The sequence below is a fragment of the Pseudomonas migulae NBRC 103157 genome (assembly GCF_002091715.1).
GTDB lineage: Bacteria > Pseudomonadota > Gammaproteobacteria > Pseudomonadales > Pseudomonadaceae > Aquipseudomonas > Aquipseudomonas migulae_A.
In genome coordinates this window covers 113,505-169,644 of record NZ_BDAG01000010.1, presented here as the reverse complement: position 1 = coordinate 169,644, position 56,140 = coordinate 113,505, and the positions used below count along the sequence as shown (strand labels likewise).

Below are 56,140 nucleotides of genomic sequence, written 5' to 3'. Positions count from 1 at the left end.
CCTACAAGGTCAGAGCCGGCCGTATTCCTGAGCCGTACGATCCATCGCTTTCAAGGTCTTGCCGACCAGTTCATCCACTTCCTCCCGACTGGCAATCAACGCCGGCGCCATGATCATCCGCCCCAGCGTCGAGCGAATGATCACCCCTTCCTCAAACCCGATCGTGCGGCAGCGCCAGGCAATGTCGTTCTCATTGGCAAAGCGCTTGCGGCTGGCTTTGTCCTCGGCCAATTGCAACGCTGCGACCATCCCGACACCCTGGATATCCCCCACCAACGGGTGATGACCAAACACCTCGCGCAAGCACTTTTGCAGGTACGGCCCGATGTCATCCTTGACCCGAGTCACCACGCCTTCATCGCGCAATGCCTTGAGGTTGGCGATGGCCACTGCGGCCGCCACCGGGTGCCCCGAATAGGTCAGGCCATGGGCAAACACCCCGCCCTGCTCCACCAGCACCCGGGCCATTTTCTTCGACAGAATCAGCCCGCCCATGGGGATGTAACCCGAGGTCAGACCCTTGGCGATCGACAGCGTGTCCGGCTCGAAACCGAAGTGCTCGTGGGCGAACCATTCGCCAGTGCGACCGAAGCCGCCGATCACTTCATCAGCACACAACAGCACGTCGTACTTGCGACAGATCCGCTGAATTTCCGGCCAGTAACTTTCTGGCGGGAAGATCATCCCGCCCGCGCCCTGGAACGGTTCGGCGATAAACCCGGCGACCTTGTCCGCGCCGAGTTCGAGAATTTTCGCTTCCAGTTGCTGCGCCGCCCGCAAGCCAAATTCGTCCGGGGTCAGGTTGCCTTCGTGGGCGAAGAAGTACGGCTCGTCGATGTGCTCGATGTCCGGCAGCATGCCGCCCATTTCATGCATGAACTTCATGCCACCGAGCGCCGTCGCCGCCAGCGTCGAGCCGTGATAACCGTTCCAGCGACCGATCATGACTTTCTTCTCGGGCTTGCCGAGGATCGTCCAGTAACGACGCACGGTGCGGATCAGCACCTCGTTGGCTTCGGAGCCGGAGTTGGTGTAGATCGCGTGGCTGTAGTGCCCCGGCAACAGACTGAACAACAGCTCCGACAGCTCGATCACTTGTGGGTGGGTGGTGTGGAAAAACATGTTGTAGTACGGCAATTGCTCAAGCTGTCGAGTGGCTGCCGCCGCCAGGTCCTTGCGCCCGTAACCGAGGTTGGTGCACCACAGCCCGGACATGCCGTCGAGGTAACGCCGACCATCGTTGTCCCACAGGTGCAGGCGCTCGCCACGGACCATCACCCGCGGCCCTTCGTCGTTGAGCGCCTTCTGATCGACGAATGCGTGGATGTGGTGCGCAGCGTCGGCGGCCTGGTAGTCGCGGGTTTCACGTGGTGTGGTCATCGCCAGTTCTCCGTTTTGTTTTTAGCGCAGCTGAAACCAGGTGGTCTTCAACTGGGTGTATTTATCGAATGAGTGCAGCGACAGGTCACGGCCGAAACCGGACTGCTTGCCACCGCCGAACGGCACCGTCACGTCGAGCGCATCGACGCTGTTCACCGACACCGTGCCCGCGCGCAATTGCCGCGCCACGCGGTGGGCGCGATTGAGGTCGTCGGTCCACAGCGACGCAGCCAGACCGTAGACGCTGTCGTTGGCCAGCTGCAAGGCGTGTGCCTCGTCATCAAACGTGGTGACCGCCAGCACCGGGCCGAACACTTCGTCGCGGAACAGCGGCATGTTCGGGGTCACGCCGGTAAAAATCGTCGGCCGGATGAAATTGTCGGAGCCGTTGAAAATCGACTGCCGACCGCCACACACCTTGGTCGCGCCCTGGCGCTCGGCTTGCTCGATGAACTTCATGATGCGCGCGGTCTGGCGGCTGTCGACAATCGCCCCGGCGCTGCTAGACGGGTCCAGCGGATCGCCCGGCAACCAGCGTTCGGCCTGCACCTTGAGACGCTCGACGAACTCGTCATGGATCGAACGCTGCACCAGCAATCGTGAGTTGGCCGAACAGACTTCGCCCTGATTGAAGAAGATCCCGAACGCGGCTTTCTCGGCCGCCAGATCCAGGTCCTGACAATCGGCGAACACCAGGTTGGCGCTCTTGCCGCCGCACTCCAGCCACACCTGTTTCAGGTTCGATTGCGCGGAATACTGCATGAAATATTTGCCGACTTCAGTGGAGCCGGTGAACACCAGGCAATCGACGTCCGGGTGCAAACCGAGGGCTTTGCCGGTTTGTTCGCCAAGGCCCGGCAGCACGTTCAGCACGCCCGCCGGCAACCCGGCTTCCAGCGCCAGCTCGGCCAGACGCAGGGCGGAGAAAGGCGATTGCTCGGCGGGTTTGAGGATCACCGAATTGCCTGCCGCCAGCGCTGGCGCGAGTTTCCACGCGGCCATGTCCAGCGGGAAGTTCCACGGCACCACGGCGGCGACCACGCCCAATGCTTCGCGAGTAATCGTCGCCAACACGTTTTGTGCGCTCGGTGCGATCTGGTCGTAGAGTTTGTCGAGGCTTTCGGCGTACCAGCGAAACACCCCGGCGGCGCCCGGCACGTCGATGTTGTAGGCGTCCATCACCGGTTTGCCCATGTTCAGCGAATCCAGCAGTGCCAGTTCTTCGCGGTGGCTCATGATCAGATCGGCCAGACGCAGCAGCACTTGCTTGCGCTCAGCCGGCGAACGCGCCGCCCAGGTGCCGGCCTCGAACACTTGCCGCGCATTGCTGACCGCGGCGTCGACATCTTCAGCACCGCAAGCGGTCACATGGGCCAGGCACTGGCCGGTGGCCGGGTTGATCGCGGCGAAGGTCTGGCCCGATTGCGCCGAACGCGCTTTACCGTCGATCACGGCCAGGTCGGGAAACTGCAGCGCAGCGGCTTTTTTTTGCCAATATGCAAGCTCGAACACGTTCAGATGCTCCATGGGCTTTTCTTGTGTCTGGATGGTGGCCCAGGCCCGTGTCGAGGAAAAATAGTAAAAATGTCTTCGCAGACCATGAAAAAACTGGGCAGCCCATCTCCACGGTTGCGCGGTATGTGGTTATTGTTCAGGCACAACAACACCGTCGTCAGAACGGATGCAGTCGGCGCAAAAATTGCCTGGATGTCGAGTCCATCCACCCCGAGGTTTGCCGTGGCTGCCTACAACCTGCGTCAATTGAAGTACTTCATCACCACCGTCGAATGCGGCAGCGTCGCCGAGGCCTCGCGCAAGCTGTACATCGCCCAACCGGCCATTTCCACGGCGATCAAAGGCCTGGAAGACAGCTTCGGCGTGCAACTGCTGATCCGTCATCACGCCCAGGGCGTATCCCTGACCCCCAGCGGTGCACGCTTCTACCGCAAGGCCCAGGAACTGTTGCGCATGGCCAAGGAGTTCGAACAGAACGCCCTCGCCGACAACGACGTGGTGGCCGGGCAAATCGACATCGGCTGCTTCGAAACGGTTGCGCCGCTGTACCTGCCGCAATTGATTGCCGGGTTTTCGGCGCTGTACCCGGGGGTGAAAATCCGCATCCGCGACGGCGAGCAGCAAGAGCTGGTGCAAGGCCTGACCTCAGGCACCTTCGACCTGGCGATCCTCTATGAACACGACCTCGACGCCACCATCGAAACCGAACCCTTGATGCCCGCACAGCGGCCTTACGCATTGCTGCCGGCGGATCATCGCTTCGCCCAGCTCAAGCAAGTCTCGCTGCGAGATCTTTGCCTGGAGCCAATGATTCTGCTGGACGTGCAACCGAGCCGGACCTACTTCGTCAGCCTGTTCGAAGAGCTGGGTCTTACGCCACACATTGCCTTCAGCTCACCGTCGATCGAGATGGTCCGGGGCATGGTTGGCCAAGGGTTCGGCTTCTCGATCCTGGTTACCCGTCCGCACTCGGAATGCACCTACGATGGCCAGAAAGTGGTGTGCGTGGACATCGTCGAAGACGTCACCGGCTCGGGGTTGGTAGCGGCGTGGCTGAAGCGTGGGCAACTGACCAAACCGGCGCAGTTGTTTGCGGATTACTGCCGAGAACAGCTGACGGCCAAGGCCGAAAGATCACACCCGGCGCCTACAAGGTGCGTGGATGTTTGAGGCGTTGAGGTGAACCCAATCCTGTAGGAGCCGGCTTGCTGGCGATGGCGGTGGGTCAGTCAGCCGATTTGTTGACTGGACCACCGCCATCGCCAGCAAGCCGGCTCCTACAGGGTCGGGTTTACCTATTTGCGGGGTTTGATCCGCGCGGTCGCTTCGGCCACCAGCGGATCATCCGGCCAATAATGCTTCGGATACCGCCCTTTCAGGTCCTTCTTCACCTCGGCGTACGTGCTGCGCCAGAAGTTCGCCAGGTCCTGCGTCACCTGCACCGGCCGCCGCGCCGGTGACAGCAGATGCAACTTCACCACCTGCCGCCCACCGGCGATGCGCGGCGTTTCAGCCAACCCGAACAGCTCCTGCAACCGTACCGCCAGAATTGGCGGCTGCTCGCTGTAATCCAGGCGAATCGACGAGCCCGACGGCACACTCAAATGATGCGGCGCCAGCTCATCCAGCCGCTGCGGCAACGGCCACGGCAGCAAGTTATGAACGATGTTCGACAAGTCCAGATTGGCAAAATGACTGAGCCGCGAGACCTTCCCCAGATACGGCATCAACCAGTGTTCGAGGCCTTTGAGCAGCGCAGCATCACTGACATCCGGCCACTCACTCTGATCCTTGCTATCAAGGTCCAACTGCCGCAACAGCGCCACTCGCGCCTGCCACTGACGCAACTCCGGCGTCCACGGCAACAGCTCCAGCCCCTTGCGCCGCACCAGATTCACCAGCGCCTGACTGCGTGCGGTTTCATCGAGCCCGGTCAACGGTTCACGACTGAGGATCAGCTCCCCGACCTTGCGCTGACGCTCGGCGCGCAACACGCCTTCGCGCTCGTCCCAATCCAGCTGATCAACCACCCGCACTTGCTCGGCCAACACTGAATCGAACAACGCCGGATCGAAATCCGCCGCCAGATAAATCCGTTCCTCACGCTGGCCCTGACGACTGCCGAGATCGGCGATCACCAGCCACGACTGCTTCATCAAACTGTCGGCTTCAGCGAACAGCGCCGCGCGACCGTTGGCCAGGCGATATTCCGCACCACCCGCTCGACGCTGCTGCGCAACACGGTCGGGATAAGCCAGCGCCAACAGTGCGCCGAGCCAACGCGGATGATCCGGATCACCGACCGGCTCCGACGGTTTGCCGCGCAGGTAACCGCGATACTGGCGCGCCAGTTGCCGAGCCCGTTGCACACCGCCCTGAGCACCGCGCGCGGCACGTTCTTCGCCAGACAGCAGCACCAGTCGACTGTGCAAATCGGCGCCCGCTCCGCGCAGGATATCCCGCTCACCGAGCAGTGCCGCGACGTCACACGCCATGTCCGCCAAGCCAAGGGCCTGACCGCGCAGCAGCAAATGGGCGATGCGCGGATGCGCCGGCAGTTCGGCCATGGCCTGACCGTGACGGGTCAGCGCTTCACCGTCCAGTGCGCCCAAGCGATCAAGCAAGTCCTGAGCCTGGGCATAGGCGGCGGCGGGTGGCACATCGAGCCACACCAACTGCCCCGGCGACACACCCCAGCGACCCAATTGCAGCGCGAGGCCTGCGAGGTCCGCGGATAAAATCTCCGCACTGGCGTAGGCCGCCAGTTGCTCGTGTTGATCCTGCGACCACAAGCGATAACACACGCCCGGCTCCAGCCGCCCCGCCCGACCGGCACGCTGAGTGGCGCTGGCGCGGGAGATCCGTTGCGTGTCGAGGCGGGTCATGCCGCTGCCCGGATCGAAACGCGGCACCCGTGCCAACCCGGCGTCGATCACCACGCGCACGCCGTCGATGGTCAGGCTGGTCTCGGCGATGTTGGTCGCCAGCACCACTTTGCGGCAGCCTGCCGGCGCCGGATCAATCGCGGCGCGTTGTGCGGCCAAGTCCAGTTCACCGTGCAACGGGCAGAGCAACACCTGCGTGCTCTCGCCCAGCGCATCGGCCAGTTGTTGATGCACCCGGCGGATTTCCGCTTGCCCCGGAAGGAATACCAGGAGGCTGCCAGTTTCGTCATTCAAGGCCTCAAGGATGGTCTGCACCAGACGCGGCTCGATGAATTCACCGGGCTGGAACGGTCGGCCCCAGCGCATCTCCACCGGGTACATGCGGCCTTCGCTGCGCAGGATTGGCGCGTCGTCGAGCAGCCCGGCCAAGCGTTCGCCTTCCAGCGTTGCCGACATCAACAGGATTTTCAGCGGCTGATCGTCGCGAAACAGCTCCCGTCCATTCAGGCTCAGGGCCAGCGCCAGATCGGCGTCGAGACTGCGTTCGTGGAATTCGTCGAAGATCAGCAAACCCACGCCTTCCAGCGCCGGGTCGTCCTGCAGGCGTCGGGTGAGAATGCCTTCGGTGACCACTTCAATGCGGGTCTTGGGGCCGACTTTGCTGTCCAGCCGAATGCGATAACCGACGGTTTCACCGACCTTTTCGCCCAGCTCACTGGCCAACCGCTCCGCCGCCGCACGCGCAGCCAACCGGCGCGGTTCGAGCATCAGAATGGTCTGCCCGGCCAGCCACGGCTCGTTGAGCAGGGCCAAGGGCACACGGGTGGTTTTACCGGCGCCGGGCGGTGCTTCGAGCACCGCTTCGTGGCGTGTAGCCAAGGCTTCACGCAGGGCGGGTAAAACTTCATCAATCGGCAAAAAAATCATGCTGGCTCCAAAACAGAGCCGCGAGTATAACGGCGAACTGCTCGGCGTTCGTCGCGGTCCTAATTCATAACGGCGACACTTCGTTTTCCAGATGACTCAGGAGATTTCCTATGCGTGTTCCCTTTCGCCTGATTGGCGGTGTACTGGTTGCAACCCTGCTGACCCAGGTAACGGCTTGCGGATCGATTTTCTACCCTGATCGTCGCGGGCAGATCGACGGCAAGATCGACCCGGCCATCGCTGCACTGGATGCCGTGGGCCTGCTGTTCTACATCATCCCCGGCCTGATCGCTTTTGCGGTCGACTTCGCCACCGGCGCGATTTACTACGCACCGGGCGAGACCGCGCAGGTGGCGCCGGAAAAACTCAAGGAAGCCATCGGCGCCGACGGCAAGGTCGATACCCACAAGTTGCAGACTATTCTGGAAACCGAGCTGGGCCGCAGCTTCCCGCTGGATGACCCACGCCTGATCCAGCACAAGGGCAGCACCCAGCAACTGGCCTTGCTCGGCCTGCAACCAGCCGCGTAATTCGTGCACCTATAAGGAATAGCCGCACCTATGATTTCCAGCTCCGAACACGCCCGCCTGCTGCGGCTGGCGACCCGTGCCTCGGTGGCAGTGGCGTGCACCTTGATCGTTGCCAAAGCCATCGCCTGGTGGCTGAGCGGTTCGGTGAGCATGCTCGCCGGGTTGACCGACTCCACCCTCGACGGCGTCACCTCGCTGCTCAACCTGCTGGCGGTGCATTACGCCTTGCGCCCTGCTGACGACGATCACCGTTACGGGCACGGCAAGGCCGAGTCACTGGCGGGCATGGCACAGGCGTTGTTCATTGGCGGCAGTGCGGTGCTGATTGCCTTGCAGGCGTTTGAACGGCTCAAGCATCCGGAACCGGTGGGTGCGCCGTGGATCAGCATCGGAGTGATTGTGTTCTCTCTGGCGCTGACGCTGGCGTTGCTGATGTTGCAGCATCGGGTGGTCAAGGCCACCGGCTCCAACGCCGTGCGTGCCGACTCCCTGCATTACCGTTCGGATTTGCTGCTCAACGGCAGCATTCTGGTGGCGCTGGTGCTGGCCGGCTTCGGTTGGCATCAGGTGGACGCGTGGTTCGGATTGGGTATTGCCGCATACATTCTCTGGAGCGCCATTCAGATCGCCCGGGAAAGTTTTACCGTGTTAATGGATGAAGAGCTGCCGGCGGATGTCAGCCGGCACATGCTCGAACTGGCTTGCAGCGTTCCGGGGGTTTTGGGGGCGCACGACCTGCGCACGCGGGTTTCCGGCAATCAGTGGTTTGTGCAATTGCACCTGGAATTACCGGGAGAGTTGACGCTGTCAGTGGCTCACGGCATCAGCGATCAGGCGGCGGATGCGATTCACGCCGCTTACCCGCGAGCCGAAGTGCTGGTGCACGCCGACCCGCAGGAGATGGTGAAGGTCGCCAAGGCCAATCAGAAACTCACCTGATACCCGCGGCTGCTCAGGCAGTTACCCTGAGCCTGACGGTAGGCTTGCACCACCGAGGGGGCCGGTTGATAGGTGGCCGTGCGCGGATCGAAACCGCTCTGCTGCACCGCGTATTGATAGCACTCGTACCCGTCCTGATTGACCTGCTCCGGCGACTGGCCGTTGGCGGGATACGCCACCACGTCATAACCATTGCTGACCGGTTGCGGCTGCGGTTGCACGGGCGGCTCGACCACCACGTAATCCTGAGTCGTTTCCTGGTAGGCGTAATACGACCCGGCCGCGAGGAACAGCAGCGCACCACCAATCCACACTTCACGGGCGTAATCGGGCAGGTAGCTGACGCGAATCCCGCGCGGCGGCTGCACCACCACATAGCGCGGCCCTAGCGGCCGGTACCAGTAGCCGCCGGAGTAGAAATAATCCTGGCCCCGATAGGGCACGCGGTAGTCGCGGTCCGGGAAGCGGTCGATCACATGACCGGGACGATACTGCGGCCCTGGCCCCCAACCATTACCGTGCCCGTCCGGGCGACCGGCCCAGCGATGATCATCGGGACGCGGCCCGTTGTTCTGCCAGTGCTGGTTGTTGTCGTTACGCCGCGGCACGTCATTGTGGTAACCACGCTGTGGCTGCTGGGTCTGGCGCACAGTATCGGGCCGCCCCTGGATCGGCAGATCGTTGGCCGGCAATTGGGGGGGCGGCGGCGGTGGCCGAACGGGGTTGTTGAAATCGCGAGGCTGATTGTCTCGTGGCTGATTGTTTTGCCATTGACCGCCATTGCGCGGCTGCCCGTTGTGCTCGAACTGGCGACTGTTATCACCGCGAATGATGTCGGTGTTCTGCGGGCGCGGTTGATTGTTGCCCCCATGGCCCTGGTTGTTGCCCTGATGGCCGTCGCCTCGTTGCCCGTTGTCGGGACCACGGTTCTGCGGCTCGTCGGCCATTGATTGCGCAGTGACACTGATACACAGCAAACCAACACCGGCCAAACGCCAGATGCGCGACTTCATGCTTTTCCTCACTGCGGGTTAGGGCCTGTACGTAAGACTGGGAAAGCACAGGCCGGTTCTGCAACAGGTTATCAGTCGCGCAACTTATTTATTGAGGGGGAGGCAAAAGAAAGATTGGCTGTTCGGGTGTACACAAATCCCCCGTAGGAGCCGGCTTGCTGGCGATGGTGTGTCAGTCGACATCGATGTGTCTGACACACCATCGCCAGCAAGCCGGCTCCTACAGGTATTGCGTCCCTGGGGTTGCGTGAAAAACAAAAAGAAAAGGGAGACCCGTCGGCCTCCCTTTGAGAACTTCGTCCGTGCTCGACGCTTATGACGTCGGCTCACCTCACGCCGTCTTCTGGACAGTGTGCAGCTCGGGGGCCGGCACATCCCCGGTGGGGGTGGCGGCCGCGACTGGCCTGATTGGGCGAGTCGCTGTGGACTGTTTGTCCGAGCAGTGATTCTGGTGATAAGGATAGGCCTGCAGCGCCGACAGATGATTGCGAAGATTGCTCAAATAAACATGACTTGCGCAATTTTTAACCCTGGATAGATAATCTGCCGCAATTGATATGACAAAGGCCTGATTGATGAGCAAACTCGACCGATACGACCTGAGCATTTTGGCGGAATTGCAGCGCGACGCGCGCATCTCCAACCAGGAGCTGGCCGAACGCATCGGCCTGTCGCCTTCACCGTGCTCGCGCCGGGTCAAACAACTGGAGGACGACGGCTACATCACCCGCCAGGTGGCGCTGCTGGACCGCAAGATGCTCGGCTTGAGCCTGACCGCCTATGTGCTGATCGGCATGGACCGGCACACACCGGAGCGGTTCGAGAACTTCGAAGCGGCGATTCGTACGTTGCCGCAGGTGCTGGAATGCAGCCTGGTGACGGGCATGGATGCGGACTATCAGCTCAAGGTGGTGGTGCCCGACATGGATCACTATCAGAAATTGCTGCTGGGGCATCTGACGCGGATTGAAGGGGTGACGAGTGTGCGCTCGAGTTTTGTACTGAATCAGGTGCTGAACAGCACCGAACTGCCGCTGACTCATCTGCGTAGCTGACACCTTCGCGAGCAAGCCCGCTCCCACATTCGACCGCATTCTCATGGTAGAACTCGGTTACATGTGGGAGCGGGCTTGCTCGCGAAGGGGCCAGCACAGGCGACGAATAGCTGCGACACGCTGCCGCAGGCCAATACTGCACCAATCCCCCATACCGTATACTCCAGCGCCTTTTAACCCCGCCCGCGCTGGAGTTGTCCAATGGATCCTGCAGTATTCGAAGAGTGGATGATGACCGGACTGGTCAGCATTCTGATCATTTTCATGGGTTTCATCGTCTGGGATCTGGCGAAAAAATCCAAGGCCGGACGCTTTGGCTCGTTCATCCTGTTCTTCGTGCTCGGTCTGGGCGTGGCCGCGTTCGTGATCAAAAGCGTGGTGATCGGCCTGATCGAATCCGGCACGTTATAAGCGCGCCGGCACTTCTTTCCACTGGCCCTGTTCGAGCCCTTCGATCGACCAGTCACCGATCCTCACCCGCACCAGGCGCAACGTCGGCAAACCGACTGCCGCGGTCATGCGCCGGACCTGACGGTTACGCCCCTCGCGAATCACCAGCTCCAGCCAACTGGTCGGCACACTTTTGCGAAAACGCACCGGCGGGTTGCGAGGCCACAATTCTGGCTCATCCAGTTGCCGCGCTTCGGCGGGCAAGGTCATGCCGTCATTCAGTTCGACACCCTCGCGCAAACGCTGCAACTGCTCGGCGCTCGGCTCGCCCTCCACTTGCACCCAATAGGTCTTGGCCAGTTTGTGCCTGGGATCGGCTATCCGCGCCTGAAGCTGGCCGTCGTTGGTCAGCAGCAGCAAGCCTTCACTGTCACGGTCCAGGCGTCCTGCCGGGTAGATCCCGGGAATCTCGATGTAATCCTTGAGCGTCGCCCGCCCTTCGCCGTCGCTGAATTGCGTCAGCACATCGAAGGGTTTGTTGAACAGGATCAGCTTCGGCTCGGCCGGCGGCGCTTTGGCGACACGGCGCGGGGCTGAAGAGGATGGCGCAGGTTTCACGCCAGGGCGGCGGGAAACGGGACGTTGGGGACGGGACATGGCGAAGTGAACATCTAACGGTCAGGGCTGCTAATGCTAGTGCCCCGACCGCCAAATGACCATGACAACCGTTAGCGGAACGGCGGCTCGTCGAAGCTGCGCAGTTTGCGCGAGTGCAACGAGTTGAGTTCGGTGCGCAACAGGTCCACCGCCTCGATACCGATCTTCAAGTGCTGGCTGACCGCACGCTCATAGAAGGCGTTGGCCGAACCCGGCAGCTTGATTTCGCTGTGCAGCGGTTTGTCCGAGACGCAGAGCAACGTGCCGTACGGCACTCGCAAGCGATAACCTTGCGCGGCGATGGTGCCGCTTTCCATGTCCACCGCCACGGCGCGGGACAGGTTGATCAGCGGACGCTCCTGAGCCCAACGCAATTCCCAGTTACGGTCGTCGTAGGTCAGCACGGTGCCGGTGCGCAGGCGTTTTTTCAGCTCGTCGCCCTTCTCGCCGGTGATGTTGGCCGCCGCTTGCTGCAACGCCATCTGCACCTCGGCCAGGGCCGGAATCGGAATGTTCGGCGGCACGACCCGGTCGAGAATCCCGTCGCGGCGCATGTAGGCGTGGGCCAGCACGTAATCGCCGATGGTCTGCGACTGACGCAGGCCGCCGCAGTGACCAATCATCAGCCAGCAATGCGGACGCAGCACCGCCAAATGGTCGGTGATGTTCTTGGCGTTGGACGGGCCCACGCCGATGTTCACCAGGGTCACGCCATGACCGTCGCTGGCAATCAGGTGATAGGCCGGCATTTGATAACGATGCCAAACCACCCCGGCCGCAATCGCCGAGGCTTCGCCGTGGTCCATGCTCTTTTCGATGATCACGTTGCCTGGCAGAACCATGCGCACGAAACGCGGATCGCTGCGCAACTGCTCCAGGCCATGGACGATGAACTGGTCGACGTAGCGGTGGTAGTTGGTCAGCAGAATCCAAGGCTGCACATGGCGCCAGTCGCTGCCGGTGTAATGCACCAGCCGGCGCAGGGAGAAATCCACCCGCGCAGCATCGAACAAGGCCAGCGGCAGCGGATCGGTGTTTTCCCAATCGTACAGACCGTCAGCGATGCCATCGGTGGCGGCGGACAGGTCGGTACTCGGGAACACCCGCGCCAGCACGGCAGCGGTCACGCCGGAGCCGGCCAGTTCATCGCCCTGCTCGACCACGTAGGGATAAGGAATGTTCTGCTGGCTGACACCGACCTCTACGGTCACGGTGAAGTCGTGCATCAACGGCACGAGCTGTTCCAGCAAGTATTTACGGAAAGCCGCCGGATGGGTGACGGTGACGCTGTAGGTCCCTGGCAACTGCACTTTGGCGTAGGCGCGGGTGGTTTGTGGGACTTCGCCCTGGCAATGGTAGGTCAGACGCAATTCAGGATAACGAAACATCGCACGCTGTTCGGCGTCCGGTTCAACTCGATCCTTGAGGTAACGCTTGAGCGCCTGGCTCAGCGCGGTGGTGGCACGATTGTGCAAGAGCGCAAGCCGGTCCACGGCTTGCTCGGCGGTTTGAACGATAATAAAAGCTTCGGTCACGATCAGCATCCTGTGTTCTGACTTGCAGGCCTTCATCTTGCCTGCATCGTCGCTTCACGGGAACAGTGGCGTGTTGATACACAGACACCAGGTTCACCACGGCCCCAATGTGGGAGCGGGCTTGCTCGCGAACGCGGTGTGTCAGTCGACATCTCTATCGACTGACAGGGCCTCTTCGCGAGCAAGCCCGCTCCCACATTGGATCGGTGGCGGTTACAAAAGCGGGGTCGATCGGGCGACGATCGCTTCCACCTCCACCCCCCTTGGCAACGCGCCATACACGCGGCCGGCCGAACCGAGGCGGCTGGCGAGGAAGGCATCGCTGACCGCCGAATTGCCAGCCTCCAGCAACAGCTTGGCCTGCAGCCCCAAGGCGATGTCTTCGGTGAGCTGACGGGCACGATACTGAATGTCGCTGGTGTCCTTGAACGCCGCCTGCAATTGACTGATGTGCGCAGCCAGGCGTTTGTCGCCATGACCATCGCCCAACTCGCTGAACAGCACATCGAGCACGCCAGACTCTTTCGACAGCGCCCGCAGCACGTCCAGGCATTGCACGTTGCCAGAACCTTCCCACGTCGAATTGACCGGTGCCTCGCGGTACAAGCGCGGCAAGATGCTGTCTTCGACATATCCCGCGCCGCCCATGCATTCGGCGGCCTCGTTGATCATGGCGGGGGCGCGCTTGCAGATCCAGTATTTGCCCACCGCCGTCACCAGACGGGCGAATTTCGCTTCGTGCTCATCATCCAGATGATCCAGTGCCTTGCCCATGCGCAGGCTCAACGCCAGGGCCGCTTCGCTTTCCAGCGCAAGATCGGCAAGCACGTTCTGCATCAACGGTTGTTCGCTGAGCAACTTGCCGCCGACCATTCGGTGAGCGCAGTGATGGCTGGCCTGGGTCAAGGCCTGGCGCATCAGCGAGCTGGAACCGACCATGCAATCGAAGCGGGTCATGGCCACCATTTCGATGATGGTCGGAACGCCGCGCCCTTCTTCACCGACCATCCACGCCAGTGCACCGCGGAATTCGACTTCGCTGGACGCGTTGGAGCAATTGCCGAGTTTGTTCTTCAGGCGCTGGATGTAGAACTGATTGCGTGTGTCGTCGGGGCGGTGGCGCGGCAGCAGGAAACAGGTCAACCCCTTGTCGGTCTGCGCCAGTGTGAGGAAGGCATCGCACATCGGCGCGGAACAGAACCACTTGTGGCCCACCAGTTCGTAGGCCTGACCGGGACCGCTGGCACCGACCGGATACGCCTTGGTGGTATTGGCCCGCACATCCGTGCCGCCCTGTTTCTCGGTCATGGCCATGCCGATGGTGACGCCGGCCTTGTGCGCCATGCCGACGTTACGCGGGTCGTATTCGGTGGCGAGGATTTTCGGCAGCCACTGCTCGGCCAGGTCCGGTTGCAGGCGCATCGCCGGGACGCTGGCGAACGTCATGGTCAGTGGGCAACCGCTGCCGGCTTCGGCCTGGCTGTGCAGGTAGGTCATGGAGGCGCGGGCGACGTGGGCGCCGGATTGCGGATGGGCCCAGGGCAGCGAGGTCAGCCCGTGTTCGATCGCCGTGCGCATCAGCTCGTGATACGCCGGGTGAAACTCCACCAGATCGATGCGATGACCATAACGGTCGTGACTGCTGAACACCGGCTTGTTCTGATTGGCCAGAAACCCCGCTTCCATCAGCGGCCCGCCAGCCAGAGCGCCATAAGCATCGATCCGCGATTCGGCCCAACCGGCCCCGAAACGTCGCGACCACTCCTGCAACGGCAAATCGATGCGATACAGGTTGGCGCCGTCCAGCGAGGGGGGCTGGTTGGTGACTTCGTGGGTTTCGGCGAACTGATGCAGGTTCATGACGGGGCTCCTTTGGTCAGCCAAGGAATTCAGTTAATCACTGCCCCGAGGCCGAACAAAGTGGCATATCCGCCTAACTATCGGCGCTTTCGCCTTGTTTTGGGCAAAGCACTCGACGGTACAACGCAGCCTGCAAGTCTTCGAATTTCACCGGTTTGCTCAGGTGATCGATCAAGGCACCGGTCGGGCAGCGTTCCCGATCAGCACTCAAGGCAATCATGAACACCGGTAATTGCTCGCAGCCCGGCAAGGCGCGGATCTGGCAGCACAGTGACACGCCATCCAGCGACGGCAACTGACCATCGAGCAGCACGGCGTCGAAGGTTTCACGCTGCAAGAGATCCAGCGCGGCCATGCCATTGTCGGCCGTTCGTACCCGAAACCCGAGCTTGAGCAACATGCCGCGCATCACCAATTGATTGATGCTGTTTTCATCCACCAGCAGCACGGTGCAGTCCTGCGGCAGACGCAGACGCGGGAATTCTCTAGTCATCATCGGCGTTGAGGCTCGCTCTACTACGGGCAACTCAAGCTCGACGTCGAGCTGGAAGCGACTGCCGCGACCGGGCTCGGAGCGGTGAGTCAAATGCCCGCCCAGCAAATCGACCAGTTGCCGACAGATCGCCAGGCCTACGCCCAGGCCGCCATATTCCCGGGTCATCGAGCCGTCGAGCTGGAAGAAGCGCTGGTACAGCGTCGCCTCGCCCAGATCGGTGAAGCCGATGCCGGTGTCGATTACTGCAAAGGACAGTGCCAGCCGGTCGGGGCCGACGGGTTTCCCCGTGACCCGCAGCGCCACGCCGCCCACCCGGGTGAACTTGATCGCGTTGTCCAGCAGGCATTCCAGGCATTGCGCCAACTTGATGTTGTCGCCGTGCAAACGGTCCGGCAGGCCCGGTGTGACGTCGACCTTGAAGTCCAGCGACTTGCCTGACGCATTGCCTTCGAACTGCACGCGCAGGGCATCGATCAGGCTGCGCAAACTGAAGGTCGTCGCATTGGCCTTGAGCTTGCCGGCCTGCAATTCGGTGAGGGTGAGGATGCCGTTGACCATGCGCATCATGTCGCGTGCCGAACCGGCGGCCGTTTGCTGATATTGCTCCAGCTCCGGGTCCATCTCGACGGTTTGCATCAACTCCAGCGAACCGATCACACCGTTCATGGGCGTACGCAATTCGTGAGTCAGCGTGGCGAGGAACTCATCCTTGAGCTTGTTACTGTGCGCCAGTTGCTGGTTGAGCACTTCGAGCTTTTGACCGGCATCGAACAAGGTCTGGGCCTGTTGCTCGCGCATGGCGTTGATCCGGTCGGCCAGGGCCAGGGACAACAGCGCCACTTCGATGGCCGAGCCGATCTGGCTGGAATACATGGTCAGGAACACGTTCGGCAGGTAACCCAACACCATCATTGTGTTGATGATGCCGCCGAGCAAAAACGCCGACCAGGCGATGATGAAATAACGCGCCACCCGCAGGCCGCGCCACCAGGCGAAAAAACCCGCCGCGAAAATAACCACGGTGAACGTCAGGGCCAGTGTCGTCGCCAGACGCAAGGCCAGGGCGTAACTGGTCATCAACGACAACCCGACCACCACCGCCCCGAACGCAATCAACGCCAGCAGCAAGCGATCGAGCCAGCGGTTGAGGGTCGACGTCTGCAGGAAGCTGCGGGCGAACTGGCTGCCGAACAGCCCCGCGCAACCAATGAAGAATGGCGTCGCGGCGTTAGCCCACCAGGGATTGTTCGGCCAGAAATACTGCACGGCCGCGCCGTTCACCGACAGTTGATACAGCCCGAACGAGGCGATATAGAAGATGTAATAGAGGTAACTGGTGTCGCGCACGCTGAGGTAGATGAACAGGTTGTAGACCAGCATCCCCAACAACACGCCGTAAATCAGGCCCAGCACATAGAGCCGCACCGGTTGTTCTTCAAGGAATGCCGTGCTCGACCACAACGTGACCGGCGCCTGGATCGACCCTTCGCTCTGCAGGCGCAGGTACAGGGTTTGCGTTTGATCCGGGGTGAAGTTCAGATCGAACAAATAGTTGTTCTGGCGAATTTCGCGACTGTCGAACGGCAAGGCATCGCCGGTCTGACGGGCCAATCGATAGGCACCCGCAGCATCGGGCAAGTACAGATCGAGGTGATCGAGGGGTGGATAGGCCAGTTCCAACAACCACGTCCGTTGCGTTGCGGGGTCGGTCGGGCGGTAATGCAGGTCGATTTTCAGCCAGAACACCGAACGCGAGTAGCCGGCGTTGAGGGTGGCTTTATCGTGGGGCTTGAAATGTCCGGCCACAGCTTGCGCACGGACATCATCGATGGTCGCCTGACCATCGGCATCTTCGAACACTTGCAGGGTTCGGCCCAGGGGCAGGCTTTGAGTGAATTCATCGAATTCGACTGCGCTCGCCATGAGGGGCAAGCAAAACAGCAACATCAGCAAATAGCGCATTTAAGCCCCAGCGTGGCCTGTCCGGTTATCTCAGGAAGCCCCTCATTCCCTTTGAGTAGACGTAAAACCGGTATTACCTGTTATTGGTTTGGATCCACTCTAGCATAGCCGTTGATGGCCATTGAACACCATTGAAATATTTCCTGCAAAGGCTCTAGTACGGGCGTTCCAGCGGAGCGTGTTGAGTTAGAGCTGTTTACTCGGTCAGATTATGACAATCCCGGCAGATTGCATTGCCAGCCCATGACTCTCTATCGGCAGGACTGGCGGGCACTGCACCCGAAAATCGATGTTTGGTGGTAAGCTCGCGCACCATGAATATCTACAGCTCTCGCCCCGTTGTCCTCTGTCTCTCCGGCCACGACCCAAGTGGTGGCGCCGGCTTGCAGGCAGATATCGAAGCCCTGCTTGCCCAGGGTTGTCATGCGGCCCCGGCCGTCACCGCCCTGACCGTGCAAGACACGGTCAATGTCACTGACTTCCGCGTCCTCGACCGCGAGTGGGTGCTGGCTCAGGCCAACGCCGTGCTCAACGATTCCGAAGTCGCTGCCGTCAAACTGGGCATGCTCGGCTCCCTGGAAATGGTCGACACCGTCGTCGAACTGCTTCAGGCGCACCCGCATTTGCCGATGGTCTGCGACCCGGTGCTGCGCGCCGGCGGCGGCGGACGACTGGGCAAGGATGAAGTCGGCTACGCCATGCGCGAACGCCTGCTGCCCTTGGCCATCATCGCCACCCCTAACCTTCCCGAAGCCCGCATCCTCGCCGAATTGCCCGAAGGCACCGCGGACGAGTGCGCTGAAAAACTCCTGCCCTTCGTCAAACACCTGCTGATCACCGGCGGCCATGGCGATGAAGACGAAATCCACAATCGCCTGTACAGCCGCGACGGTCGCCGCGAAACCTTTACCTGCCAGCGCTTGCCCGGCAGTTACCACGGTTCCGGTTGCACGCTGGCCAGTGCCCTCGCCGGTCGTCTGGCCCAGGGTGAAAACCTCGTCAGCGCCGTGCAGACCGCGCTTAACTACACGTGGCGCACCCTGCGCGATGCAGAGCAGCTGGGCAAAGGTCAATTCGTGCCGCGCCGCCTGCCACTGGATTTCTGTTCGTAACGCCATGAGGCATGCCCGATGAAACTACGTGGCCTTTACGCCATTACCGATAGCCAGCTGCTGGCCGGTAAATTCCTGTCGTACGTGGAGGCGGCGCTGGAAGGCGGCGTCACCCTGCTGCAATACCGCGACAAGAGCAGCGACGAGGCCCGCCGTTTGCGCGAGGCCCAAGCCCTGCGTGATTTGTGCGAACGCTACAAGACCCATCTGATCATCAATGACGATGCCGAACTGGCCGCGCGCCTGAACGTCGGCGTGCACCTGGGCCAGACCGACGGCCCGCTGACCCCGGCCCGTGCGCTGCTCGGTCGCCAGGCGATCATCGGCTCGACGTGCCACGCGCAACTCGAACTCGCCGAACAAGCAGCCAAAGAAGGCGCCAGTTACGTCGCCTTCGGCCGTTTCTTCAACTCCAACACCAAACCCGGCGCACCGACCTGCAACCTTGAGTTGCTCGACCAGGCCCGCAGCAAACTGCACCTGCCGATCTGCGCAATCGGCGGCATCACCCTGGACAACGCTGCGCCACTGGTAGCCCACGGGGTCGATCTGCTGGCGGTGGTCCACGGCCTGTTTGGCGCCGAGAGCACGGCTGAAGTGACACGCCGCGCCCGCGCATTTAACGAATTACTGAAAATCTGATTTGAGAGCCCGATCATGTCTCGTTCCGAAACCCTGTTTGCCAATGCCCAGAAACACATTCCCGGTGGCGTGAACTCGCCTGTTCGCGCATTCAAGAGCGTGGGCGGCACGCCGTTGTTCTTCAAACACGCGGAAGGCGCCTACGTCACCGACGAAGACAACAAGCGCTATGTGGATTACGTCGGTTCCTGGGGTCCGATGATCCTCGGCCACAGCCATCCGGACGTGCTGGACGCGGTGCGCAAACAACTGGAACACGGCTTGTCGTACGGCGCCCCGACCGAGATGGAAACCGAGATGGCCGACCTGGTCTGCTCGATCGTGCCGTCGATGGAAATGGTGCGCATGGTCAGCTCCGGCACCGAAGCGACCATGAGTGCGATTCGCCTGGCCCGTGGTTTCACCGGCCGCGACAGCATCATCAAGTTCGAAGGCTGCTACCACGGTCACTCCGACAGCCTGCTGGTCAAGGCCGGTTCCGGCGCGTTGACCCAAGGCGTGCCGAGCTCTGCCGGCGTACCGGCTTCCTTCGCCAAACATACCCTGACCCTGCCGTTCAACGACATCGACGCCGTGGCAACCATGCTCGCCGAGGTTGGCCAGGACGTGGCCTGCATCATCGTCGAGCCAGTGGCCGGCAACATGAACTGCGTACCGCCAGCGCCGGGCTTCCTCGAAGGCCTGCGGACCCTGTGCGACAAGCACGGCGTGGTGCTGATTTTCGACGAAGTGATGACCGGTTTCCGCGTCGCCCTCGGTGGTGCTCAAGCGCATTACGGCGTCACGCCAGACCTGACCACGTTCGGCAAGATCATCGGTGGCGGCATGCCGGTTGGCTGTTTCGGCGGCAAACGCGAAATCATGTCGCACATCGCGCCACTGGGCCCGGTTTATCAGGCCGGCACCTTGTCGGGTAACCCGCTGGCGATGGCGGCTGGTCTCACGACTTTGCGCCTGATCAGCCGCCCTGGCTTCCACGCCGAATTGAGCGACTACACCAGCCGCCTGCTCGATGGCCTGCAGCAGCGCGCCGATGCCGCCGGCATTCCGTTCGTGACCACGCAGGCCGGCGGCATGTTCGGCCTGTACTTCAGCGGCGCCGACGACATCGTCACGTTTGATGATGTGATGGCCAGCGACGCGAAGCTGTTTGGCCGCTTCTTCCACCTGATGCTCGAAGGCGGCGTGTACCTGGCGCCGAGTGCATTCGAAGCCGGCTTCACCTCGATTGCCCACGGCGAAACCGAGCTGAAACTGACGCTGGATGCCGCCGAACGCGCATTTGCCGCTCTGAAATAACGCTGTGCCGCTGACGTTGGCGATTGCCAGCGTCAGCTTTTACCTACATTTCAGCGTCTTTTCTTACTCATCTGCCGATAATCCCCCGTAAACCGGGCGATATATTCCCCGCGCAGCAGAAAAACGAGTAAAGACTTTGTAAGGTTGGCCCTGCTTATTTCATAATGCGCGCTTATTGGATCCCTCGATGGGTCCGCGCGCCCCTCAGAGGTAAGTCGATTCCCATGAACCGCACCGGCCGCGCCCTTGCATTGGGCTGCCTGTTGCTCCTTCAGCCCCTGCTCGCGCTCGCACAAGCAGGCGGCAACTCGTTGTTAATCCCAGCGATGGGTCGCTGCACCCTCAATACCCAGCCGCAAGATCTGGCACAGGCGCTCGCCGCCTGCCAGAAAGCGTCGGATGACGGGGATGCGCAAGCGCAATACGAGTTGGGTGAGTTCTATTACGACGGCAAAAATACCCCGCGCGACCTCAAGAAAGCCCTGGATTACTTCGAAAAGGCCTCGCTGCAAGGTCACGCCCAGGCGCAATTCAAACTCGGCACCATGTTCTTCCACGGTGAAGGCGTACCGGCCAATAACGTTCAGGCGTATATCGTGCTGAAAATGGCGGCGGTCAACGGTGCGGAAGAAGCGCTGGATACTGCGGACGAAGTCGCCGAGAAAATGCCGCGTGAAGAGCTTGAAGTGGCTACTCAGGTGCTTGGGCAAATCTTCCGCAAATACCTGATGGAATTGCAGAGCGCCGATGGGCGTACGCCGTTCTCGCCTCTTCCCTGATTTCTGTTTTGGCCTTTGCGGCCCTATCGCCAGCAAGCCGGCTCCTACAAGGATTGCGTCAGCTTTGTAGGAGCCGGCTTGCTGGCGATCTGAGGCGACTCCGTCTTGAGCCCTACTTCTCAGGCATCGGCATCGGAAACGGCATGACATTGCCGACCGCGCCGCGGGCTTCGCTGATTTTCGGCGTGCCGAGACGCTCGACTTCGTCGATGCGCACGATCGAATGCATCGGCACAAAGCTGCGCACGACACCTTCGAACTGAGCCTTGAGCTTCTCTTCGCTCGGATCGACGACCACTTGCGTACGCTCGCCAAAGACGAACTCTTCCACCTCCAGGAAGCCCCACAGATCACTTTGATAGATCTGCTTGGCGTACATTTCGTACACCTGGCCCTGGTTGAGGAAAATCACCTTGTAGATTGGAGCTTCACGTTTGGTCATGGTGGGCGAGCAACACATCGGGGGATAAAAATGAGGGCGCGAACTATAGCATAGCCACCGGACGCACAACGGTAGGAACCTCGGGACATGTTCCCTATAATGCGCGGTTCTTTGAATCACGTGATGACTGTATCCATGGCCAAGAAGCTTTACATCGAAACCCACGGTTGCCAGATGAACGAGTACGACAGCTCGCGCATGGTCGATCTGCTGGGCGAACATCAGGCCCTGGAAGTCACCGCTCGCGCAGAAGACGCCGACGTGATCCTGCTCAACACCTGTTCGATCCGCGAACGCGCCCAGGACCGGGTGTATTCCCAGCTCGGCCGCTGGCGCGAACTGAAACTGGCGAACCCCGAGATGGTGATTGCCGTCGGCGGTTGCGTCGCCAGTCAGGAAGGCGCCGCCATCCGCGATCGCGCTCCGTATGTCGACGTGGTCTTCGGCCCGCAGACCCTGCACCGCCTGCCGGAAATGATCGACGCCGCCCGCGCCACCAAATTGCCGCAAGTCGACGTCTCGTTCCCGGAAATCGAAAAATTCGACCATTTGCCGGAGCCGCGCATCGATGGCCCGAGCGCTTACGTCTCGGTCATGGAAGGCTGCAGCAAGTACTGCACGTTCTGTGTGGTGCCCTACACCCGTGGCGAAGAAGTCAGCCGACCGTTCGATGACGTGATTGCCGAAATCATCCACCTCGCTGAAAACGGCGTGCGTGAAGTGACGCTGCTGGGCCAGAACGTCAACGGCTATCGCGGCACCACCCACGACGGTCGCCTGGCGGATCTGGCCGAGCTGATTCGTGTCGTCGCGGCTGTCGATGGCATCGACCGGATTCGCTATACCACCTCGCACCCGCTCGAATTCTCCGACAGCCTGATCCAGGCTCACGCCGAAGTGCCGGAGCTGGTGAAACACCTGCACTTGCCGGTGCAATCGGGTTCGGACCGCATTCTTGCGGCGATGAAGCGCAACCACACCGCGCTGGAATACAAATCCAAACTGCGCAAGCTGCGCGCCGCCGTGCCAGGGATCTGCATCAGCTCGGACTTTATCGTCGGTTTCCCCGGCGAGACCGAAAAAGACTTCGAACAGACCATGAAGCTGATCGAAGACGTCGGTTTCGACTTTTCCTATTCGTTTGTCTACAGCCAGCGCCCAGGCACACCGGCGGCCGATCTGGCCGATGAAACGCCGGAAGAGCTGAAAAAAGAACGCCTGAACGCCCTGCAACATCGCCTGAACCAGCAAGGTTTCGAGATCAGCCGACAAATGGTCGGTTCGATCCAGCGGATTCTGGTCACCGATTACTCGAAAAAAGACCCCGGCGAGCTGCAAGGCCGGACCGAGAACAACCGGATCGTCAACTTCCGCTGCGACAATCCAACCCTGATCGGCCAGTTCGCTGACGTGCACATCGATGCGGCGCAGCCGCACTCGCTGCGGGGTTCGTTGATCACTGCATAACTTGCAGGAGCCGGCTTGCTGGCGATGAACGATAACCCGGTCATCCTGATGCACCGCGGTGCGCCCATCGCCAGCAAGCCGGCTCCTACAGAATCGGGGTGTGTCAGGTCGAGATATTTAAGAGCTTTCGCACCCGCCTCACTGGCGTTATCCTTGATTTCATCTTAATTGCCCCAGGGCGGCTAAATACGACCTTGAACGCACCCATAGAACCACATCGTTTTATCCTCGAGCCCTTTGAGGCTCGCCGCTTCGCCAATCTGTGCGGGATGTTCGACGAGCACCTGCGCTTGATCGAGCAACGCCTGACCATCGAGATCCGCAATCGCGGAAACCAGTTCGAGCTGATCGGCGACCCCAAACACACCACCTCCGCGGAAAACCTCCTGCGCCGCCTGTACCGGGAAACCAAGGGGACCGAGCTGTCGCCGGACATGGTTCACCTGTTCTTGCAGGAATCGGCCGTCGAAGAGCTGGACAACGTTTCCCCGTCCGAACCCTCCGTGGCCCTGCGCACCAAGAAAGGCATGATTCGCCCTCGTGGCTTGAATCAGTTGCGCTACGTGAAGGAAATCCTCGGTAACGACATCAACTTCGGCATCGGCCCGGCCGGTACCGGCAAGACCTATCTGGCCGTTGCCTGCGCGGTAGACGCGCTGGAGCGCGAGCAGATTCGCCGCATCCTGCTGGTTCGTCCGGCGGTTGAAGCGGGCGAAAAGCTCGGTTTTCTGCCGGGCGACCTGTCGCAAAAGATCGACCCGTACCTGCGTCCGCTCTACGACGCACTCTACGAGATGCTTGGCTTCGAATACGTCGCCAAGCTGATCGAGCGCCAGGTGATCGAAGTTGCGCCGCTGGCCTATATGCGCGGTCGCACGCTGAATAACAGCTTCATCATTCTCGACGAAAGCCAGAACACCACCGTCGAGCAGATGAAAATGTTCCTGACCCGAATCGGCTTCGGCTCCACAGCGGTCATCACCGGTGACATCACCCAGGTCGACCTGCCCAAAGGCACCAAATCCGGGCTGCACCATGTGATCGAAGTGCTGAAAGAAGTGCCGGGCATCAGCTTCACCCATTTCATGCCCAAGGACGTTGTGCGCCACCCACTGGTGCAGCGCATCGTCGAAGCTTACGAGCGCTTCGAGAATCGCGCGGCAGACGAAACACCAAAGGACAGTCGCCGCGATGCTTGAGCTTGATCTGCAACTCGCTACCGAAGCGCACGCCCCCAGCGAAGCCGAGTTCCGCCAATGGTGCGAACTGGCCTTGCGCCAGCGCACCGCCGACTCCGAGATGACCATTCGCCTGGTCGACGAAGCCGAAGGCCGCGAGCTGAACCACACCTGGCGGCAGAAGGATTACGCCACCAACGTCCTGTCGTTTCCTGCCGATGTGCCTGACGAGTTTCTCGATATCCCGCTGCTGGGCGATCTGGTCATCTGCGTGGCGGTGGTCGAGCGTGAAGCCGCCGAGCAAGGCAAGGAACCCAAGGCGCACTGGGCGCATCTGGTCATTCACGGCTGCTTGCATCTGCTGGGTTACGACCATATAGATGACGATGAAGCCGAAGAAATGGAAGCGCTGGAACGAACGTTGCTTGCAGAGTTGGGCTACCCCGACCCGTACGCGGACGACGAAATTGAAACATCCACTATCGTGACAACAAAGGATTCAGAGTAATCGCTATGAGCGAAGATCGATCGAGCAACGGGCAGAAGTCATGGCTGGGTAAGCTCACCCAGGCTTTTGCCCACGAGCCGAAGAACCGTCAGGAGCTGCTGGAGCTTCTGCGCGACGCACATCAAAACAAGTTGCTGGACAGCGAAGCGCTGGCCATCGTCGAAGGCGCCATCCAGGTTGCAGACCTGCAAGTACGGGACATCATGGTCCCGCGCTCGCAGATGATCAGCATCAAGGCGACCCAGACACCCCGCGAGTTTTTGCCGGCCGTAGTCGACTCGGCCCACTCCCGTTACCCGGTTATCGGCGAAAGCCACGATGACGTGATGGGCGTGTTGCTGGCCAAGGACTTGCTGCCGTTGATCCTCAGGGAGAACGGCGACAGCTTCAACATCAAGGACCTGCTGCGCCCGGCCACCTTCGTGCCCGAGTCCAAGCGCCTCAATGTGCTGCTGCGCGAGTTTCGCGCCAACCACAACCACATGGCCATCGTTATCGATGAGTACGGCGGTGTGGCGGGCCTGGTGACCATCGAAGACGTGCTGGAACAGATCGTCGGCGACATCGAAGACGAGCACGACGTCGAGGAAGACAGCTACATCAAGCCACTGCCCAGCGGTGACTTCCTGGTCAAGGCCCTGACGCCGATCGAGAACTTCAACGAGTTTTTCGACAGTGAGTTCTCCAACGATGAGTTCGATACCGTCGGCGGCCTGGTGATGAGTGCATTCGGGCATCTGCCGAAACGCAACGAAATAACCGAGATCGGCCCGTATCGCTTCCGCATCCTGAACGCCGACAGCCGTCGGATTCACTTGCTGCGCCTGACACCTATCGCCCGCTAAGGATTGAAATGCATCGTCTGACCCGCCCCGGCTGGCCCGGTAACCTGCTGGCCGTGGTGGCCGGTGCAATCACCACCCTGGCCCTGGCGCCGTTCGATATCTGGCCGTTGGCGTTGCTGGCGGTCGGCTTTTTCTACGCCGGTTTGCGTGAACTGAGCCCCCGCCAGGCCCTGGGCCGTGGGTGGTGTTTCGGTTTCGGCCTGTTTGGCGCCGGCACCAGCTGGATCTACTACAGCATCCACAACTTTGGCGGCGCATCGGTGCTGCTGGCCGGTTTCCTGATGCTGCTCTTCACTGCGGCGATTGCCTGGTTCTTCGCCCTGCCCGCCTGGATCTGGGCGCGCTGGTTGCGTCGCAACGAAGCACCGCTGGCCGATGCCATGGCGTTCGCAGCGCTGTGGGTAGGCCAGGAAGCGTTTCGTGGCTGGTTCCTCACAGGCTTCCCGTGGCTTTACTCCGGTTACAGCCAGCTCGACGGCCCGTTGGCCGGCCTCGCACCCGTGGGCGGGATGTGGCTGGTGTCCTTCACCCTGGCCTTGACGGCCGCGCTGATCTATAACGCTTCGCGCCTGATCAAGACGGGTCGCAAAGCCTTTATTGCGGCGGGTGTACTGCTGTTGGTCGGCCCTTGGGTTGCCGGCATCGTGCTCAAAGGTCATGCCTGGACCAGCCCGGCGGGTGCACCACTGAGCGTCGCGGCGATTCAGGGCAATATCGAACAAAGCATGAAGTGGGACCCGGCGCAGCTCAACGCGCAACTGGCGCTGTACCGCGACATGAGCTTCAGCTCCAAGCGTGTCGACCTGCTGATCTGGCCGGAAACCGCGATCCCGGTACTCAAGGAGTCCGCCGAAGGCTATCTGGACATGATGGGTAAATTCGCTTCCGAGCGGGATTCGGCAATGATTACCGGCGTCCCCATCCGCGAAGTCGTCCGTCACGAAAAACGTTTTTTCAACGGCATCACTGTCGTCGGCGAAGGCGACGGCACTTACCTCAAGCAGAAGCTGGTGCCGTTCGGCGAATACGTGCCGCTGCAGGATATCCTGCGCGGCCTGATCGCCTTCTTCGACCTGCCGATGTCGGACTTTGCCCGTGGCCCCGCCGATCAGGCGATGCTGCAAGCCAAGGGCTATCAGATTGCGCCGTACATCTGCTACGAAGTGGTATACCCGGAGTTTGCCGCCAGCCTTGCGGCTCGCAGCGATCTGTTGCTGACCATCAGTAATGACACCTGGTTCGGCACTTCCATCGGGCCGTTGCAACACTTGCAGATGGCGCAGATGCGCGCACTCGAGGCCGGCCGCTGGATGATCCGCGCCACCAACAACGGCGTGACCGGCCTGATCAACCCCTTCGGCCAGATCACCACGCAGATCCCGCAGTTCGAACGCGGCATCCTGTACGGCGAAGTGGTGCCGATGCATAACCTGACGCCTTACCTGCAATGGCGCTCGTGGCCGCTGATCATTGTCTGCATGTTGTTGTTTGGCTGGGCGTTGGTGGCCAACCGGATGGCCAAGACCGTTTAATCGCGGAGCCTGCAAAAAGATCGCAGCCTTCGGCAGCTCCTACAGGGGATTGTGTACACCCTGCAGGAGCTGCCGAAGGCTGCGATCTTTTGATTTTCAGCGGTAAAACAACGAATACCCTATCTGCCCCACCGCTTCATTCAGCAACTGCCCGCTCTGCCAGATCGACTTGAACTCAGGCATCCAGCCCCCCAATGGCCGGGCATTGTCCACGCCTAGAAACCCCACCGGCGCGGGCACCACCTCAAATCCTGCCTTCTGGAAACTCCAGACCGCCCGCGGCATGTGCCAGGCCTGAGTCACGACCACAACACGCTTGATTCCTTGTGGCAGCAACACCTCGGCACTGAACTGCGCATTTTCCCAAGTCGTACGGCTGCGCCCTTCCTGCCAACGCACGGTTACGCCAGCGTCTTCGAACATCGAGTCCGCCATCAATTTGGCTTCGGTGGGCGGCGTGCCGAAATGCAGGCCGCCGCTGGTGAGGATCGGCAGGCCGGAGGCCTTGGCCAGTCGCGCGGCATAACGCTGACGCCCCAGGCCAACACCGGTCGGCTGGTCCTCGCCCCAAGCCAGGTCGCCCCGCTCACGCCCGGACCCCAGCACAACGATCGCGTCAGCGCGCTGACTCAGGGTCGCCCATTCAGCGCGATCCAGCGCCGGCTCCCGTTCCAGCATCTTGGCACCCCATTGCACCACCACCGGCAGACTCATCAGCCAGAAGCCACCGAACCCCAGCGCAAAGCACAGCCCGGCCAGCCGCGGCCTCGATCGGCGAAACCACCAGGCAAGCGCCAGCAACAGCAACAAAACGCCGGGCGGCAGCAGAAGTTGTTTTATGAAGTAACGAAAAGGCATCGAGCATCTCCTGAAGATGCCCGAAGCCTAAGTGGGTTGACGCAATGCGACAACAAATGTGAAAGGACTATGCTTCAAAAAACCATACGTCATGGCTTCAAGTGCCCTTACTTGAATTGCAGAGACCGGACCTTTACCGCGTCCCTGCCCGGTGCCTTGTCCTTGAGCCAGATGATCTTGGCCGAACGTGGTGCGTCTAGTTGCTTCACTGCTTCTGACAAGCATCCGTGTGTCTCACGTTCACTGCGGTCCAGATAGGCCTTGACCAGTGCAAACTCTGCGGGGCTCAGGCCACGCAATTCCAGCTCAAGGGGGCGTTCATCACGCAACCGGCCAGCGGTTTTTGCCGCGTCCAGAGCCATTCCCAGACGATCAATCAGTCTTTCGTACAGCTCCGGCTTGGTAACATTTTGCTGTGAATCAACCATCCCTCACCTCATTGAAGATAAGACTCGCTCCCCAGTTAGAGCTTAGCTTCCATGAACAAACCGGCTGGATGCCGCGACCAACGGCCCTCGCAGCCATTTCTGCAAGACGCGCGGCAGTAATCAGGGTTTCCCTCGGTAGAGTGCGGTCATGTATGCTACGGCGCTTCCTGTAACTCCACTTCCAGCTCGCTTGGGCACCGCAACGCCGATTTGGCGTGATCACCGTCCAGCGTCGCATTGAAGAGGATTAGGCCACCCCTATTCAGTTCAAAAGTAGCCATGCACGAACAATATCAGCCCCGTGAAATCGAAGCCGCCGCCCAGTCGTTCTGGGACGAGCAAAAGTCCTTTGAAGTCAGTGAACAGCCAGGCAAGGAGACTTTCTACTGCCTGTCGATGTTCCCTTACCCCAGCGGCAAGCTACACATGGGGCACGTGCGCAACTACACCATCGGCGACGTGATCTCCCGCTATCAGCGCATGCAAGGCAAGAACGTCCTGCAACCCATGGGTTGGGACGCCTTCGGCATGCCGGCGGAAAACGCCGCGATGAAGAACAACGTAGCGCCCGCCAAGTGGACCTACGAAAACATCGCCTACATGAAGACCCAGCTGCGCAGCCTGGGCCTGGCGGTGGACTGGTCCCGCGAAGTGACCACCTGCAAGCCGGATTACTACCGCTGGGAACAATGGCTGTTCACTCGCCTGTTCGAAAAAGGCGTGATCTACAAGAAAAGCGGCACCGTGAACTGGGACCCGGTCGACCAGACCGTCCTGGCCAACGAGCAAGTGATCGACGGTCGCGGCTGGCGTTCCGGCGCGCTGATCGAGAAGCGCGAAATCCCGATGTACTACTTCAAGATCACCGCTTACGCGGATGAGCTGCTGGAAAGCCTCGACGAGCTGACCGGCTGGCCTGAACAGGTCAAGACCATGCAGCGCAACTGGATCGGCAAATCCCGCGGCATGGAAGTGCAATTCCCGTACAACGTCGACTCCATCGGCGAAGCCGGCGCACTGAAAGTCTTCACCACCCGTCCGGACACCCTGATGGGCGCAACCTATGTTGCCGTGGCCGCCGAACACCACCTGGCCGCCCTGGCCGCACAGAACAACCCTGAGCTGCAGGCGTTCATCGCTGAATGCAAGGGCGGCAGCGTCGCCGAAGCCGACGTCGCCACTCAAGAGAAAAAAGGCCTGCCGACCTCGCTGTTCGTCGAGCACCCACTGACCGGTGAGAAACTCCCGGTGTGGGTCGCCAACTATGTGTTGATGCACTACGGCGATGGCGCGGTCATGGCTGTTCCGGCGCACGACGAGCGTGATTTCGAGTTCGCCACCAAGTACAACCTGCCGATCAAATCCGTGGTGCGCACCAGCGCAGGCGATACCAACCCCGCGCCGTGGCAGGACGCCTACGGCGAGCACGGCACGCTGATCAACTCAGGCGAGTTCGACGGCCTCGACTTCGCCGGTGCGTTCGACGCCATTGAAGTCGCGCTGATCAAGAAGAACCTCGGCGCCTCGCGCACCCAGTTCCGCCTGCGCGACTGGGGCATCAGCCGTCAGCGGTACTGGGGCTGCCCGATCCCGATCATCCACTGCAACACTTGCGGTGATGTACCGGTCCCGGAAGATCAGCTGCCAGTGGTGTTGCCGGAAGACGTTGTGCCGGATGGCGCAGGTTCGCCATTGGCGCGCATGCCCGAGTTCTACGAGTGCAGTTGCCCGAAATGCGGCGCACCGGCCAAGCGTGAAACCGACACCATGGACACCTTCGTCGAGTCCTCGTGGTACTACGCCCGCTACGCCTCGCCGCACTATGAAGGTGGCCTGGTGGAAAAATCGGCGGCCGACCATTGGTTGCCGGTTGATCAATACATCGGCGGTATCGAACACGCGATTCTTCACCTGCTGTATGCGCGCTTCTTCCACAAGCTGATGCGCGACGAAGGCCTGGTGAGCTCCAACGAACCGTTCAAGAACCTGCTGACCCAGGGCATGGTAATCGCCGAGACTTACTATCGTCGCGAAGCCAACGGCGCTTACACCTGGTTCAACCCGGCAGACGTCGAACTCGAACGTGACAGCAAGGCCAAGGTCATCAGCGCCAAGCTGATCGCGGACGGCCTGCCGGTGGAAATCGGCGGCACCGAGAAGATGGCCAAGTCCAAGAACAACGGCGTCGACCCTCAGTCGATGATTGACCAGTTCGGCGCCGACACCTGCCGCCTGTTCATGATGTTCGCCTCGCCACCCGACATGAGCGCGGAATGGTCCGACTCGGGCGTCGAAGGTTCGCACCGCTTCCTCAAGCGCGTCTGGCGTCTGGCTCAAGCCCACGTCACTCAGGGCCTGCCGGGCAAACTGGACGTCGCCGGCCTGAACGATGAGCAGAAAGCCGTTCGCCGTTCGATCCACCTGGCGATCAAGCAGGCCAGCCACGACGTCGGCCAGAACCACAAATTCAACACTGCCATCGCCCAGGTGATGACGCTGATGAACGTGCTGGAAAAAGCCGCGCAAGGCACCGAACAGGATCGCGCACTGGTTCATGAAGGTCTGGAAGCCGTGACGTTGCTGCTGGCGCCGATCACCCCGCACATCAGCCATGAGCTGTGGCATCAACTGGGTCACGCAGACCCGGTGATCGACGCCGGCTGGCCGGTGGTGGACGAAACCGCGCTGGTGCAGGACAGCCTGACGCTGGTCATCCAGGTCAACGGCAAGCTGCGCGGCCAGATCGAAATGCCGGCCACCGCGACTCGCGAAGAAGTCGAAGCCGCTGCCCGTGTCAACGAGAACGTGCTGCGTTTTGTCGATGGCCTGACTATTCGTAAAGTGATCGTAGTGCCCGGGAAACTGGTCAATATCGTCGCCAGCTAATTGGATCAGGCGCCAGGTGAGCCTGGCGCCGAGTAAAACCTTTCGGGCCGTACGGTCGGCCCACATGGTTTCAAGGGGAGCAACAAGATGATCAAACGCAATTTGCTGGTGATGGGCCTTGCGGTCCTGTTGAGCGCCTGCGGTTTCCAGCTGCGCGGCACTGGCACCTATGAACTCGCCTTCAAGGAACTCGACCTGAGTGCACGCAACTCCTATGGCGAAACCGTGACCATGTTGCGTCAGGTGCTGGAAAGCAGCGGCGTCAATATCCACACGGGCGCGCCATACAAGCTGGTGCTGGCCGATGAGCAGGAAAGCCAGCGCATCCTCAGCTATGCAGGTGCCGGCCGTACTGGCGAGTACCAGGTGACCACCGTACTCAGCTACGACATCAGTGGTGAGCACAACCTGCACCTGCTGAGCGACAAGCTCGAAGTGCAGAAGGTCTTTATCCACGACGGTAACAACCTGGTGGGATCCGACCAGGAAGCCACCGATGCTCGCAAGGAGATCCGTCGCGAACTGGTACAACGCATGATGCTGCGCTTGCAGCAACTGTCGCCAGCCCAGCTGGATCAGCTGCAACAGACCGCCGAGGCCAAGGCCAAGGCTGAAGCTGCGGCACTGGAAGCCGCGCAGAAGGCTGAAGCGGAAACGCCGCGTCAGTCGCCTGTCGAAATCCCGCAGCAGTAAGACTTACGGGGCGCTCAGGCGCCCCGTTCGCCCTCTCTTATGAAACTCGCCCCCGCCCAACTCGCCAAACACTTGCAAGGTGCTCTCGCGCCGATCTACGTCATCAGTGGCGATGACCCGTTGCTCTGCCAGGAAGCCGCTGACGCCATTCGTGCAGCCGCTCGCCAACAGGGTTTCGACGAGCGCCAGGTGTTCGCAGCCGACGCCAGTTTCGACTGGGGAACGTTGCTGCAAGCCGGCGCAAGCATGTCGTTGTTCGCCGAAAAACGCCTGCTGGAACTGCGTCTGCCGTCCGGCAAACCCGGTGACAAAGGGGCGGCCGCGTTCATCGAGTACTGCTCGCGACCGGCTGAAGACACCATCTTGCTGATCAGCCTGCCGAAACTCGACGGCAGCGCGCAGAAAACCAAGTGGGGCAAGGCACTGGTCGAAGGCCAGCACACCCAGTTCGTGCAAATCTGGCCGGTGGATGCCAACCAGCTGCCGAGCTGGATCCGCCAGCGCTTGTCCCAGGCCGGGCTCTCCGCCAGCCAGGACGCCGTCGAGCTGATCGCCGCGCGCGTCGAAGGCAACCTGCTGGCCGCCGCCCAGGAAATCGAAAAGCTCAAGCTGATGGCCGAAGGCGGTCAGATTACCGTCGAGACCGTGCAAGCGGCGGTGGCCGACAGTGCGCGCTTCGATGTCTTCGGCTTGACCGATGCGATTCTCAACGGTGAAGCAGCGCATGCCCTGCGCATGCTCGAGGGCTTGCGCGGTGAAGGGGTCGAACCGCCGGTGATTCTCTGGGCCCTGGCCCGTGAACTGCGTCTGCTGGCCAATATTTCCCTGCAATACAGTCAGGGCGTTCCGCTGGACAAAGCCTTCAGCTCTGCCCGACCACCGGTCTGGGACAAGCGCAAACCGCTGATGAGCAAAGCCCTGCAACGCTACTCGGCGCAACGCTGGGCGCAGTTGTTGCTCGAAGCTCAGCGGATCGACGCCCAGATCAAAGGCCAGGCCGCGGGTTCGCCGTGGATGAGCTTGAGTCGGTTGTCGTTGTTGATGGCTGGCCAAAGATTGTCGTTGCCAGCAGAGTAAGATCAAAAGATCGCAGCCTTCGGCAGCTCCTGCAGGGTGAATGTGATGCCTTTGTAGGAGCTGCCGAAGGCCGCGATCTTTTGATCCAGCTTCCTACACATCACACCTGCATTTGCCCTATAGACAGAGTCCCAACTTCGGCAGATGATTTCCCCGCAAAACCCACTCACTTGCGAGATTTCATCATGAGCAAAAAGCCATCTAAAAATGGCCCCAACAAGGCCAAATCCATCGTCGCCCAGCCACTGTTCCGCAGCCGTCAGGAACGAGCCGGCAAGGGCAAAGGCAGCTACCGCCGCGAAGCCTTCCAGTCTGACAACTGGGAGGCTTCTTACTTTCTGGCGGCCTGAAAGGCAAGCCAGCGCTCAACATGTTAAGGTCTGCACCTGATTCGTACTCCCTGGACCCGTGCATGCCCTTTTGTATTTCCCGTCGTTGGCACCTGCGCCAATTGATAGCTGCCTCCAGCCTCGTTCTGCTTGTCGCCTGCGCGGAAAAACCGACCGCCGCCGACGCCCAACCGCTTCAGACCCTTCCCGTCGCGACAGCCCCTGCGGTGATTCCGCCCGTGGTCCCGACCGGTGAGAACCTCGACATCCAGCCAACCCAGACCTTCGCCGAATGGCAGGCGGGCTTCCGCAAGGATGCACTGGCAGCCGGCATCCGCGCCGATCTGTTTGATCGCGCCTTCGCCAATGTCAGCCTGGACACCAGCGTGATTCGTGCCGACCGCAGCCAGCCGGAATTTTCCCGCCCTGTGTGGGAATACCTCGACGGTGCCCTGTCGCCGCTGCGTGTGCGCAAAGGCCAGACGCTGGTCAACCAGTACGCGGACATCCTGCAAAGCATCGAGCAGCGCTACGGCGTCGATCGCCAGGCACTGGTCGCGGTGTGGGGCATGGAGAGCAACTTCGGTCAGTTTCAGGGCAGCAAGTCGGTGATCAACTCCCTGGCGACCCTGGCTTATGAAGGCCGGCGCCCAGGCTTCGCCCATGCGCAATTGATCGCGGCCCTGCAGATCCTGCAACAGGGCGATATCGAGCCGGAGCAGATGCTCGGTTCCTGGGCCGGTGCCATGGGCCAGACCCAGTTCATCCCGACCACCTACAACACCCATGCAGTGGACTTCGATGGCGATGGTCGCCGTGACATCTGGGGCAGCTCCGCCGACGCCCTGGCCTCGACCGCGCACTACCTGCAAAGCTCTGGCTGGCAAAAAGGTCAGCCGTGGGGCTTTGAAGTTCAGCTACCGGGAAGCTTCAACTACGTATTGGCCGATGGCACGATCCGCAAGAGTGTCGCCGAATGGCGGCAACTGGGCGTGACGCTGCCTAACGGCGGACAGGTTCCAGCGGGTTCCGAGCACTTGTCCGCGGCGCTGTTGCTGCCAGCGGGTTATCGCGGCCCGGCGTTCCTGGTGCTCGACAACTTCCGCGCGATCCTCAAGTACAACAACTCCTCGTCCTACGCCCTGGCCGTCAGTTTGTTGTCCGAGCGTTTCAACGGCGGGGGCCTGATCAACGGCACATGGCCCAAGGATGATTTGCCGCTGAGCCGCACCGAACGGATCGAGCTGCAAAATCTGCTGAGTGCCCAGAAATACGATGCGGGCACCGCCGACGGCATCATTGGTGCCAACACCCGCAAGGCGATCCGCAGTGCGCAACAGTCGTTTGGCTGGCCGGCGGATGGGTATCCAACGCACAAGTTGCTCGAAGGCCTGCGCAACCGATAATTAGCCGTATGGCGACTGCCGCCTTCGCGAGCAAGCCCGCTCCCACATTTCACCGCGTTCTTGCATGGAACACGGTCGAATGTGGGAGCGGGCTTGCTCGCGAAGACTGACTGTCATGCGATGAACTGCTAACGCCTGACCACCACATCCTGCTCCAGCACCAACTCCTTGCTCCCCGCATCCAGCCTCACCAACGCCCCCAGCGGCAACGTCAGGTTCGGATCGCAATGCCCGCTGCGCCACCCCGACAGCACCGGTATGCGCAATGGCTCAAAGGTCTGCTTGAGCAATCGCTCAAGCGCAACCGAATCAACCCCGGCCACATCACCCACCAGAACCCCACGCAACTTGCCCAGCGTGCCAGCCAGGCGCAAATGAGTCAGCAGCCGATCGATGCGATACAACGGCTCGTTGATGTCCTCGATAAACAGAATGACGCCCTCGGCATCCATCTCATAAGGCGTGCCCATGGTCGCGGCAATCATCGCCAGATTACCTCCCAGCAAGCGCCCGTGAGCGATGCCAGGCTCGATGGTGGTCAACGGGTAGGCCACCGGATGCGTCAGCACACTGCCCGCCTTCACCTGCCCTCTGAGCATGTTGAAAAACGAGGCCTCGGTAGGTTTTTGCTTGTCACCCAACAGATCTGCATTGAGCAACGGACCATGAAAGGTCACGAACCCCGCATAACGGCTGATCGCCAGGTGCAGCGCCGTGATGTCGCTGTAGCCGATGAACGGCTTGGCGTTGTTTTGCAGCAACTCGAAATCGATGCGGTCGAGCAAACGCGGTGTGCCGTAACCACCGCGCAGACAAATGATCGCATCGACCTCGCTGTCCGCGAAGGCTGCGTGCAAGTCATTGAGCCGCACATCGTCGCTGCCGGCCAGGTAGCCGACCTGCTCGTAGACACCGGGAAAAATTCGCAGCGCGTAACCGCGAGCCCGCATCCAGGCAATGGCTTTGTCGGTGTCCAGCGGCGCGGGGCCGGCGGGCGCAATGACGCCAATCAGCCCTTCCCGGGGCAAGGCTGGCACCGGGGTATGTGGAAACAGTGTGTGAGTCGGTCGAACGGTCATCCATGAATCTCCCTGCGCGAAATCTTCAGCACACAGTAGTCAGGAACGGGGACAAACAGAAGAGGGTCTGTCGCCCCACAGGTTGCAGGAAAAGCAGTGATCGCCACAGGCAAGGCGAAAAAATGCCCGCAGGGCCGGAAGCCGTGCGGGCATTTTTTTCTCACCGCGTGATCAGGACGACATCAGCTCGGCTTTAACCAGCTTCGCCTGCTCGTCGGCGTGGTACGAGGAGCGTACCAGCGGGCCGGAAGCGACGTTCTTGAAGCCCATTTTGTAACCTTCCTCGGCGAACCAGGCGAAGGTGTCCGGGTGCACGAAACGCTGCACCGGCAAGTGGCTGCGGGACGGTTGCAGGTACTGGCCCAGGGTCAACATGTCGATGTCGTGTTCGCGCATGCGCTTCATGACTTCGATGACTTCTTCGTCAGTTTCGCCCAGACCCAGCATCAGGCCGGATTTGGTCGGAATGTGCGGCATCATCTGCTTGAAGCGTTGCAGCAGGGTCAGCGACCACTGGTAGTCCGAACCCGGACGCGCAGCCTTGTACAGGCGCGGCACGGTTTCCAGGTTGTGGTTGAACACATCCGGCGGCTCGGCGGCGGTGATTTCCAGTGCGACGTCCATGCGGCCACGGTAGTCCGGGACCAGGGTTTCGAGCTGTACATTCGGCGACAGCTTGCGGATCTCGCGGATGCAGTCGGCAAAGTGCTGGGCACCGCCGTCACGCAAGTCGTCGCGGTCCACCGAGGTGATCACCACGTATTTCAGTTTCAGGTCGGCAATGGCGATGGCCAGGCTTTCCGGCTCGTTGACGTCCAGTGGTTTCGGACGGCCGTGGCCCACGTCGCAGAACGGGCAGCGACGGGTGCAGATGTCGCCCATGATCATGAACGTTGCGGTGCCGCCGGAGAAGCACTCGCCCAGGTTCGGGCAGGACGCTTCTTCGCACACGCTATGCAGCTTGTGTTTGCGCAGCAGGGCCTTGATGCGATCGACTTCCGGGGAAACCGGGATGCGCACGCGGATCCAGTCGGGTTTCTTCGGCAGTTCGGTGGTCGGGATGATCTTCACCGGGATGCGTGCAACCTTCTCGGCGCCGCGCAGCTTGACGCCGGCTTCTACCTTGGCACGCGGGGCCGGACGCTCGGTGACATCCAGCGTCGGGATCATGGTTTGCACTGCATCAGTAGTCATATCAGTCGATTCCGCCCGTTAGGGTCGTCTGCTCAGCATAGTCGAGGTGTTTGACGAGCTGCGCGCGCAGCCGGGCACTTACCTCGGCAAATTCAATCGATCCTGCGTGATCGCTCAGCTGGGTCATCGCCAGCCCGGCGTAGCCGCAGGGATTAATCCGTCGAAACGGTTCCAGGTCCATGTCCACGTTCAGGGCCAGGCCATGAAAGGAACAACCATGGCGAATCCGCAAACCCAGGGAAGCGATCTTCGCCCCGTCGACGTAGACACCTGGCGCATCCGGCTTGGCCGCGGCAGTGACGCCGTAACTGGCCAGCAACTCGATCAGGCAATGTTCCATGCGGGTGACCAGGTCACGCACGCCGAAACCGAGCTTGCGTACATCGAGCAACAGGTAGGCCACCAACTGACCGGGACCGTGATAAGTCACCTGGCCACCGCGGTCGACCTGCACCACCGGAATATCGCCCGGCAGCAACAAGTGCTCGGCCTTGCCGGCCTGGCCCTGGGTGAACACCGGTGGGTGTTCCACCAGCCAGATCTCGTCTGCGGCATCGCTGCCGCGTTCGTTGGTGAAGCGCTGCATGGCATGCCAGACCGGCTCGTAAGCCATCTGGCCGAGCTCGCGAAAGCCCAGCGAGCCAGACATCACAGCACCATGTGCACGAAACCGGTAGCCCGCAACTCGCTGTTGATGTCGTACAGCTGTTCTTGACCGGTGGCGATGATGTGCAGCTGGATGGTCGTGTACTTGCCGTTGGTACTCTGGCGCTCGGCCAGGGTCTTGTGGTCAACGGTCGCGTGTTTCTCAAGGATCGCGATGATCTTGTCCTTGAAACCCACGCCGGTGTCGCCGATCACCTTGATCGGGTAGTCCGCGCAGGGGAATTCGATTTTTGGCGCGTTTACTTCGGTGTCTGTCATGGCGTAACGGCCTCGTAAGCCGTGGCAACGGACATGGCCCCGCTCCGGAGTGGAGCGGGGCCATGAGAGTCCACACTAATTCAGTTGAACAAGCCGTAGAAGAATAGACGGATGCTATCCCACATGCGGCGGAAGATACCACCCTCCTCGACAGCGTCCAGGGCGATCAGGTCAGCGCTGTGCACCACCTTGTCGTCCAGTTTCACTTCGACTTTACCGATCACGTCGCCCTTGGCGATTGGCGCAACCAGTTGCGGGTTCATGGTCATGCTCGCGGCGAGCTTTTTCAGCTGGCCTTTTGGCAGGGTCATGGTCAGGTCTTGAGCCAGGCCGGCCTTGACTTGATTGGTGCTGCCTTTCCAGACAGGGGCCTGAGCCAGCTCGGCGCCTTTCTGATAGAAGGTCTGGGTTTCGAAGAAACGGAAACCGTAGGTCAGCAGCTTCTGGGTTTCAGAGGCGCGGGCCACTTCGCTGTTGGTGCCGAACACCACGGCGATCAGGCGCATGCCATCACGTACCGCCGAAGACACCATGCAGTAGCCAGCTTCGTCAGTGTGGCCAGTTTTCAGACCGTCGACGGTCTTGTCGCGCCACAGCAGCAGGTTGCGGTTAGGTTGCTTGATGCCGTTCCAGAAGAACTCTTTCTGCGAGTAGATCGCGTAGTGAGCCGGGTCTTCGTGGATGATCGCGCGAGCCAGCACTGCCATGTCGTGAGCCGACGAGTAGTGCTCAGGGTTCGGCAGACCGGTCGGGTTCATGAAGTGGCTGTTGGTCATGCCCAGGTCGGCCACGGTTTTGTTCATCATGTCGGCGAAAGCGTCTTCGCTGCCGGCGATGTGCTCGGCGAGCGCAACACTGGCGTCGTTGCCCGATTGAATGATGATGCCGTGCAACAGGTCGCTGACGGTCACTTGCGAGCCGACCTTGATGAACATCCGCGAACCACCGGTACGCCACGCGTTTTCGCTGACGGTCACCGGATCGTTTTCGCCGATCTGGCCACGACGGATTTCCAGGGTCGCGATGTACGCGGTCATCAGCTTGGTCAGGCTGGCAGGCGGCAGACGCTGGTCACCGTTGTTCTCGACCAGCACGTTGCCGCTGCTGGCATCCATGAGCACATAGGCTTTGGCGGCCAGTTGTGGCGGCGACGGCATCATCTCGACCGCGAAAGCCGCAGGCGAGAGGAGCAGCGGGACTAGAAGGCACAGGCGTTTGGCAAAGGTGGTGATGTTCATCCGTCTCTCGAAATCGCTAATGGAAACTGCCCGAGGGCAAAACTAATCAAGATGGCCCTCTAACGGGCCATCGCGTGTTCAGTCGTTCACTCAGAACCCTTGCCGGGCTTTTGTTCTTCAACGAGCCAACAACCAGGTTCACCCCCCGAAACCGCAAGTGAACCGTCAATCAAGTACTACGTATTACTCGGCGGTGACCACGCTCGGCGAACCGAGATTGGCCAGACGCACACTGTTCTGCACTTGCTGGATTTCACCCGGCGAGCCGATCGGCCCCAGGCGCACCCGATGCAGTGTCTGTTGATTGCGCACGATCGAGCTGATGAACACCGGAGCGCTCACCATCCCGCTGAGCTTCGATCTCAGGAGTTCTGCAGCGTCCGGGTTGGCGAACGCGCCCACCTGCAGATACTGGCCAGAGGCTGGTACAGAAGCGTTTTTTTTTGCATCGATCTGCACGGGCACGACGGCCGCAGCGTGTTGCTGCGGCGGCGGTGTCCATTGTTCGACCGTGCCGGCCGAAGCGGTAATCGTCGGCGCGGTATTTTGCGCGACTTGCGGCTCGTTGAGCATCAAAGGCGCCGGACGGCCTTTGGCGGCCCACCATTGCTGTGGATCGATGCCTTCAACCTTGACCCGTGCAGTGCCGGTTTCGGCATAGCCGAGTTTTTTCGCGGCTGCGTAGGACAAGTCGATGATGCGGTCCGAGTAGAACGGGCCGCGGTCGTTGACCCGCAGGATCACGGTCTTGTTGTTGTCCAGGTTGGTCACCCGAACGTAACTTGGCAGTGGCAAGGTCTTGTGGGCGGCACTCATGCCATACAGGTCATACACTTCGCCGTTGGCGGTGTTCTGGCCGTGGAACTTGGTGCCATACCAGGACGCCGTGCCCGAGGCGACGTAGGTCCTGGATTCCTGCAGCGGGAAGTAAGTCTTGCCCAGCACGGTGTACGGGTTGGCCTTGTAAGGACCGGTGTGCAGGGTTGGCGTGGCATCCGGGATGCGCGAAACGTCGACGTCCCACCACGGTGCGCCATCTTTGTGGGCGCGGTTGATGTCCAGCCCCGGCGTCGAGCGCACGGCGGTGGAAGAAGACTTCTGTGTCGGCGAGCGGCTGGTCGAACAACTGGCGACCAGCACTGCCAACGCGGCGAATGCCATCAGCTTCAGGGGTTTATTCATAGGCAATGCCCGCATTACTTGACGCCCCGTGCTTGGACCAGCTGTTCAGACAGTTGATGTACCGCCATGGCGTACATCACGCTGCGGTTATAACGCGTGATTGCGTAAAAATTCGTCAGGCCCATCCAGTATTCAGAGCCATTGTCACCTTCCAGGCGGAATGCCGTGACCGGCATATCATCGCGCAGCGCATCATGACTTGACCACCCCAGCGCCCGCAACTCCCCGACGGTTTTAGTCGGCTCGATGCCGGCAGTCAAACCTTCGTCGACCTGCGCGCCACGCACATCGGCGCGGCTGACCACAGGTTCACCGGCCACCCAGCCGTGACGCTTGAAATAACTGGCGACGCTGCCGATGGCATCGTCGGGATTGGTCCAGATATTAATGTGGCCGTCACCGTCGAAATCCACCGCATAGGCGCGAAAACTGCTCGGCATGAACTGCGGCAGGCCCATCGCCCCGGCGTAGGAGCCCTTGAGGGTCAGCGGATCAACCTGTTCTTCCCGGGCCAGCAGCAGGAATTCACGCAATTCCTTGCGGAAGAATTCGGCACGGGGAGGATAGTCGAAACCCAGGGTCGACAAGGCGTCGATCACCCGGTAATTGCCGGTATTGCGGCCGAAAAAGGTCTCAACGCCGATGATCGAGACAATGACCTGGGCTGGCACACCGTATTCCTGCTCGGCGCGGGCCAGTACCGCCTCGTGCTGTCGCCAGAAATCCACGCCGCGGGCGATGCGCGCGTCGGTGATGAACATCGGACGATATTCGTTCCACTGCTTGACCCGCTCGGCGGGTTTCGAGATCGCGTCCAGAATCGTCTGCTTGCGCTCGGCTTCGCGGAACACGCCCATCAGCTGTTCACCGGCAAAGCCGTAGTCGCGGGTCATTTCACCGACGAATTCGGCCACCTGGGGTGTGCCTTCGTAATCGCCGGCCAACGCGTCCTGCGCGATGCCAAGGATGCTTACCAGGCTGACCCATGGCGCATTTCGAGTCGCCCAGCCACGCATTACTTGCATTGAAATCTTCACCTTATTCAAACTTGTGCGATCCACTTACGATGGGTATGGATCGACATCAAAACCCCAAACGCTGACAGCAGCGTTACCAGCGAAGTTCCTCCGTAGCTAATGAACGGCAACGGCACCCCCACAACCGGCAACAGGCCACTGACCATACCGATGTTGACGAAAACGTAAACAAAAAACGTCATGGTAAGGGCGCCCGCGAGCAATTTGCCGAACAATGTCTGGGCCTGGGCGGTAATCACCAGCCCGCGGCCGATCAACAGCAGGTAAATCAGCAGCAGCGCGCAGATGCCGACCAGGCCGAACTCCTCGCCCATGACCGCGATAATGAAGTCGGTGTGGCTTTCCGGCAGGAAGTCCAGGTGCGACTGGGTACCCAGCAGCCAGCCTTTGCCGAAGACGCCGCCGGAGCCGATGGCCGCTTTCGACTGGATAATGTTCCAGCCGGTGCCCAGCGGATCGCTTTCCGGGTCGAGGAACGTCAGGATTCGCTGCTTCTGGTAGTCGTGCATGATGAAAAACCACATCCCCACGGCCACCGGCACGGCGGCGGCCAGCACGCTGATAATCCAGCGCCAGCGCAGGCCACCCATGAACAGCACGAACGCACCGCCCGCGAGAATCAGCAACGAAGTGCCGAGATCGGGCTGGCGCACGATCAGAATGAACGGCAAACCAATCAGAAACAGACTGACGCCCACATGCTTGAGCTGCGGCGGCAAGGTGCGTTTGGACAAATACCAGGCGATGGTCGCCGGCATCAGGATCTTCATGAACTCCGAAGGCTGGAAGCGGATCACCCCCGGAATGTTGATCCAGCGCGTGGCGCCCATGGCGTTGTGGCCCATGACGTCCACCACCACCAGCAACAGCACGCCGAGCACATAACCGACCGGCACCCAGCGGGCCATGAAGCGCGGTTCGAACTGCGCAATCACGATCATCGACACCAGGCCGATGCCGAACGAGGTAGCTTGCTTGGCCAGCAGATCCCAGCTCTTGCCGCTGGCCGAATACAGCACGAACAGGCTGCCGGCGGCGAGGGTCAGCAGCAGGATCAGCAACGGGCCGTCGATGTGCATGCGTTGCAACAGCGTCGCACGGCGACGCATCACATCCTCACTGGAGAGGATGCGATCGAAATTACTCTTCACGGGCCGTAGCCTCCGCACTGATTGGGCTGGCGTATTCGGCTTTCAGTCGGCCGTCCTGGTCCAGGAGCCAGGCGTCCATGACTTGACGCACCACCGGCGCGGCGACACCGGAACCGGACTCGCCGTTCTCGACCATCACCGACACCACGATTTTCGGGTTGTCGGCCGGCGCGAAACCGACGAACAAGGCGTGGTCGCGATGACGCTCCTGAACCTTGGAGCGATCGTACTTCTCGCCCTGCTTGATCGCGACCACCTGGGCCGTACCACTTTTGCCGGCGATCCGGTATTGCGCGCCGATCGATGCCTTGCGCGCGGTACCGCGAGCACCGTGCATCACCTGCTGCATGCCATGGTTGACCTTGGTCCAGTCGGACGGATCGCGCAGGACGATGTCCGGCATCGGATTGTCATCCTTCGGCCGCTCGCCTTCGACGGTCTTGGCCAGGTGCGGACGGTTCCACACGCCTTTGTTAGCCACCAGCGCCGTGGCCTGGGCCAGTTGCAGCGGCGTGGATTGCATATAGCCCTGGCCGATCCCGAGAATCAGCGTTTCGCCCGGGAACCAGGCCTGGCGACGGGTCGCGCGTTTCCACTCGCGGGACGGCATCAGCCCCGGCGACTCCTCGAACATGTCCAGGGAGACTTTCTGGCCGATACCGAACTTGCCCATGTAGGCCGACAGGCGATCAATCCCCAGCTTGTGCGCCAGGTCATAGAAGTAGGTGTCGTTGGACCGCATGATCGCCGTGTCCAGGTCGACGTAGCCGTCACCGGTACGGTTCCAGTTACGGTATTTGTGATCGTAGTTGGGCAGCTGGTAGTAACCGGGGTCGAAAACCCGGGTCGATGCCGTGACCACGCCCGAATCCAGACCGGCAATCGCTACCGCCGGCTTGATGGTCGAGCCCGGCGGATACAGACCGCGCAACACGCGGTTAAACAGAGGCCGGTCGATGGAATCGCGTAGCTCGGAGTAAGCCTTGAAGCTGATGCCGGTGACGAACAGGTTCGGGTCGAAACTCGGCTGACTGACCATCGCCAGCACTTCGCCGGTCGCCGGGTCGAGCGCCACCACCGCACCACGGCGACCGCCGAGTGCCGCTTCCGCCGCTTCTTGCAATTTGATGTCCAGGCTCAGGACGATGTCCTTGCCGGGAATCGGATCGGTACGCTTGAGCACCCGCAATACGCGGCCTCGCGCGTTGGTTTCGACTTCTTCGTAACCCACCTGACCGTGCAACTCGGGCTCGTAGAAGCGCTCGATACCGGTCTTGCCAATGTGGTGGGTGCCGCTGTAATTGACCGGATCGAGGGACTTCAGCTCTTTCTCGTTGATCCGCCCCATGTAACCCACCGAGTGCGCAAAATGCGCGCCCTGCGGGTAATGCCGCACCAGTTGCGCAACCACTTCAACACCTGGCAGGCGGAACTGATTCACGGCGATGCGGGCGATCTGTTCTTCGGTCAGCTCGAACAGGATCGGCACCGGCTCGAACGGCCGTCGCCCCTGGCGCATGCGTTTCTCGAAGATCACCCGATCCTCGGGCGTCAGCTCCAGCACTTCGACGATCACGTCGAGCACTTGCTGCCAGTCGCCGGAACGTTCGCGGGTCATGCTCAGGCTGAAGCTCGGCCGGTTGTCGGCCACCACCACGCCATTGCGGTCGAAGATCAGCCCACGGGTGGGCGGAATCGGCTGCACATGGACGCGGTTGTTTTCCGACAGGGTCGAGTGGTACTCGTACTGGATCACCTGCAGGAAATACAGGCGCGCGATCAGCACGCCGATCAGCGCCACCACCGCAATTGCCCCGAACACGACGCGGCCACGCACCAGACGGGCGTCTTTTTCGTGGTCCTTGATGCGGATCGGCTGGGACATGAGGCAGAACTACTTGTGGTAAGGGTGGCCGGACAGAACTGTCCAGGCACGATACAGCTGTTCGCCGATCAGAATCCGCACCAGCGGGTGCGGCAACGTCAATGGCGATAACGACCAGCGCTGATCGGCCCGCGCACAGACTTCCGGCGCCAGCCCTTCGGGGCCGCCGACCATGAAATTTACCGTGCGCGAGTCGAGCCGCCAGCGATCGAGTTCGACCGCCAACTGCTCGGTGCTCCAGGGCTTGCCATGGACTTCGAGGGTGACAACGCGCTCATTCGGCCCGACCTTGGCCAGCATGGCTTCGCCTTCCTGACGGATGAAGCGTGCCACGTCGGCGTTCTTGCCACGGGTGTTGAGCGGTATTTCCACCAGTTCCAGCGCCAGCTCGGACGGAAGACGCTTGGCATATTCATGCCAGCCTTCTTCCACCCATTTGGGCATGCGTGAACCGACGGCGATCAGTCGCAGTCGCACAGCGGTCCCTTATTGCTGGTCTTTGTTGAGCTTGGTGAAGTGCTCATGGGTGTTTTCCGGGCTGTGATGCGCAGCGCTGGCCGAACGGCTCTGCTCTGCACCGGCCCACAGGCGCTCCAGGTCATAGAACTGGCGAGCCGAGGCGGTCATCATGTGCACGATGACATCGTCCATATCCAGCAGGACCCAGTCGCTGTCGCCCTTGCCTTCTTCACCCAGTGGCTTGACGCCCTGGGCTTTGACGGCCTCGCGGACCTTGTCCAGCATCGCGCCGATCTGGCGGTTGGAAGTACCGGTAGCGATGATCATGAAGTCAGTGATGCTCTGCTTTTCACGAACGTCGATCACCTGAATGTCCTGGGCCTTGACGTCTTCCAGGGCGGCTACGGCAACCTTTACCAGTTCTTCGCCGACCAGCTCAGGGCCGGTTGGAGCTTCTACTGGCAGCGGGGCGCTCTTGAATGTGCCTTTGCGCTTAACTTTAGCTACGTCTTTGTCAGTCATATAAAACTCGTTTTGCTCATGTGTTCGGGTGGTTCAATACACGTTGATATCACGTGCCTTGAAGCACTCCCATTCAGTTCGGCGCACGGTAGAGTCCGTGCGCATCGATGTAGGCCAGGACCGCGTCGGGCACCAGGAAACGTACCGACTTACCGCTGGCCAGCAGTTGACGGATCTGGGTGGCGGATACCGCGAGCGGCGTCTGCCAGACGAATGCAATCTGTCCGCTCGGCCCTTTGAGGGCCAGCGGGTCGCTCACCGAGCGCGCTGCCAGCAGGTTGCGCAAGGCATCCGGCGGTTCGCTGTCGGCATCCGGGCGTTGCAGCACCAGGATGTGGCAATGCTGGAGCAACTCCTCCCAGCGGTGCCAAGTGGGCAGGCCGCAAAATGCGTCCCAGCCCAAAAGCAGAAAAACCTGGTCTTCAGCGGCCAGTTCGGCACGCATCAGTTCCAGGGTATCGATGGTGTAGGACGGTTTGTCCCGCTGCAATTCGCGGGCGTCCACCACCAACGGCGCCACACCGGCCACCGCGCACTTGACCATCGCCAGACGGTCCTTCGCCGACACCTGCGGCGTGCCACGATGAGGCGGCCGGGCACTGGGCGTCAGTCGCAACTCATCGAGCGCCAGCGATTCGGCGACTTCCAGCGCACCGCGCAAATGGCCGATGTGCACCGGGTCGAACGTCCCGCCCAGCATGCCGATACGTCGAGGCGCAGGTTCGCTGGCGGTTACCGGGGCCGACGGATTAAGGTCGCCCAAGTCAGACCGACGCCTGGCCGCGCAACTGGCCATCACCGACCACGATGTACTTCTCGCAGGTCAGGCCTTCGAGACCCACCGGGCCGCGGGCGTGCAGCTTATCAGTAGAAATGCCAATCTCGGCACCCAATCCGTATTCAAAGCCATCGGCGAAGCAGGTCGGCGTATTGATCATCACCGACGACGAATCGACTTCAGCCACGAAACGCCGGGTGTCGCCCTGGTGTTCGCTGACAATCGAATCGGTGTGATGGGAGCCGTACTTGTTAATGTGCTCGATGGCCTGGTCCAGCCCGTCGACCACTCGGATCGAGAGGATCGGCGCCAGGTATTCGGTGTGCCAGTCTTCTTCAGTGGCCAGCGCGGCATCGATGATCGCCCGAGTGCGATCGCAACCACGCAGCTCAACGCCTTTTTCGCGGAACTGTGCAGCCATCGACGGCAGGAAATCCTTGGCAACGGCTTGATCCACCAGCAGCGTTTCCATCGCACCGCAGATGCCATAACGGTAAGTCTTGGCATTGAAGGCGATGCGTTGGGCTTTCGGTAGATCGGCATGCGCACTGACGTAAACGTGGCAGATGCCGTCCAGATGCTTGATGACCGGAACGCGCGCGTCACGGCTGACGCGCTCGATCAGGCCGCGGCCGCCACGAGGCACGATGACATCGACGTATTCAGGCATGGTAATCAGCGCGCCCACGGCGGCACGGTCAGTGGTTTCGACCACTTGAACCACAGCGGCCGGCAAATCGGCCTCGGCCAGACCGCGCTGGATGCAGGCGGCGATGGCACGGTTGGAATTGATCGCCTCGGAACCGCCCCGCAGGATGGTCGCATTGCCCGACTTCAGGCACAGGCTGGCAGCATCGATGGTCACGTTGGGCCGGGATTCGTAGATGATCCCGATCACACCCAGCGGCACGCGCATCTTGCCGACCTGAATCCCCGACGGACGGAAACTCATGTCGCGAATGGCACCGACCGGGTCAGGCAAGGCTGCCACCTGTCGCAGACCGACGATCATGCCGTCGATGCGCTCCGGGGTCAGTGCCAGACGTTCCAGCAGCGCGGGTTCAAGACCATTGGCGCGACCGGCGGCCAGATCCAGCTCATTGGCGGCCGCCAGCTCGGCACGTGCAGCGTCCAGCGCATTCGCAGCCGCCTGCAGGGCGCGGTTTTTCTGCGCGGTGCTGGCACGGCCGATGATGCGCGACGCTTCGCGGGCGGCGCGACCCAGGCGGGTCATGTAGTCGAGAACGGACTCAGTCATGGTCTGTGATGGTCTTTGCTAAGGTCTTGGTAAAGAGTAAAGCGGCAGATTATAGCTGTCGCGTCCCCCGACTAACAGCGGTGACGGGCGGATGGTCGAAATGGAGGGCAATTTGCCGACGTTCAGCCGGGATTAAGCTGCAAATTGTTATCATCACGACTCAATCAGCCCTGATAAACACCGTTCATCATGACCAACCTGACTGTTCGTGCGTCCGCCGCGGGCCTGCCCAAGGGGCTCCCGGACGCGTTTTTCGACCGAGACGCCCAGACACTGGCCCGGGATTTACTCGGTAAAGTCATCCGTCACCGGGTCGGCGAACTGTGGCTCAGTGCCCGGATCATCGAGACCGAAGCGTATTACTTCGAAGAAAAAGGCAGCCATGCCTCGCTCGGCTACACAGAAAAGCGTAAGGCTTTGTTTCTGGACGGCGGCCACATCTATATGTATTACGCCCGGGGCGGCGACTCCCTGAATTTCAGCGCTCAAGGTCCGGGCAATGCCGTTTTGATCAAATCCGCGTATCCATGGGTCGATGAGTTGAGCGGGCCGGCGAGCCTGGCGCAGATGCTGCTGAACAATCCTGATGCCCAGGGCCGGCCTCGTCCTTCGCAAAAGCTTTGCGCCGGGCAAACGCTGCTGTGCAAGGCTCTGGGTTTGAAGGTGCCGGTCTGGGACGCGAAGCGCTTCGATCATGAAGTGCTGCTGGTGGAGGATGTTGGTCCGGCACCTGGCCACATCATTCAAACCACGCGCCTGGGCATTCCCCATGGGCGTGACGAACACTTGATGTATCGCTTCGTCGACGCGGCTTACGCGCCGTATTGCACGCGGAACCCGCTGCGACGGGGACAGGTCGAAGGTCGCGATTATTTTTTGCTGACTTGAACAATGAAAACCCTCCTGTAGGAGCGAGCTTGTGTGGCGAGGGGGCTTGCCCCCGTTGGGCTGCGAAACGGCCCCCACATTGCCGATGCGCCAAAGATTTTGTGAGTGCTACGCACTCAAACGGGGGCAAGCCCCCTCGCCACAGGTCGCTCCCACAGGGGGTCTGTAGTGTTTGAAGATTGTGTTTGGACTAATGAACATCGAGGGGAGTTGTTTTTATGGGCCCATGGCTCGATAGCGTGACCGGATGGCTGGCGGCAAATCCGCAGTGGCTGGCCGCGGCAGTATTCATTGTGGCCTTCGTGGAGTGCCTGGCGATTGCCGGACTGATCGTGCCCGGCACGGTGTTGCTGTTTGCCGTCGCAGTGCTGGCCGGCAGCGGCGCGCTGTCGTTGAGCGAAACACTGTTGCTGGGATTCGTCGCCGGCGTGCTGGGCGATATCCTTTCCTACTTTGTGGGGCGACATTTCCACCAGAACATCCGGCGCCTGCCCGGCCTGCGCCACCACCCGGAATGGATCGCCGGCGCCGAGGCCTACTTCCAGCGCTATGGCATTGCCAGTCTTTTGGTCGGGCGTTTCATCGGGCCGTTGCGGCCAATGCTGCCGATGGTCGCCGGAATGTTCGACATGCCCTTCCCGCGCTTCGTCGCCGTCAGCCTCCTGGCCGCGGCCGGTTGGAGCGTCGCCTACCTGCTGCCCGGCTGGGCCACGGGCGCAGCGATCCGTTTGCCGCTGCCGGAAGGTTTCTGGCCTGAAGCCGGGATCGTCGCCGGCAGCATCGCGGTGATGCTTGGCTTGAGCGCGACCAGCAGCCTGCGCCGTCATCGCAAAGCGACAATATTGATCAGCGGCATGAGCTTACTGATCCTGGCGGGACTGTTTATCGGCTACCCGCACCTCACCGCCCTCGATCAGGGTGTGATGACCCTGGTGCAGGAGCATCGCAGCCCGACGCTCGATGAAGTCGCCGTCACCTTCACGCTGATCGGCGAATTCCGCAACATGCTGCTGTTCAGCGCCCTGCTGACCGCTTTGCTGCTGTTGACCCGGCAATGGCGACAGGCGGTTTTCGCAGGCAGCACCCTGCTCGTCACCGCACTCGGCAACACCTTCACCAAACAGTTTTTCGCCCGCGTACGACCGGAGGTTTTAAGTGATCCGCTGGTGAGCTACAGCATGCCCAGCGGTCACGCGTCGGGGTCCTTCGCGCTGTTTCTGACCCTCGCCGTTCTGGCCGGTCGCGGACAACCACCGCGGATGCGCCTGACCTGGTTGCTGGTGGGTTGCCTTCCGGCGCTGGCGATTGCGTTGTCACGCGTCTATCTGGGTGCGCATTGGCCAACGGATGTGCTGGCCGGCGCGATGCTGGCGGCGTGTGTCTGTGCGGCGAGCCTGGGCTTGAGTCAGCTCAAGACACCGCTCAGCGCCATGCCACCCAGGATCTGGTGGCTGGTGTTGCCGACGATGGTGGCGCTGTTCGGGTTCTTTGCGTTGCGGCATTTACCGCATGCGATGTTGCGGTATGCCTATTGAAGGTCAAAAGATCGCAGCCGGGTAAGGCATACATCTGTAGGAGCTGCCGCAGGCGGCGATCTTTCAGCATTCGTCAGGCGAACAACTCACCCTGCAACTCATCCAGCAGCGCCTGAATCGCATCCAGGCGCTGCTGCGGATCGTCGAGTTGCAGCAGGTCGATCTTGTCCACCTCGGCGAACGGCAACAGGTACGCCAACTGATTGGCCAGTGATTGCTGCCCGGTCGCTTCAGTGCCCATGTTCAACGCTTCGACCATCGGGTGCTCGGCCAGGGCCTTGAGCAGCGCAACGAGATCGGCGTCTTCATCCTGCAACGGCTGCTCGGGCTCGTCTTCCAGCCACTCGACCTCGGCAACGGTCAACTGATCGCGCTGGACCTCGGTGCGCAACACGTGAAAACGCCGCCCGCCCTGCACTCGAATGCCCAGCAGACCATTGTCCTGCTGCTTGAAGTCGGTAATCAGCGCTTCACAGCCGACCAGCGCATAGCCCGCCGGAGCGATGCCGACTTCTTCGCCATCAAGAATGCACACCACGCCGAAACCGCCGCCCTGTTTCATGCAGCGGCTGATCATGTCCAGGTAGCGCGCCTCGAAGATCTGCAAGTCGAGGATGCAGCCAGGAAACAGCACCGTGTTCAGCGGGAAAAGCGGCAAGCTCATAGACATTTCCTTACACCACCATCGACACCGCCAACGGCAGGAACACCGCCGTGGCCACGCCCATCAGACTCATTGCCAGCGCCGCGAAGGCGCCACATTCTTCACTTTCCTGCATGGCCACCGCGGTGCCGACCGCATGAGCGGTCATGCCCAACGCCATGCCGCGCGCCTCGGGACTGTGAACACCGAGCCGATTCAGCAGGCTCGGCCCAAAGATCGCTCCGATCACACCGGTGATCAACACAAACACCGCCGCCAGCGCCGCGACACCACCAATCTGCTCGGCCACCAACATGGCAATCGGCGACGTCACCGACTTCGGCGCCATGGTCATCAGGATCATGTGTTCGGCACCGAACGACCAGCCCAGCAACACGCCCATACCGGTGGCGACCACACCACCTATCACCAGCGTAGTAAATATCGGCCAGAACAACTGCCGGATCCGTCGCAGATTGAGGTAAAGCGGCACCGCCAGCGCGACCGTGGCCGGGCCGAGCAAAATACTGAGGATCTCGGTGCTTTTGCGATACTCGGCGTAGGTCAGGCCGCAGCCTACCAAAACGCCGATCACCAGCAACATGGAGACCAGCACCGGCTGCAGAAAGATCCAGCGGGTTTTCTCGAACGCCGCCAGCACCAGTTGATAAGCGCCAAGGGTGATGCCGATGCCGAACAACGGATGATGAATCACCGACGCCCAGGCGCCTTGCCAGTCAAAAATCATTGTGAGTCCTCGCGGTGCGCGTGGCGCTTGACCATGCGCTTCATCAGCACACCGGCGAAGGCCATGGACAACAGCAGCGACAACACCAGCGCGCCCACAATGGCCCAGAAGTCCGCAGCAATATCCTTTGCATAAACCATCACGCCCACGGCCGGCGGCACCAGCAGCAACGGCAGGTAACGCAGCAAGCTACTCGCGGCAAGGTTCAGCGGCTCGCCCACCTGGCCACGACAGATCAAGTACACCAGCAGAAGCAGCAGGCCAATAATCGGCCCCGGCAGCACCGGCAAAAACAAATGGTTGATGGCTGTGCCCAGCAATTGGAACAACACCAGCCAGGTCAGGCCACGTAACAACATCCGTCCTCTCCCCTGCAAATTCGCGCCCGGCATTATAAGCATGCCAACGCTATGGACCGGCATTCGCCAAAAGCATGGTCAGTTGACCGGAGCAATTTGCCATGTTGATCTAAAGTGGTATTCCGGGAGGTCAAATCCCCCCACCTCAAAACTATAAAACCGATGAACCCAAGGAGAGTCTCAATGCCCTATGTTCCCGTTGCAGAGCTCAAAGATTATGTCGGCAAGGAACTTGGACGTTCCGAATGGCTTACCATCGACCAGGAGCGCATCAACCTGTTCGCCGAAGCCACAGGGGACTATCAGTTCATCCACGTCGACCCGGTCAAAGCCGCGCAAACGCCATTTGGCAGCACCATTGCACACGGTTTCCTGTCGCTGTCGCTGATCCCCAAACTGATGGAGGACATCCTGATCCTGCCTGAAGGGGCCAAGATGGTGGTCAACTATGGCCTGGACAGCGTTCGTTTCATCCAGCCAGTGAAGGTCAATTCCAGGGTTCGCCTCAAGGTCGACATGAACGAAGTCACCGAAAAGAAACCCGGCCAATGGCTGCTCAAAGCTACCGCCACGCTCGAGATCGAAGGTTCGGACAAACCGGCCTATATCGCCGAGCCGCTGTCGCTCTGCTTCGTGTAAACCCACCCGGATGCGAAGCAGCTCACGCTGTTTCGCGACCTCTGTCTTTCCCTCTCTATATAAGGTCATAGAGCTGCGGCATACTCGGTCGCCTAATTGACCGGATCCCGCTATGCGCCCACTTGCACTTCTAGCACTGACCCTGTTGCTCACCGCATGCGGTGACGGCGAATCGCTGTTGCCTCCCGACGCCCGCCTGCCGGACGGCGGACGCTATCGCGGTGACCTGGTCAACGGATTGCTGCAAGGCCAGGGCCGCGTCGATTACCCGAATGGCAGCTGGTACGCCGGCAGTTTCGACAAGGGCCAATGGCATGGCCCGGGCGAATGGCACGGCAGCAACGGCGAAGTGTATCGCGGCAATTTCAACCTGGGGCTGTTCGACGGCCAGGGCACACTGACCACCAGCGGCAGCAGCTACACCGGTGGCTTCAAGGCAGGTCGACGCGAAGGCGAAGGCACCCTCAAAGAAAACGGCATGACTTACCGCGGCGAATTCAAGGCCGATCAATATTCGGGGCTCGGACGTCTGGAACTCGAAGACGGCAGCTCGTATCAAGGTCAGTTCGCCCACGGCAAGCCCAATGGCGAAGGCCAGCGCGGCGATGCCAGCGGCAATCAGTTCACCGGACATTTCAAGGACGGTCAGCTGGAAGGCAACGGGACCTTCAACAGTGCTGAAGGCGACATCTATGTCGGCGGCTTCAAGAACAACCAACTGCACGGCAAGGGCCGCTACGAGAATGCCGACGGCGATGTCTGGCTGGGCCAATTCAAGGAAGGTTCGCTGAACGGCAAGGGCGAGTTGATCGGCGCCGATGGCAGCCACTACATCGGTCAGTTCAGCGACTGGCGCTTCACCGGTCAGGGCCGGCTGAACCTGCCCGACGGCAGCTTCTACATCGGCCAGTTCGACGGCGACAGCTATCAAGGTCGTGGCACGCTGGTGTTGACCGATGGCACCGTGCAGAGCGGCACCTGGGTCAATGGCCAGCGAGTGCGCGATGCCGACGGCAAACTGCTGCCCGACAGCCTCGAACTCGGCCTGCTGGCTCAGGGGCGCTTGCTCGAAGATGCACTGGCCAATGTGCCGGCCTCGACCCCGGCGATAGAGTTGTACACCCTGACCCTCGGCGGTGACGGCAAGCAGAGCGTGTTCCTGCGCGAATCCGATTACGTCAGCAACATGCTCACCAGCCGCTTCGGTCCGTTCGGCCAGATTCGTCTGGTGAACCATCGCGACCATCTCGTCGATCGGCCAATGGCCACCCGGGAAAACCTGCGCCGCGCTGCGTTGACGCTGGCCGAACGCAGCGGCCCGGAAGACTTGATCTTCATCTACCTGACCAGCCACGGCACCAGCGAACACGAATTCGTGCTCGACCAGCCGCGCATGGAACTGTCCGACTTGCCGGCCGATGAACTCGCTGCCGTGCTCGCACCGCTGAAAAACCGCGACAAGATCATCGTGATTTCGTCTTGCTACTCCGGTGGTTTCATCCCCGCCCTCAAGGACGAACGCACGCTGATCATGACGGCCGCGCGCGCCGACCGCGTGTCCTTCGGTTGCACGGAAGAAGCCAACTTCACGTACTTCGGCGATGCCCTGTTCGCCCAGGCCCTGAATCAGACCGACGACCTGGAACAAGCCTTCAAGCTGGCCAAGGCCACCGTGGCCGAGCGGGAACTGGCCGACAGCTTCGAAGCCTCTGAACCGCAGATCTGGGCGCCGAAAACCGTTCTCTCCCACTGGCAGCTGTTACGCAAACAGCAGGCACGAAAAGCGCTACAAAGTGTCTCTATCAGCAACAAGGATGCAAAGAGCAACTAAGCTGATCAGTATCAAGGGGGAAACACTATGTACTTGACGCCTCAGCATGTACTGCTTGCCGGAGCTACCGGTCTGACGGGTGAACATTTGCTTGATCGCCTGCTCAACGAGCCCACGATCACGCGTGTATTAGCCCCCTCACGTCGGCCGCTGGCCAAGCACCCCCATCTGGAAAACCCGGTCGGCGAACCGGCGGAGTTCCTGCCGCAACTGAACGGTCGCGTCGACATCGCTTACTGCTGTCTCGGCACCACGATCAAACAGGCAGGCTCGGAAGAGGCGTTTCGCGCGGTCGATCTCGACATGGTGGTGGCTTTCGCCAAACGCGCGCGGGAAATGGGCGCGCGGCACTTGATCGTGATCAGCGCCCTGGGGGCCGATCGGAGGTCCTCGATTTTCTACAACCGGGTCAAAGGCGAGATGGAGTACGCATTGCGCGCGCAAAACTGGCCGCAGCTGACCATTTGCCGACCTTCGGTGTTGCTGGGCGATCGTATCGAGCCACGGCCGGCCGAGCTGTTCGCCGGTCCGTTGTCCCGCCTGATCCCGGGCAAGTACCACGGCATCGAAGCCTGCCAACTGGCTCGCGCGATGTGGCGGCTGGCGCTGGAGGAGCAGGATGGGGTGCGGATTGTTGAGTCGGATGAGTTGCGCAAGTTAGGCAAATAGATCTCTAGCGCCAGAGAGGATGCCTTCGCGAGCAAGCCCGCTCCCACATTAGACCGAGTTCGCCTGGACAACTCGGTCTAATGTGGGAGCGGGCTTGCTCGCGAATGGCGCAACACTGATCTAAAGCCGAACACTACAACCCGCCGGTCGCCTGAAAACTCACGCCGATCACCGTCAACACCGACAACGGCAACAACAGCGTATCCAGCAAGGCGCTGGCCGGCAGATCAACGCCAGGATAGCTCGGTGCCTCTGCACCAAAACGATCCATGGCGCAGCAACCGCCGTTCATGGCATATAAATCCAGCCGCGTTCCCGCATACACCACCGGCGCACCCGGCTTTGCAGCATCCAGCGTGCGCACCGTGGCGCACCCCGTCAGTTGCAGCGCCAGCACGATCATCAGCAGCTTATTCATCGCTGGTCAGATGGTGTTCGCCCCACCGCGGCAGCATGTCTTGCGGGATGTTCAGCAGGTTGAGAATCCGCGCCACGACGAAGTCGATCAGGTCATCGATGGTTTGCGGCTGATGATAGAAGCCTGGCGACGCCGGCAGGATCGTCACGCCCATGTTCGACAACTTGAGCATGTGCTCCAGATGAATGCTCGAATACGGCGCTTCGCGCGGCACCAGGATCAGCTGGCGACGTTCCTTCAGCGTGACGTCAGCGGCCCGTTCGATCAGGTTGTTACAGGCACCGGTCGCAATGGCCGACAGCGTGCCAGTCGAACACGGCACCACCACCATCGCCGACGGCGCGCCGGAGCCCGAAGCCACCGGCGACATCCAGTCTTCCTTGCCGTACACCCGAATCTGCCCGGCGGCAGCGCCGGTGTATTCCGTGAGGAAGGCCTGCATCATCTGGGTTTTCGGCGGTAACGTAACGTCAGTTTCAGTGGCCATCACCAGCTGCGCAGCCTTGGAGATCAGGAAGTGCACCTCGCGATCTTCGCGGATCAGGCAGTCCAGCAGGCGCAAACCGTACTGGGCGCCCGAAGCGCCGGTCATCGCCAGCGTGATGCGTTCCGGGCCGTTGTTCATTTAAGCGCCTCGGCGAGTTTGCCGTGCAGGCCGCCGAAGCCGCCGTTGCTCATGATCACCACGTGAGTGCCGGGCTGAGCCTGGCTTTTCACACGCTCGATAATGCCTTCCAGGGAATCGCTGACAATCGACGGCACCGTGCACAGCGCCGCGGTAGCGCCCAGGTCCCAGCCGAGGTTGGCCGGTGCATACCAGATCACCTGATCGGCATCGACCACGCTTTCCGGCAAACCATCACGGTGAGCGCCGAGTTTCATGGAGTTTGAGCGCGGCTCGATGATGGCGATCAACGGCGCGTCGCCAATGCGTTTACGCAGACCGTCGAGGGTCGTGGCGATGGCCGTCGGGTGGTGAGCGAAGTCGTCGTAGATGGTAATGCCACGGACTTCTGCGACTTTCTCCATCCGGCGCTTCACGCTTTTGAACGCGCTCAATGCCGCAATGCCCATGGAC

54 protein-coding genes (1 of these 54 running past the window's edge) are annotated in these 56,140 nt (G+C 61.1%); 24 read left to right on the top strand and 30 right to left on the bottom strand.

Annotation, left to right across the window (positions count from 1 at the left end; all coding sequences use genetic code 11):
- Positions 1-9: 9 nt before the first annotated feature.
- Both PMI01S_RS10640 and PMI01S_RS10635 read right to left on the bottom strand, forming a co-directional pair.
- On the bottom strand, positions 10-1,380 hold the full coding sequence (locus PMI01S_RS10640) for an aspartate aminotransferase family protein (protein WP_084319734.1): 1,371 nt from the start codon (positions 1,378-1,380) through the stop codon (positions 10-12).
- Between the two features lie 21 nt (positions 1,381-1,401).
- The gene (locus PMI01S_RS10635) at positions 1,402-2,892 is read right to left on the bottom strand and encodes an aldehyde dehydrogenase (RefSeq protein ID WP_084319740.1); all 1,491 of its coding nucleotides are present in this window, start codon (positions 2,890-2,892) and stop codon (positions 1,402-1,404) included.
- A 225-nt stretch (positions 2,893-3,117) separates the two neighbouring features.
- Here PMI01S_RS10635 and PMI01S_RS10630 point away from each other — a divergent pair, with 225 nt between their 5' ends.
- A complete protein-coding gene (locus PMI01S_RS10630; protein WP_084319739.1) occupies positions 3,118-4,065 on the top strand; it encodes a LysR substrate-binding domain-containing protein in 948 nt (315 codons plus the stop codon).
- 125 nt (positions 4,066-4,190) lie between these two features.
- Here the strand turns inward: PMI01S_RS10630 and hrpB are convergent, their stop codons facing one another.
- Entirely contained in the window at positions 4,191-6,707 is a 2,517-nt protein-coding gene (hrpB, locus tag PMI01S_RS10625; RefSeq protein ID WP_084319733.1) for an ATP-dependent helicase HrpB, read from the bottom strand.
- A gap of 110 nt (positions 6,708-6,817) precedes the next feature.
- On the opposite strand from hrpB, the gene pmcY reads away from it, so the two are divergent.
- Together pmcY and PMI01S_RS10615 are read left to right on the top strand one after the other, a co-directional pair.
- The gene (gene pmcY / locus PMI01S_RS10620; protein WP_017340970.1) at positions 6,818-7,237 is read left to right on the top strand and encodes a periplasmic Zn2+ metallochaperone PmcY; all 420 of its coding nucleotides are present in this window, start codon (positions 6,818-6,820) and stop codon (positions 7,235-7,237) included.
- 30 nt (positions 7,238-7,267) lie between these two features.
- The gene (locus tag PMI01S_RS10615; protein ID WP_084319732.1) at positions 7,268-8,176 is read left to right on the top strand and encodes a cation diffusion facilitator family transporter; all 909 of its coding nucleotides are present in this window, start codon (positions 7,268-7,270) and stop codon (positions 8,174-8,176) included.
- Here the strand turns inward: PMI01S_RS10615 and PMI01S_RS10610 are convergent.
- Positions 8,161-9,189, bottom strand: a complete 1,029-nt coding sequence (locus PMI01S_RS10610) for a DUF6515 family protein (RefSeq protein WP_084319731.1) — start codon at positions 9,187-9,189, stop codon at positions 8,161-8,163. The two genes, PMI01S_RS10615 and PMI01S_RS10610, sit on opposite strands and share 16 nt — an antisense overlap.
- Positions 9,190-9,764: 575 nt before the next feature.
- Here PMI01S_RS10610 and PMI01S_RS10605 point away from each other — a divergent pair.
- Positions 9,765-10,244: an Lrp/AsnC family transcriptional regulator gene (locus PMI01S_RS10605; RefSeq protein ID WP_007894448.1), complete on the top strand. Its 480-nt coding sequence runs from the start codon at positions 9,765-9,767 to the stop codon at positions 10,242-10,244.
- Positions 10,245-10,445: 201 nt separating this feature from the next.
- Positions 10,446-10,655 carry a DUF2788 domain-containing protein gene (locus tag PMI01S_RS10600; RefSeq protein WP_007937369.1) on the top strand — a complete coding sequence of 70 codons (210 nt, stop codon included), beginning with the start codon at positions 10,446-10,448 and terminating at the stop codon, positions 10,653-10,655.
- Here the strand turns inward: PMI01S_RS10600 and PMI01S_RS10595 are convergent.
- From PMI01S_RS10595 to PMI01S_RS10580, 4 genes are all read right to left on the bottom strand, one after another.
- Positions 10,650-11,291 (bottom strand): pseudouridine synthase, encoded by a 642-nt coding sequence (locus tag PMI01S_RS10595; protein ID WP_084319730.1) that lies wholly within the window; start codon positions 11,289-11,291, stop codon positions 10,650-10,652. The genes PMI01S_RS10600 and PMI01S_RS10595 overlap by 6 nt on opposite strands.
- Positions 11,292-11,362: 71 nt before the next feature.
- The gene (gene amn, locus PMI01S_RS10590) at positions 11,363-12,862 is read right to left on the bottom strand and encodes an AMP nucleosidase (protein WP_174602660.1); all 1,500 of its coding nucleotides are present in this window, start codon (positions 12,860-12,862) and stop codon (positions 11,363-11,365) included.
- Positions 12,863-13,039: 177 nt separating this feature from the next.
- Positions 13,040-14,686 carry an acyl-CoA dehydrogenase family protein gene (locus PMI01S_RS10585; RefSeq protein WP_084319729.1) on the bottom strand — a complete coding sequence of 549 codons (1,647 nt, stop codon included), beginning with the start codon at positions 14,684-14,686 and terminating at the stop codon, positions 13,040-13,042.
- A gap of 73 nt (positions 14,687-14,759) precedes the next feature.
- Entirely contained in the window at positions 14,760-17,144 is a 2,385-nt protein-coding gene (locus tag PMI01S_RS10580) for a hybrid sensor histidine kinase/response regulator (RefSeq protein ID WP_084319728.1), read from the bottom strand.
- A 314-nt stretch (positions 17,145-17,458) separates the two neighbouring features.
- Here PMI01S_RS10580 and PMI01S_RS10575 point away from each other — a divergent pair, with 314 nt between their 5' ends.
- The 4 genes from PMI01S_RS10575 (at position 17,459) to PMI01S_RS10560 (ending at position 20,976) form a co-directional block, all read left to right on the top strand.
- The gene (locus PMI01S_RS10575; RefSeq protein ID WP_084319727.1) at positions 17,459-18,256 is read left to right on the top strand and encodes a hydroxymethylpyrimidine/phosphomethylpyrimidine kinase; all 798 of its coding nucleotides are present in this window, start codon (positions 17,459-17,461) and stop codon (positions 18,254-18,256) included.
- An 18-nt stretch (positions 18,257-18,274) separates the two neighbouring features.
- Positions 18,275-18,898 carry a thiamine phosphate synthase gene (gene thiE / locus PMI01S_RS10570; protein ID WP_084319726.1) on the top strand — a complete coding sequence of 208 codons (624 nt, stop codon included), beginning with the start codon at positions 18,275-18,277 and terminating at the stop codon, positions 18,896-18,898.
- Between the two features lie 15 nt (positions 18,899-18,913).
- Positions 18,914-20,197 carry a glutamate-1-semialdehyde 2,1-aminomutase gene (gene hemL / locus PMI01S_RS10565; protein ID WP_017340979.1) on the top strand — a complete coding sequence of 428 codons (1,284 nt, stop codon included), beginning with the start codon at positions 18,914-18,916 and terminating at the stop codon, positions 20,195-20,197.
- Between the two features lie 224 nt (positions 20,198-20,421).
- Positions 20,422-20,976 carry a tetratricopeptide repeat protein gene (locus tag PMI01S_RS10560; protein ID WP_084319725.1) on the top strand — a complete coding sequence of 185 codons (555 nt, stop codon included), beginning with the start codon at positions 20,422-20,424 and terminating at the stop codon, positions 20,974-20,976.
- Positions 20,977-21,088: 112 nt separating this feature from the next.
- Here PMI01S_RS10560 and PMI01S_RS10555 read toward each other — a convergent pair whose 3' ends face one another.
- Entirely contained in the window at positions 21,089-21,418 is a 330-nt protein-coding gene (locus tag PMI01S_RS10555; RefSeq protein WP_007894425.1) for a DUF1820 family protein, read from the bottom strand.
- A gap of 135 nt (positions 21,419-21,553) precedes the next feature.
- Between PMI01S_RS10555 and miaB the strand changes: the two genes are divergently transcribed.
- The 5 genes from miaB (at position 21,554) to lnt (ending at position 26,948) form a co-directional block, all read left to right on the top strand.
- On the top strand, positions 21,554-22,885 hold the full coding sequence (gene miaB, locus PMI01S_RS10550; RefSeq protein WP_167362944.1) for a tRNA (N6-isopentenyl adenosine(37)-C2)-methylthiotransferase MiaB: 1,332 nt from the start codon (positions 21,554-21,556) through the stop codon (positions 22,883-22,885).
- Positions 22,886-23,079: 194 nt separating this feature from the next.
- On the top strand, positions 23,080-24,084 hold the full coding sequence (locus PMI01S_RS10545) for a PhoH family protein (RefSeq protein ID WP_084319723.1): 1,005 nt from the start codon (positions 23,080-23,082) through the stop codon (positions 24,082-24,084).
- A complete protein-coding gene (gene ybeY / locus PMI01S_RS10540) occupies positions 24,077-24,571 on the top strand; it encodes an rRNA maturation RNase YbeY (protein ID WP_084319722.1) in 495 nt (164 codons plus the stop codon). Before PMI01S_RS10545 ends, ybeY begins: the two co-directional genes overlap by 8 nt.
- A 5-nt stretch (positions 24,572-24,576) precedes the next feature.
- Positions 24,577-25,416 (top strand): CorC family transporter, encoded by an 840-nt coding sequence (locus PMI01S_RS10535; RefSeq protein ID WP_084319721.1) that lies wholly within the window; start codon positions 24,577-24,579, stop codon positions 25,414-25,416.
- A gap of 8 nt (positions 25,417-25,424) precedes the next feature.
- On the top strand, positions 25,425-26,948 hold the full coding sequence (lnt, locus tag PMI01S_RS10530) for an apolipoprotein N-acyltransferase (RefSeq protein ID WP_084319720.1): 1,524 nt from the start codon (positions 25,425-25,427) through the stop codon (positions 26,946-26,948).
- 96 nt (positions 26,949-27,044) lie between these two features.
- Here the strand turns inward: lnt and PMI01S_RS10525 are convergent, their stop codons facing one another.
- Positions 27,045-27,806 (bottom strand): YdcF family protein, encoded by a 762-nt coding sequence (locus PMI01S_RS10525; protein WP_084319719.1) that lies wholly within the window; start codon positions 27,804-27,806, stop codon positions 27,045-27,047.
- A 107-nt stretch (positions 27,807-27,913) separates the two neighbouring features.
- Positions 27,914-28,234, bottom strand: coding sequence for a hypothetical protein (locus PMI01S_RS10520; RefSeq protein ID WP_084319718.1), 321 nt, complete (start codon positions 28,232-28,234; stop codon positions 27,914-27,916).
- Between the two features lie 279 nt (positions 28,235-28,513).
- On the opposite strand from PMI01S_RS10520, the gene leuS reads away from it, so the two are divergent.
- The 5 genes from leuS (at position 28,514) to PMI01S_RS10495 (ending at position 34,625) form a co-directional block, all read left to right on the top strand.
- The gene (gene leuS / locus PMI01S_RS10515; protein ID WP_084319717.1) at positions 28,514-31,120 is read left to right on the top strand and encodes a leucine--tRNA ligase; all 2,607 of its coding nucleotides are present in this window, start codon (positions 28,514-28,516) and stop codon (positions 31,118-31,120) included.
- A gap of 87 nt (positions 31,121-31,207) precedes the next feature.
- Positions 31,208-31,813 (top strand): LPS-assembly lipoprotein LptE, encoded by a 606-nt coding sequence (locus PMI01S_RS10510; protein WP_084319716.1) that lies wholly within the window; start codon positions 31,208-31,210, stop codon positions 31,811-31,813.
- Between the two features lie 39 nt (positions 31,814-31,852).
- On the top strand, positions 31,853-32,890 hold the full coding sequence (gene holA / locus PMI01S_RS10505; protein WP_084319715.1) for a DNA polymerase III subunit delta: 1,038 nt from the start codon (positions 31,853-31,855) through the stop codon (positions 32,888-32,890).
- A gap of 185 nt (positions 32,891-33,075) precedes the next feature.
- Positions 33,076-33,240: an alternative ribosome rescue factor ArfA gene (gene arfA, locus PMI01S_RS10500; RefSeq protein ID WP_084319714.1), complete on the top strand. Its 165-nt coding sequence runs from the start codon at positions 33,076-33,078 to the stop codon at positions 33,238-33,240.
- A gap of 62 nt (positions 33,241-33,302) precedes the next feature.
- A complete protein-coding gene (locus tag PMI01S_RS10495) occupies positions 33,303-34,625 on the top strand; it encodes a lytic murein transglycosylase (RefSeq protein ID WP_084319713.1) in 1,323 nt (440 codons plus the stop codon).
- A 128-nt stretch (positions 34,626-34,753) separates the two neighbouring features.
- Here the strand turns inward: PMI01S_RS10495 and PMI01S_RS10490 are convergent, their stop codons facing one another.
- From PMI01S_RS10490 to PMI01S_RS10430, 13 genes are all read right to left on the bottom strand, one after another.
- On the bottom strand, positions 34,754-35,704 hold the full coding sequence (locus tag PMI01S_RS10490; RefSeq protein WP_084319712.1) for a S66 peptidase family protein: 951 nt from the start codon (positions 35,702-35,704) through the stop codon (positions 34,754-34,756).
- Between the two features lie 171 nt (positions 35,705-35,875).
- Positions 35,876-36,898, bottom strand: a complete 1,023-nt coding sequence (gene lipA, locus PMI01S_RS10485) for a lipoyl synthase (RefSeq protein ID WP_007946663.1) — start codon at positions 36,896-36,898, stop codon at positions 35,876-35,878.
- 1 nt (position 36,899) lies between these two features.
- Positions 36,900-37,547, bottom strand: a complete 648-nt coding sequence (lipB, locus tag PMI01S_RS10480) for a lipoyl(octanoyl) transferase LipB (protein ID WP_084319711.1) — start codon at positions 37,545-37,547, stop codon at positions 36,900-36,902.
- Positions 37,547-37,822 carry a DUF493 domain-containing protein gene (locus PMI01S_RS10475; protein ID WP_017340995.1) on the bottom strand — a complete coding sequence of 92 codons (276 nt, stop codon included), beginning with the start codon at positions 37,820-37,822 and terminating at the stop codon, positions 37,547-37,549. Before PMI01S_RS10475 ends, lipB begins: the two co-directional genes overlap by 1 nt.
- A gap of 80 nt (positions 37,823-37,902) precedes the next feature.
- The gene (locus PMI01S_RS10470; protein ID WP_084319710.1) at positions 37,903-39,060 is read right to left on the bottom strand and encodes a D-alanyl-D-alanine carboxypeptidase family protein; all 1,158 of its coding nucleotides are present in this window, start codon (positions 39,058-39,060) and stop codon (positions 37,903-37,905) included.
- A 183-nt stretch (positions 39,061-39,243) separates the two neighbouring features.
- On the bottom strand, positions 39,244-40,257 hold the full coding sequence (locus PMI01S_RS10465) for a septal ring lytic transglycosylase RlpA family protein (protein ID WP_084319709.1): 1,014 nt from the start codon (positions 40,255-40,257) through the stop codon (positions 39,244-39,246).
- The gene (gene mltB, locus PMI01S_RS10460) at positions 40,257-41,267 is read right to left on the bottom strand and encodes a lytic murein transglycosylase B (protein WP_084319708.1); all 1,011 of its coding nucleotides are present in this window, start codon (positions 41,265-41,267) and stop codon (positions 40,257-40,259) included. Before mltB ends, PMI01S_RS10465 begins: the two co-directional genes overlap by 1 nt.
- A gap of 17 nt (positions 41,268-41,284) precedes the next feature.
- Entirely contained in the window at positions 41,285-42,388 is a 1,104-nt protein-coding gene (rodA, locus tag PMI01S_RS10455) for a rod shape-determining protein RodA (protein ID WP_167362969.1), read from the bottom strand.
- 31 nt (positions 42,389-42,419) lie between these two features.
- The gene (gene mrdA / locus PMI01S_RS10450) at positions 42,420-44,315 is read right to left on the bottom strand and encodes a penicillin-binding protein 2 (protein ID WP_084319706.1); all 1,896 of its coding nucleotides are present in this window, start codon (positions 44,313-44,315) and stop codon (positions 42,420-42,422) included.
- Positions 44,316-44,324: 9 nt separating this feature from the next.
- Positions 44,325-44,792 (bottom strand): 23S rRNA (pseudouridine(1915)-N(3))-methyltransferase RlmH, encoded by a 468-nt coding sequence (gene rlmH, locus PMI01S_RS10445; RefSeq protein ID WP_007937439.1) that lies wholly within the window; start codon positions 44,790-44,792, stop codon positions 44,325-44,327.
- Between the two features lie 9 nt (positions 44,793-44,801).
- Positions 44,802-45,296, bottom strand: coding sequence for a ribosome silencing factor (gene rsfS, locus PMI01S_RS10440; RefSeq protein ID WP_084319705.1), 495 nt, complete (start codon positions 45,294-45,296; stop codon positions 44,802-44,804).
- A 73-nt stretch (positions 45,297-45,369) separates the two neighbouring features.
- A complete protein-coding gene (gene nadD, locus PMI01S_RS10435) occupies positions 45,370-46,092 on the bottom strand; it encodes a nicotinate-nucleotide adenylyltransferase (RefSeq protein WP_084319704.1) in 723 nt (240 codons plus the stop codon).
- Positions 46,061-47,332, bottom strand: coding sequence for a glutamate-5-semialdehyde dehydrogenase (locus tag PMI01S_RS10430; protein WP_084319703.1), 1,272 nt, complete (start codon positions 47,330-47,332; stop codon positions 46,061-46,063). Before PMI01S_RS10430 ends, nadD begins: the two co-directional genes overlap by 32 nt.
- A gap of 189 nt (positions 47,333-47,521) precedes the next feature.
- On the opposite strand from PMI01S_RS10430, the gene PMI01S_RS10425 reads away from it, so the two are divergent.
- Both PMI01S_RS10425 and PMI01S_RS10420 read left to right on the top strand, forming a co-directional pair.
- Positions 47,522-48,220, top strand: coding sequence for a DNA-3-methyladenine glycosylase (locus PMI01S_RS10425; RefSeq protein WP_084319702.1), 699 nt, complete (start codon positions 47,522-47,524; stop codon positions 48,218-48,220).
- A 218-nt stretch (positions 48,221-48,438) separates the two neighbouring features.
- Entirely contained in the window at positions 48,439-49,755 is a 1,317-nt protein-coding gene (locus PMI01S_RS10420; RefSeq protein WP_084319701.1) for a bifunctional DedA family/phosphatase PAP2 family protein, read from the top strand.
- Positions 49,756-49,828: 73 nt separating this feature from the next.
- Here the strand turns inward: PMI01S_RS10420 and PMI01S_RS10415 are convergent, their stop codons facing one another.
- Genes PMI01S_RS10415 through PMI01S_RS10405 form a run of 3 tightly spaced genes read right to left on the bottom strand, consistent with a single transcriptional unit; the run spans position 49,829 to position 51,505 of the window.
- Positions 49,829-50,419 carry an LON peptidase substrate-binding domain-containing protein gene (locus PMI01S_RS10415; RefSeq protein ID WP_084319700.1) on the bottom strand — a complete coding sequence of 197 codons (591 nt, stop codon included), beginning with the start codon at positions 50,417-50,419 and terminating at the stop codon, positions 49,829-49,831.
- 10 nt (positions 50,420-50,429) lie between these two features.
- Complete coding sequence (locus tag PMI01S_RS10410; RefSeq protein WP_084319699.1) at positions 50,430-51,146, bottom strand: LrgB family protein; 717 nt, start codon at positions 51,144-51,146, stop codon at positions 50,430-50,432.
- Entirely contained in the window at positions 51,143-51,505 is a 363-nt protein-coding gene (locus tag PMI01S_RS10405) for a CidA/LrgA family protein (RefSeq protein ID WP_084319698.1), read from the bottom strand. Before PMI01S_RS10405 ends, PMI01S_RS10410 begins: the two co-directional genes overlap by 4 nt.
- Positions 51,506-51,688: 183 nt before the next feature.
- Between PMI01S_RS10405 and PMI01S_RS10400 the strand changes: the two genes are divergently transcribed.
- From PMI01S_RS10400 to PMI01S_RS10390, 3 genes are all read left to right on the top strand, one after another.
- Positions 51,689-52,144, top strand: a complete 456-nt coding sequence (locus PMI01S_RS10400; RefSeq protein WP_084319697.1) for a MaoC family dehydratase — start codon at positions 51,689-51,691, stop codon at positions 52,142-52,144.
- A 112-nt stretch (positions 52,145-52,256) separates the two neighbouring features.
- The gene (locus PMI01S_RS10395) at positions 52,257-53,975 is read left to right on the top strand and encodes a C13 family peptidase (RefSeq protein ID WP_084319696.1); all 1,719 of its coding nucleotides are present in this window, start codon (positions 52,257-52,259) and stop codon (positions 53,973-53,975) included.
- Between the two features lie 27 nt (positions 53,976-54,002).
- Complete coding sequence (locus tag PMI01S_RS10390) at positions 54,003-54,644, top strand: oxidoreductase (RefSeq protein WP_084319695.1); 642 nt, start codon at positions 54,003-54,005, stop codon at positions 54,642-54,644.
- Between the two features lie 133 nt (positions 54,645-54,777).
- On the opposite strand, the gene PMI01S_RS10385 is transcribed toward PMI01S_RS10390, so the two are convergent.
- The 3 genes in view from PMI01S_RS10385 to mpl are tightly spaced (each overlapping or abutting the next) and all read right to left on the bottom strand, a layout consistent with a single transcriptional unit that may run on beyond the window.
- Complete coding sequence (locus tag PMI01S_RS10385; protein WP_084319694.1) at positions 54,778-55,062, bottom strand: YceK/YidQ family lipoprotein; 285 nt, start codon at positions 55,060-55,062, stop codon at positions 54,778-54,780.
- Complete coding sequence (gene ubiX, locus PMI01S_RS10380; RefSeq protein WP_008035761.1) at positions 55,055-55,687, bottom strand: flavin prenyltransferase UbiX; 633 nt, start codon at positions 55,685-55,687, stop codon at positions 55,055-55,057. The genes PMI01S_RS10385 and ubiX overlap by 8 nt, the downstream gene beginning before the upstream one ends.
- A protein-coding gene (gene mpl / locus PMI01S_RS10375; protein WP_084319693.1) for a UDP-N-acetylmuramate:L-alanyl-gamma-D-glutamyl-meso-diaminopimelate ligase crosses the window boundary here: on the bottom strand, positions 55,684-56,140 show its 3' portion. The gene runs 893 nt beyond the window's last position; the window shows 457 of its 1,350 coding nt (coding positions 894-1,350); its start codon lies beyond the right edge, outside the window; the stop codon is at positions 55,684-55,686. Before mpl ends, ubiX begins: the two co-directional genes overlap by 4 nt.

What these genes read in the sequence shown, in the direction of transcription:
- arfA (WP_084319714.1), top strand. Translation starts at nt 33,076, where the DNA reads ATGAGCAAAAAGCCATCTAAAAATGGCCCCAACAAGGCCAAATCCATC.
- ybeY (WP_084319722.1), top strand. Translation starts at nt 24,077, where the DNA reads ATGCTTGAGCTTGATCTGCAACTCGCTACCGAAGCGCACGCCCCCAGC.
- PMI01S_RS10465 (WP_084319709.1), bottom strand. Translation starts at nt 40,257, where the DNA reads ATGCGGGCATTGCCTATGAATAAACCCCTGAAGCTGATGGCATTCGCC.
- PMI01S_RS10640 (WP_084319734.1), bottom strand. Translation starts at nt 1,380, where the DNA reads ATGACCACACCACGTGAAACCCGCGACTACCAGGCCGCCGACGCTGCG.
- PMI01S_RS10405 (WP_084319698.1), bottom strand. Translation starts at nt 51,505, where the DNA reads ATGTTGTTACGTGGCCTGACCTGGCTGGTGTTGTTCCAATTGCTGGGC.
- PMI01S_RS10615 (WP_084319732.1), top strand. Translation starts at nt 7,268, where the DNA reads ATGATTTCCAGCTCCGAACACGCCCGCCTGCTGCGGCTGGCGACCCGT.
- leuS (WP_084319717.1), top strand. Translation starts at nt 28,514, where the DNA reads ATGCACGAACAATATCAGCCCCGTGAAATCGAAGCCGCCGCCCAGTCG.
- PMI01S_RS10575 (WP_084319727.1), top strand. Translation starts at nt 17,459, where the DNA reads ATGAATATCTACAGCTCTCGCCCCGTTGTCCTCTGTCTCTCCGGCCAC.
- PMI01S_RS10475 (WP_017340995.1), bottom strand. Translation starts at nt 37,822, where the DNA reads ATGACAGACACCGAAGTAAACGCGCCAAAAATCGAATTCCCCTGCGCG.
- mltB (WP_084319708.1), bottom strand. Translation starts at nt 41,267, where the DNA reads ATGCAAGTAATGCGTGGCTGGGCGACTCGAAATGCGCCATGGGTCAGC.
- amn (WP_174602660.1), bottom strand. Translation starts at nt 12,862, where the DNA reads ATGAAGGCCTGCAAGTCAGAACACAGGATGCTGATCGTGACCGAAGCT.
- PMI01S_RS10555 (WP_007894425.1), bottom strand. Translation starts at nt 21,418, where the DNA reads ATGACCAAACGTGAAGCTCCAATCTACAAGGTGATTTTCCTCAACCAG.
- ubiX (WP_008035761.1), bottom strand. Translation starts at nt 55,687, where the DNA reads ATGAACAACGGCCCGGAACGCATCACGCTGGCGATGACCGGCGCTTCG.
- lnt (WP_084319720.1), top strand. Translation starts at nt 25,425, where the DNA reads ATGCATCGTCTGACCCGCCCCGGCTGGCCCGGTAACCTGCTGGCCGTG.
- PMI01S_RS10395 (WP_084319696.1), top strand. Translation starts at nt 52,257, where the DNA reads ATGCGCCCACTTGCACTTCTAGCACTGACCCTGTTGCTCACCGCATGC.
- PMI01S_RS10605 (WP_007894448.1), top strand. Translation starts at nt 9,765, where the DNA reads ATGAGCAAACTCGACCGATACGACCTGAGCATTTTGGCGGAATTGCAG.
- rodA (WP_167362969.1), bottom strand. Translation starts at nt 42,388, where the DNA reads ATGCGTCGCCGTGCGACGCTGTTGCAACGCATGCACATCGACGGCCCG.
- thiE (WP_084319726.1), top strand. Translation starts at nt 18,275, where the DNA reads ATGAAACTACGTGGCCTTTACGCCATTACCGATAGCCAGCTGCTGGCC.
- PMI01S_RS10415 (WP_084319700.1), bottom strand. Translation starts at nt 50,419, where the DNA reads ATGAGCTTGCCGCTTTTCCCGCTGAACACGGTGCTGTTTCCTGGCTGC.
- miaB (WP_167362944.1), top strand. Translation starts at nt 21,554, where the DNA reads ATGGCCAAGAAGCTTTACATCGAAACCCACGGTTGCCAGATGAACGAG.
- mrdA (WP_084319706.1), bottom strand. Translation starts at nt 44,315, where the DNA reads ATGTCCCAGCCGATCCGCATCAAGGACCACGAAAAAGACGCCCGTCTG.
- PMI01S_RS10490 (WP_084319712.1), bottom strand. Translation starts at nt 35,704, where the DNA reads ATGACCGTTCGACCGACTCACACACTGTTTCCACATACCCCGGTGCCA.
- PMI01S_RS10580 (WP_084319728.1), bottom strand. Translation starts at nt 17,144, where the DNA reads ATGCGCTATTTGCTGATGTTGCTGTTTTGCTTGCCCCTCATGGCGAGC.
- rsfS (WP_084319705.1), bottom strand. Translation starts at nt 45,296, where the DNA reads ATGACTGACAAAGACGTAGCTAAAGTTAAGCGCAAAGGCACATTCAAG.
- PMI01S_RS10420 (WP_084319701.1), top strand. Translation starts at nt 48,439, where the DNA reads ATGGGCCCATGGCTCGATAGCGTGACCGGATGGCTGGCGGCAAATCCG.
- PMI01S_RS10495 (WP_084319713.1), top strand. Translation starts at nt 33,303, where the DNA reads ATGCCCTTTTGTATTTCCCGTCGTTGGCACCTGCGCCAATTGATAGCT.
- PMI01S_RS10470 (WP_084319710.1), bottom strand. Translation starts at nt 39,060, where the DNA reads ATGAACATCACCACCTTTGCCAAACGCCTGTGCCTTCTAGTCCCGCTG.
- PMI01S_RS10385 (WP_084319694.1), bottom strand. Translation starts at nt 55,062, where the DNA reads ATGAATAAGCTGCTGATGATCGTGCTGGCGCTGCAACTGACGGGGTGC.
- hrpB (WP_084319733.1), bottom strand. Translation starts at nt 6,707, where the DNA reads ATGATTTTTTTGCCGATTGATGAAGTTTTACCCGCCCTGCGTGAAGCC.
- PMI01S_RS10610 (WP_084319731.1), bottom strand. Translation starts at nt 9,189, where the DNA reads ATGAAGTCGCGCATCTGGCGTTTGGCCGGTGTTGGTTTGCTGTGTATC.
- PMI01S_RS10595 (WP_084319730.1), bottom strand. Translation starts at nt 11,291, where the DNA reads ATGTCCCGTCCCCAACGTCCCGTTTCCCGCCGCCCTGGCGTGAAACCT.
- lipB (WP_084319711.1), bottom strand. Translation starts at nt 37,547, where the DNA reads ATGTCTGGCTCGCTGGGCTTTCGCGAGCTCGGCCAGATGGCTTACGAG.
- PMI01S_RS10520 (WP_084319718.1), bottom strand. Translation starts at nt 28,234, where the DNA reads ATGGTTGATTCACAGCAAAATGTTACCAAGCCGGAGCTGTACGAAAGA.
- PMI01S_RS10585 (WP_084319729.1), bottom strand. Translation starts at nt 14,686, where the DNA reads ATGAACCTGCATCAGTTCGCCGAAACCCACGAAGTCACCAACCAGCCC.
- PMI01S_RS10560 (WP_084319725.1), top strand. Translation starts at nt 20,422, where the DNA reads ATGAACCGCACCGGCCGCGCCCTTGCATTGGGCTGCCTGTTGCTCCTT.
- PMI01S_RS10425 (WP_084319702.1), top strand. Translation starts at nt 47,522, where the DNA reads ATGACCAACCTGACTGTTCGTGCGTCCGCCGCGGGCCTGCCCAAGGGG.
- PMI01S_RS10535 (WP_084319721.1), top strand. Translation starts at nt 24,577, where the DNA reads ATGAGCGAAGATCGATCGAGCAACGGGCAGAAGTCATGGCTGGGTAAG.
- hemL (WP_017340979.1), top strand. Translation starts at nt 18,914, where the DNA reads ATGTCTCGTTCCGAAACCCTGTTTGCCAATGCCCAGAAACACATTCCC.
- PMI01S_RS10410 (WP_084319699.1), bottom strand. Translation starts at nt 51,146, where the DNA reads ATGATTTTTGACTGGCAAGGCGCCTGGGCGTCGGTGATTCATCATCCG.
- PMI01S_RS10525 (WP_084319719.1), bottom strand. Translation starts at nt 27,806, where the DNA reads ATGCCTTTTCGTTACTTCATAAAACAACTTCTGCTGCCGCCCGGCGTT.
- PMI01S_RS10510 (WP_084319716.1), top strand. Translation starts at nt 31,208, where the DNA reads ATGATCAAACGCAATTTGCTGGTGATGGGCCTTGCGGTCCTGTTGAGC.
- pmcY (WP_017340970.1), top strand. Translation starts at nt 6,818, where the DNA reads ATGCGTGTTCCCTTTCGCCTGATTGGCGGTGTACTGGTTGCAACCCTG.
- lipA (WP_007946663.1), bottom strand. Translation starts at nt 36,898, where the DNA reads ATGACTACTGATGCAGTGCAAACCATGATCCCGACGCTGGATGTCACC.
- nadD (WP_084319704.1), bottom strand. Translation starts at nt 46,092, where the DNA reads ATGGCCAGTTGCGCGGCCAGGCGTCGGTCTGACTTGGGCGACCTTAAT.
- PMI01S_RS10430 (WP_084319703.1), bottom strand. Translation starts at nt 47,332, where the DNA reads ATGACTGAGTCCGTTCTCGACTACATGACCCGCCTGGGTCGCGCCGCC.
- PMI01S_RS10400 (WP_084319697.1), top strand. Translation starts at nt 51,689, where the DNA reads ATGCCCTATGTTCCCGTTGCAGAGCTCAAAGATTATGTCGGCAAGGAA.
- holA (WP_084319715.1), top strand. Translation starts at nt 31,853, where the DNA reads ATGAAACTCGCCCCCGCCCAACTCGCCAAACACTTGCAAGGTGCTCTC.
- PMI01S_RS10390 (WP_084319695.1), top strand. Translation starts at nt 54,003, where the DNA reads ATGTACTTGACGCCTCAGCATGTACTGCTTGCCGGAGCTACCGGTCTG.
- PMI01S_RS10600 (WP_007937369.1), top strand. Translation starts at nt 10,446, where the DNA reads ATGGATCCTGCAGTATTCGAAGAGTGGATGATGACCGGACTGGTCAGC.